This window comes from Roseburia sp. 1XD42-34, assembly GCF_009917385.1.
Lineage (GTDB): Bacteria > Bacillota > Bacilli > Bacillales > Amphibacillaceae > Virgibacillus.
This window is the reverse complement of the sequence record NZ_QWLJ01000022.1, coordinates 1-47547: the sequence shown is the minus strand read 5'-3', so window position 1 is coordinate 47547 and position 47547 is coordinate 1. Positions and strand designations below refer to the sequence as shown.

Here is a 47547-nt window from a genome sequence, read left to right as displayed (position 1 = left end):
GTTCGTGGTTAAGAGGAAGGCCGACTAAAAACGGGCTTGCCGCTCAGGCGTCGGCATACTCCTGTTGCAGGAGCATGGTTCCTAAAACTTTAGTTGCTTCGCTCCACTCGCTACGTTGCTAAACGGGCGCTCTGCGACTTTGTTCTCTAATCCATTTCTAATCTTCTTCTCCTTTCGTTCAAAGAAAGATCGTTTATTATAAACGGTATAGAGCAACTAAACATGGAAGGAGGAGCTAAAAGGATATGAGGATACACATTGTAATTATTTTAGTTGCAGGTTTGTTAATAGGTTGCAGTGATAAACAGTTTGCAATAGAGGAGCCGTCTAACACTACAAATAACACAGTAGATACTGTTTCGGTTAACAAGGATTTAAAAGAATATAGCATTTTAGAAGAAAAAGTGAATCTAGCCAACTATAAGCTAAATATCGTTAATGACAATCCATACAAGCGTGTTATTTTCATAGAGAATACAGATAACAAAAATGAATATAAATCCATTTTCATCAAAAAAACAAACCGACTCAAATTAATTCGACTAAGAGATGGTATTATTTATAATAAAGTGGTTTCATAACGATACAGATGACAATGTTACGCTTGGACTCCAAATAATCATGAAGTTAATGTCCTACAATTGCTTACTTGTTGTCTACAAGGGAAAGCAAACTTTGTAAAGTTTCTTCAGTCTCTCCATGTGCTGTTATTTGATGTTTTAATTGATTTCAGGAAAAATCTTAGCATGATCGCTACTGAACCAGCAGTAGATACATACTTTTGCTTTCCACGACCGAACAATTATTCAGTGCTTACTCGGGAGCAAAAAACGGCTCCCAATGAGATTTTGGCTGTTCCATTTCCACAGGACATGGAAAACTACGGCACTGAACATCGCATCAAGAAAATGTATTAGGAAACTGCTGGTATAAACTGCTTGTATATCTACTGCTTTCTGGCTATTCCGAGCCTTGCTGACAGGTCTAGACGTAACCATTTCCAAGGAGGAAAACACCATATAAGACCGATATTTTTACAAAAAATCCGAATAAATGAAATAGACTGAGTACCCTTTATCATTGGTTTTTGCAGGAAAAATGATGCACTTCCATGCTATACTGAAAACTAAAGTAAAAAATGGAGTTGGTTAGTATGGATCCACTAGATATCATGATGAGGCTTGATCAGATCGTTCCATACTTCGATCCGATTATAAGTGCAGAAAATCAATTCATTATTGGGTATGAAACGATCCCATATTTTCAGGACGATGAAAATGAATTACATAATCTCCTTTGGTTTTTTAAAGATAGCAGCATCCCAAGTGAATTTAGGCTAGAGCTTACGCATAATGTTTTGCAAAAAGTGTTAGATACTTATATGACGACAGATCAGTCGCAACTGTTATTTATTCATTACGATGCAAAACTGTTGTTCAAAGACAATGGCGACAGTATGATATCTATTTTAGAAACGTATGAAAACCAAGGTCTCTCATTGAATAAGCTAGTTCTACAGTTTTCAGAAGCATTTGTTAGCGAGCATATTGCTTCATTAAAACATTTATTTGCATATATTCAAACATTTGGTATCCAAATTGCCATTGATGATGTGGGAGAGAAAAACGGTAACTTGGATAAATTAGCTTTAATTAAGCCCAATATTATTAAAGTGGATGTTTCATTTTTACAAGAGGACGATCTGCCGCAATTATATCAGGATGTTCACCATCTACTCTCGATGCTTTCTCGCAAAATTGGGGCTGCTTTATTATTTAAAGGGATCGCTTCTTTTCATCAATTAAATTACGCGTGGAGAAATGGCGGGCGCTATTATCAAGGAGAATATCTGGAAAAAACACAGTCAGAATTCATATCGATGGACAGCTGTAAGGAAAAAGTAAAAAAAGACTTCCAGCATTTTATTACCTTCGAACGAAAAAAAATGAGGGCACAACTGGAATTAACAGAAAAAATAAATGAACAATTAAAGAACACATTAAAAACTGTTAAATCAGATGACCCTTACGATAAAACGATCCTTTCTGTTGCCAATAACTGTGACGATTATAGTTTTCGAGTCTATATTTGTAACGAAGCTGGTTTTCAGTTATCTTCCAATGCAGAGAAAGATACAGATGGTACATGGCGTTTACTTCCTGAAGGCAGACAAAAAAATTGGAGCTGGCGTCCATACTTTTTTGAAAATATCGCACGGATGAATATGGAAAAGAAAGGGATATTATCGGACTTATATACCGATATTGAAAGAGATGAACGAATTCGAACGTATTCTTACCCTATTTCTTCAGATCGTTTTATCTTTATTGATATTCCATATGATTTTCTCTTTGAACAAGAAGGTTTATTGTAAATAATGAATTATTGGTAAACAGTATGTTACAGAAAAAATATTTACCACTTTATTATAAGAAGAAGTTAAGAAAGTAGGAAAACTTCCACCAATAGGGTCCCTTGCCCCATTGGTGGTGGTTAGCCCCTAAGTAGGTTGACCTGCAGGCTCTGTTCAGAACGGAGAGGTTTACTTCAAGTCAGTTATCCAACCTATCCTTCTAAAAATATGCCCATAAAGTTGGAAGTTCTGTCTTACCGTCCGCTTATTCATAATCAAATGTGAAATTTGGCGAATTTCCATAAAATATTGCTTTCCACTAAAATTTTGCGTCTTACCAGTCTGTCTGCAAATCTTCGATAAATGATTTTAAAACAAGTGCTGCTTGCACGCAATCCGCTAAATTGGTCCACTCTTGTGGATGGTGGCTAATCCCATTTTCACTTCTTACAAACAGCATGGCAATTGGTACTTTCTCTCCAATAATCATCGCATCATGACCAGCACCACTCGGTAAATAAAACGGCTGTATACCTTGTTCCTTGATTGAATGAGCTAGCAAATCCTGCATTTCCTTTTTAATTGGTACAGGCTTTACTTTCGTTTTTTCCGTTATCTCAACTGTTAGCTGCTGATCGTTTGCTATTGTCTCAGCCAAATACTTCACCTTTTCAACAAGCTGATCTCTCGTTTGCTCATAAATATCTCTTATATCCACGTATAATGTTACCTTACCTGGAATAACGTTTACTCCATTCGGTTCTACCAATTGTTTACCGATTGTCGCTACTGCTGTATCATTGATGTTTCTAGGAAGTTGATTCACTTTCCAAATAAATTCGCTAGCTGCGACTAAAGCATCCTTTCGATCATTCATCGGGGTATTTCCTGCATGACCTGCTTCACCATAAAAAGTAATTTCAAGCCAGCAAGGACCAGCGATCCCTGTTACAATACCACAAGGTAGATTTTCTTTCTCCAATCGTTTACCTTGTTCAATATGTACTTCAATAAAAAGCGCTACTTCTTCCATATCACGTGTCGCATTTTTATAGCTATCCATGCTTAAATCTCGTTGCTGCAATACTTCAGAAAAGCTATATCCATCTCGATCGATTAATTGCTTTTTCACTTCTATATCTCTACCACCAATCATCCCTTCACTACCATTTAGCCCCCCATTAAAACGTGAGCCTTCTTCATCAACAAATACAACAATTTCAAGCGAGTGTATCGGTTGATACTTTTCATGCTTCCAAGCTTCGGCAACCTCTAACGCTATAATTACCCCTAACGTTCCATCAAAATGTCCACCATTGGGAACTGTATCCACATGTGAACCACTCATAATAGCAGGGAGGTAATCTTTTTTTCCAGCTAATCTGCCTATAAGATTACCAGCCCCATCCCATCGCACCTCCATCCCAGCTTCTTTCATCCAGTCGGAAACTAGTTCTTGAGCTCTTGCCTCGTCTTCAGAATAACCAGGGCGGTTAGAGCCGTTATCAGCGGTTAAACCGATTTGGGAAAGTGCATGTAAACGCTCAGCTATTCGTTTTCCACAAATCCCATTTTTATTAAGCTTTGTATCATATCGCTCTACTAAGTGCTTAAAAATACTATTTCCTTTATTACGATTGCTCATCATGTCTCTCTCCTTTAAATTTGTTGTAAGGTTAGCTGCCTAGTAGCTCATAAGGAACAAAGGCGCAGGACGCCCGTTTAGCAACGTAGCGACTGGAACGAATCAACTAAAGTTTTAGGAATCATGCTCCTGCAACAGGAGTATGCCGACGCCTGAGCGGCAAGCCCGTTTTTAGTCGGCCTTCCTCTTAACCACGAACCGATGATGACTTATCGTAGGGCAATGGAGTGAAGTCGCCTAGTTGCTGGGCGCTTGCGCCGGACGTGGCTAAATAACTTCGTAAGTTTATCCACAGCTGGAAAATTTTATAATTTCCTAGACAGCAAGAAAAAATGATTGGATTGCTTCTGAGCCAATGAAATAATCTACTAAAAATAAATCAAACCTGCACGGATCATCTTAATGTAACCATGTACTTGGTTCATTTTTAACGAATTATTTTAAAACTATAATAATTGAAACACATCTTTATCGTCAATATGATAGCGTTTTATATTCCAGGAATACTGTACAGGTTATTCTTCGCTGTTAAACGAAGTTGATGTATTTGCTCATAAATAGGCACCTTCTGCTTTTCGAATTGTGTGCGGATGACTGCCATTAGAGTTAGAAAAACTCTTGTAAAGGAAAAATTTATTCAAATCATCTAACCAAATACAGATAATCTTTCTGGACGATTGCGCCAAACGTGCCTTAATCGGTTATGTCATTATACACAAGCTAGCAATTTTACACTTTCTTATCTCTCAAAAGAAAAGACTGTCGGACTCCCGACAGTCTTATAAGCTCTATGAAAGTAATTAGTTGCCACCATCTTCTAGTTCTAACCATTGATTAATCAAATCTTGATTATCCTCAACCCATTTTTTTGCTCCATCAATCGGCTCCTCTGTTTCATTCACATAAGTCATTAACTCTCCGATCGATGCATCATCCATTTTCCAATTTTTGAGCCACTCGGCTACTTCTGGAAAGTCATCTTTAAAATCTTGTCTTGTCGCATGATGGATTTTTTCTACTTCTCCGTACACTTGCTTCGGGTCTTCAAGATATTTTAAGTCATATTGAGAAAATACCCGATGCGGATTCCAAAGTGGAGCAACGATCGGCTCTTCATTCTTTATTGCTTGAGCGATCTCCGTAATCATAGCCGGTTCAGAGCTTGGAATCAATTCGTAATCTAAACGATACGCTTTTATTAATTCTTCAGTTACTTCCATCGTTCCTGCACCAGCGTCAAAACCCGTTATCTCTCCGTTGAACATATCCTTATGTTTATTTAGATCTTCCACGCTATTAATTTCTTCTAAGTATTCAGGAACAACAAGTCCAACCTTTGCATTATCATACCAAGGTTCTTCAGAGAAGAATACGTTATTTTTATACTCTTGTAAATAGGCCTGATCCTGTACAGGAAGCCACACCTCTAAATTAATATCCAGTTCATTTTCTGCTAAGGCTTTCATAATGGTTCCCATATCCAACAAGTTTAAGTTCACTTTATAGCCCTGTTCTTCTAAAATAACCTTCCACATATTAGAAACAGCAATATTTTCTGCCCAACTAATTTGCGCCATTTCAATTGTACCTTTTTCCCCTGTTGATGAATCTGCTTCATTTTTTGAGTCTGTTTCTTCTCCACATGCAGCTAATAGAACGACTAACACCAAACTGAAACTGATTAACTTTCTCTTCATAAAAAACATAAATTGAGTTACTCTCTCCCATCCTATTTTGTATTGCGTTTGCAAAACCGTACAAGGTCAATGATAACCTTCATACCCCTATTACTGGATCAACACTTGCACCTTATCAATGCCGAACTTTTTTAGTAACAAGCTTAACTAGGGCAACCTGCTTCTTCATTCCTTACCATACATGAGTGATGTTAAGGAAAATTTTAAACCTACGTCGCAAGAGACGTGCCATAAGGGATATTTTGTTACTTTTTCGGTCATCTTATATTACGGATTTTTCGGCAAAAATTCGTAAATCTCTTCTGATCGTATACTAGCAACTAAACGTTCAAGCCACCGGTAATATACCTTTGATTGTTCAAGCTGTTCATAGATTTCTCGTGCTTCCTCAATCAATTCACTTGACACATTCTCATCTTCAAAAATTTGATCTAACGTAAATTCTGCATGTTTAATAGCTTCCATGTTCATTTTTGCTTCTCGGTCCCATAATTGACAAAAATAAGACATAAAGGAATGGAAAAAGTCCTTTTCCGCAGCATACGTATGTTTGCGAGAACCTTTTTGAAATTTTTTCTTTACCATTTCATTTTCTTGTAGCTTCCTAACGCTTGTACTCATACTTGGTTTACTCATGCCGAGTTCTTCGCGCATTTCGTCGAGATTCATTTGCTCTTTAAAGTACATGGTTGCATAAAGCTTTCCTGCGGCTGGTGTTACACCATACACATCCATCGTTTCTGCGATGGTTTCGATAACATAACCTTTTGCTTCTTCCAATTTTTCTCGTGCTATTTCATCATGAGATGCAGCCATCGTCTTCCCTCCTTTAAAATAAAGTGAACCTTCAATATTTAGGTTTTCATTCATCCCCATTAATGGTTAGTACTACAGTATAACCTAAAGAAATAGAGCATTTGGTGCTGTTATCTCCCGCTTAGACTTGTGTTGCAGTATAGATTATCCAACTCCTGAAGCGGGAGTCTTACAGCACCTTATATGCGGGATAAATTCGTTCAATGCGTTAAATATATATTTTACAAACTTAATGTTAACGCATCAATAAAATATGTCAAATGCAACCTTCAACAGTGGAAGGATTTTTTCGCTAGTTCACATTTAAATCTCATTCTTTATTTTGACAATTCTAATCATAGCATGTTATGTTAAAAATGTTAAGAACGTTAAATAAAAATTTAACAATTTTAATAAATCTGGAGGGAGAATAGTGAATTTCAAACAAAATTTTATCAATGGGAAATGGGTAACCTCTCATACAAGCAACAAACGTGATATTATAAACCCATTTAACCAGGAAATCATTGCTCAAGCGACAGAGAGCGATGAAACGGATACAAGAGCTGCCATAGTTGCTGCAAGAGAAGCATTTGATGAAGGAGAATGGTCAAGGACATCAGCAACAGAACGTAATAAAAAGTTACATACCATAGCAAATTTAATCGAACGAGATAATGAAGAACTAGCTCAGTTGGAAACGCTCGATACAGGTAAAACACTTGATGAGAGTCGTGGCGATATGGTGGATATAGCAGGTGTATTTCGTTATTATGCCGAATTAGCAGATAAACATGGCGGAGAAATCATTGACTCTCCTATACCGAATACAATGAGCAAAGTAGTTTATGAGCCTGTTGGAGTTTGCGGTCAAATTACTCCGTGGAATTATCCATTATTACAGGCTTCATGGAAGCTAGCACCAGCACTGGCTGCCGGAAATACATTAATTATGAAGCCAAGTGAAATAACACCATTAACAACGGTAAAAGTTTTTGAATTAATGGAGGAAGCAGAACTGCCAAAAGGCGTTGTGAACCTCGTGCTAGGAAAAGGGGATACCGTTGGCGTAGAACTATCGTCTAATCAGGAAGTTGATTTGATTTCTTTTACAGGTGGAATGAATACCGGAAAGAAAATTATGCAATCGGCTAGTTCAAATGTGAAAAAACTTGCTCTCGAATTAGGTGGAAAAAACCCCAATATTATCTTCGCCGATGCCGATTTAGATATAGCGGTTGATCAAGCATTAAACGCCGTTTATTTTCATGCTGGACAAATTTGTTCAGCCGGTACAAGAATCATTATTGAAGAAAAAATTCACGATTCCTTTGTTGAATCTTTAGTGGAACGGGTGAAAAACATTAGTTTAGGAAATGGCTTTGAATCTTCTACCCAAATGGGACCGCTTATTTCTAAAGAACACTTAAATAAAGTCATTCAATACGTGGAAATCGGAAAAAGTGAAGGAGCCGTAATAGCTGTCGGCGGAAAACAGCCTGATGTGCCTGAATTACAGGATGGATTCTTTTATTTACCCACTGTGCTTACGAATTGCACATCAGATATGAGTGTCGTGCAAAATGAAGGATTTGGGCCTGTGATAACTGTGGAAACTTTTACAACCGAAGAGGAAGCCATTCAACTAGCAAATGATTCTATCTATGGTCTATCTGGGGGTGTGTGGACGAAGGATATTGCCAAAGCAGAACGCTGTGTTGCAAAAATGCGAATGGGCACGGTTTGGATGAATGATTATAATGTATATTTTCCACATGCACCTTGGGGTGGATTTAAGCAATCTGGCATTGGCCGCGAACTTGGTAAAGCAGGACTAGAAGAGTATCAAGAAATAAAGCATGTATTTCAAAATTTACGACCAAAAGCGCTGAATTGGTTCTAAAGGAAACTTGGTTAACCAAGGAGACATAAGCCATCTCCTAAAGAAGTAAATTTGTTCACATCGTTTTGGCTTAAAAATCTACAAAAAGTACAAATAATAGGAGGGTTCATCATCCATGGGTTTAAATATGAAAATGGAACATATGTACAAATTGCATACATTTGAAATACCGACTACTATAAAGCATGGCATTAATGCCATACAATCTATCGGAAATGAAGTGAAACAGCTTGGTGTATCAAAAGTTTTATTAGTTACTGACCCTGGCATTTATAAAGCTGGGGTAACAAAATCAGTAGAAAAGTATTTACAAGAAGCTGGGGTTGAAATAGTTATTTTCAATAAAGTAGAGCCAAATCCACCCGTACGTTTAATAGCAGCAGGCTCCAAGTTATATAGGCAAGAAAATTGTAATGGACTCGTTGCTGTTGGTGGAGGTAGCTCCATGGATACTGCTAAAGCTATTGGCGTTGAAATTACGCATAATGCTAGTGTATTAGATTATGAAGCTGCGGAAGGAAAAAAACCGTTAGCATATCGCATTCCACCTTTAACAACAGTTCCGACAACAGCTGGAACTGGATCTGAGGTTACCCAATGGGCAGTTATAACCGATGAAGAGCGAGAATTCAAATTTAATACAGGTGGTCCGTTAATCGCAGCACATTTAACAATCATTGACCCTACATTGCATGTTTCTATGCCGCCACACGTAACAGCAATGACAGGAATAGACGCATTAGCTCATGCAATTGAATGCTATACCATGCATTTTGCCCAACCGGTAACAGACGCTGTCGCACTATTAGCAATGGAATATGTAGGGAAATATATTCGACGTGCGTATGCAGACGGAGGTGATCTAGAAGCTCGCTACGGAATGGCCCAAGCCGCTATGCTTGCTGGACTGTCTTATGGAAGTGAATCAGCTGGTGCAGCTCATGCCATGTCTCAGACATTAGGTGGAATTATTCCAGTTGCTCATGGTCAGTGTGTTGCCGCTATGCTTGGTCCAGTAATGGAGTATAATTGGAAAGGGCACCCTGATAAATTTGCCCGAATAGCCCAAGCGTTAGGTGTCGATACATTTCATATGACAACCGAAGAAGCAGCAAAAGCAGCTGTAAAGGAAGTATATCTGCTAGTGAAGGAACTGGATATCCCTACACTTGAAGAACAAGGTGTCTCTCCAGATATGATTGATCGCCTATCTAAAGAGGCAATAAACGATCCACAAACAGTTGGTAATCCGAGAGAGTTAACAGAAAAAGACTACCAATGGATTTATAAACGCTGTTTTGAGCTAACGCCAAAAACGCTGTAAAATATAAATAGCTGATTAAAAATAATCGTCTTTCAGATTCCCCTTTGCGCGAAGCATTGGGGAGTTTTTTATTGTATAGGACTAACAAAATAACCGAATAGCTACGTTCTTGCTCCATCGCCCAGCAACAATGTGACTTCACGAATCCGCCCTGGACAAGCCGAGTTTTTCTAATGAAAAAATGAATTTCTCCATCTCTTCATCCTAAAATAGCACTCCCCATTTTTTCGTTTACTTTTTGCGCTCCAACATCTAGATAACTATAAAAACCTACTAACGGCTATTGCAAACAAAATCACCTGATCTATAAGTCCCCTCTTCTCTCCAATTTGTTTAGAATTTGTCTAGAATCGTACTCTATCCTAGTAACATGCCTAGATTAATCATACATTTTAAAAAATGTTTATCGTGTATAAAAACAAGTTTGCTTCTATAGATAAAACCCCGACAAATTAAATCCAATACATAAAGGGAAAGTAGAAAATCGATCATTTTTATCACACTTTTTGGCAAGGCTATAAGGAACAGGAAAATCAGTTGATGGAGAACGGAGAGATGAGCAGTGATAAAAATTTTACTTGTAGATCGTGAAGGAATATCTAGTGAAGGGATACGTTTAATTATTGATAAAGAAGAGAATATGGAGTTTTTAGGCGTCTATTTTCAACAAGATGAAGTACAGCGTATGGTATTAAAAAAACAACCGGATATTGTAATTTTCCAAGTAAATCAATCGCATCCCTTTGTGATAGAATTAACTAAAACGATCAAAAGCATATCGAAGCAAATAAAAATTATTTATATTCTGACCTCTATTAATCAAGCCTTCATTACCCAAAGTGTAATGGTTGGTGTAGAGGGATTTTTCCTAAGTCAATCAAATTATTCCAATTTTATATCCATGATCGAAAACGTTTATCATAATCATTATGTGATGCCAAAGGAAATTGCTACGGCCATCGCTCACCAACTACAAAAAGGGGACGAAAAACAGCGTTTACACTCCAAGCTGTTGGAAAAAGACATCGACCTAACATGGAGGGAACTAGATATTGTCTATCTCTTATATCAACGGAAAAAAAACCAGGAAATTGCAAAAATACTGCACTTAAAGGAAAAAACAGTTCGAGACTATGTCAGCATCACATATAAAAAACTTGGAGTTAATAAGCGCTTGCTCGTTATCAACCTATTAGAAAATTTAATGGGAAAAGATAATTATCCATCCGCTAAATCCTTAGATAAAGATTGCCCATAAGCGGGATCATTTTCTGTACAAGGTAAGCTGTTAAAGCTTTACAAAAGATTTTTTCGCATATAAGGTGCTGTGCGACTCCCGCTTGAGGAGTCGGATCATTTGTACTGCAACATATGACCTAAAGGTCTCTTACGAAAAAGGGTATTTAGGTGCTTACTTAGGACGATGAATGAAAACCCCCACTGCTGAAAGATTCACGTTATATAATTAGCTCCCTTCCCTCCTTCCTTTTATCAAATTTTATAGACGGATTAGTTAAAATAGTTTGTTTTTACGGAACTTTTTTATTTTATTTGCTAGAGGTTTTATTTTATTGATAACGGCTATATATAATATAGAGGGGAGTTTAACAGGGCTAACCAAAGTAAAACTCACGTCTGTAGCAACTTTTCGATCATCGTTAAGTTTTTTTGTCGTTGTATCCATTTTTCCTTTCATTAAATAAAAGCAGCATTGGTAGAATTAAAAATGTTATTTAAGGGAGGAATAGAAATGAATCCAATTAAAAGATGGAATGGAGACGACCAACCTTTACGCAAATTTAAAAATGAGATTGATGGGATGTTTGAACGCTTCTTCAATGACCCATTTTTCACTAACGGAAGTTTTTGGAATAGAGAACAAGGTGGTTCATTGGCATGCAATATCCGTGAAAAGAAAGATAAGTATATTGTAGAAGCCGAAATTCCTGGTATGGATCCAGCTGATATTGAAATTGAAATTGATAACAACATGCTTACGATAAAAGGTGAGAAAAAGCAGCAAATAGAAACAGAAGACAATGATACAGAAATGCGTATTATTGAACACAACTACGGATCATTCCAGCGTTCTTTCGCATTACCTGATAATGTGAACACAGACAAAATCAGTGCTGACCATAAAAACGGCATTCTATACCTTCACATTCCAAAAACAAAAGATAGCAACAAGCGTCGTATCCAAATTAATAAACAATAGCGATTGAAAATTTCTGATACAACGACATGTTTATGAAAAAGCACAGGCGTATAGAACAAAAACCCGAGACGTAGAAAATGGTTAGCCCCACCATTTTTATTTTACATATTAAGATAAACCAAAGAGCATATTTATCTTTTAAGTGGAATCAATAAATAATCCACCTTTATTTACATAAAGGGATCTTCCATCAGTTGGGGATATGTTATTCTTTCTAACGGTTCGTATCACAGGGATATGGTTTAATACCTCTGAATCGATTCAGGCATTTGACTTGGGAGTTGAATCCATCGCTTATCCTCTTAAATTTCATCCCATAATACCGAAGTAAAGGTCTTACCTGCCTTATATGTGAGATAAAGTGAATAAGCTTGAAAATAATAAAATGTTTGTTTGAAAAATAAACAAGGTTAGAAATGCGATATGGTCCATTTTATTTATGGAGTCACTTAACAAACTGATAGTGGGAGATATGTTTATGAATATTTTAGTTACGGTTGATTCCAATTATTTACATCCATTAAAAGTGATGCTTTATTCTCTATTTGCCCATCATCAAAGAGATTCATTCTGCATTTACGTCATGCAATCTTCATTAAGAGATAGTGAAATAAATATGCTGACTAACTTTGTAGAAGAGCATGGACATCAGTTAGAAACCATCACCGTAGAAGGGCATCATTTTGCTAATGCTCCTGTTGTTAAACACTTTTCAAAGGAAATGTATTACCGGTTATTAGCATATAAGTTTTTGCCTACTTCACTGGATAGAGTTCTTTATCTCGATCCAGATATTTTGGTTATCAATTCCATACGAGATTTGTATAACATGGACATTTCTGGCTATTTGTATGCTGCTGCCTATCATGATCGTACGCCAATTACAAATATTAATAAACTCAGATTACGACCATATGATGTAGATGCCTATTATAATTCTGGTGTATTGTTACTAAATTTAACGGAACAACGAGAGTCCATATCGGAGCAAGCAATTTATGAGTTTGTCGAAGAAAATAAAAAGAAATTAATTCTCCCGGATCAGGATATTTTAAACGGTCTATATTCTAAATATATTAAAGATATCGATGAAGTGATTTATAATTTTGATGCACGATTTTATTATTATTATAAAATAAAGAGCAAACATAAAGTCGATATGGACTATGTGATAAATCATACATCGATCGTGCATTTTTGTGGCAAAAAAAAGCCTTGGTACAAAACGTATTATGGTAGTTTCCATTCTTTATATAAGCATTACGAACGTTTAGCAAATGATTTTAACTGAATCCATGTATAATAGAACAAAGGCGAAAGCGCCCGTTTAGCAACGTAGCAACTGGAACGAAGCGACTAAAGTTTTAGGAATCATGGTGAGGATACGAACCAATGATGACTTATCGTAGGGCGAGTCGTGAAGTTGCGTAGTTGCTGGGCTCATGCGCCGGACGTGGCTATTCCGTTATACGTTATTCCAATGCCAAAATTTTCATACTTTCTTATCTCTCAAAAAAAGACCCTATGTGTTGATTGTAAACAAAACATCTTTTAATCATTTTTCAATAAAGTAAAATTTTTGACCTTAGGCAATTTTACTTTTCCTTAAAGTTTTTTGTATCCACTTTTTAAAGTAGTTCCCATAAATATCTGATAGTCTCCCCACATTTTAAGGTATTGACAACGCTTTACGTATATGATAAATTTAAAGTAGGATACAGGAGTGTTACTGACTCGATCAGGCACCACCAAGTCAAATGTAACGTAAGTGAACTTTCTTCATTTTCTGTTATGTTTTGATATTGGTGTTTTTTTATGGCTTTTTTAGGGGTGAGACTAAATTGCTTAAAATCATAAAATCATTAAACAACAATATCATTTTAGCCAAGTCAGAAGAAAATGAAGAATTAATTATATTTGGCACTGGTATCGGTTTCAAAAAAAAATATGGTGATTTAGTGGATGAATCAAAAGCCACCCAAATTTTCAAGGCAGAAAAAAACATGCAAACAAGTACTTTTTTAGAACAAATTTCTCCAGAACTATTAGCAGTTACAGAGAAAATTATTCGTTTCGGTGAAGAAAAGCTTCACAAAAAATTAAATCAGTCCATTCTTTTCTCTTTAGCAGACCATTTGCAATTTGCTACAGATAAAAGAAACCATGACATAAATAAAGATAACCCACTACAATGGGAAATTCCTTACTTGTATTATGAAGAATATGAAGTAGGTAAAATGGCTGTCCAAATCATTAAAGAAGATTTAGGCTATAGCCTTCCGGAAATGGAAGCTGCCTTCATTGCGCTTCACTTTGTCAATGCGCAAATTGATAGCTCATCCATGGAAGAAACGATACAAATTACCAAGCTAATAAAAAATATTGTAAAAATTATTCAACGATTATTTGAAGTAAATATCGATAAAACGACCATTAACTATTCTCGATTTATTACCCATCTACGCTATTTCATAGCCCGACAAAAGATGAACCACCAGGAAAACATTCAAATGGATGAGGCTTTAAAGAAAACTATTGAAGAAAGATATATGAAAAGTTATGCGTGTGGGTTAATCATTAAAGAAATGGTAGAAAAAGAATTCAACTGGGAAGTTACTTATGACGAAATTGCATTTTTAGTTATTCATATAGAGCGTATTTTCCAAGAGAATAGATAAATAATTTGTTAGGTGTGTTACTTAACCAGGCATTAACCTAAGCAAAATTTACGACAGCCATTAACTGCTGTGTGAATTTCGCTTAGGTTTTTTTATTCATGCTTTGCTTTTAGCAACCATAATAAAACGGAAGAAGGGACGAATCATGAACAAGCAAAAGCTTGCAGAAAAAATCGTTAAAGAAATGGGCGGGAAAGAAAACATTTTGCAAAGTTGGCACTGTATTACTCGCTTGCGCTTTAATGTAATTAGTAATGACAAAGTAAATATAGACAAAATCAGAGCACTTGACGGTGTTTTAGGGGCACAATTTAAAAGCGGACAATTCCAAGTCATTATTGGTAATCAAGTAGCAGAAGTTTTTGCAGCAGTCAGCCGACTAACAGGTAGTGATGGAAGCAACCATCCTTCATCTTCTAAAAGACAAAAAGGGAATGTCATTGAACGCATATTTGACGTTATTTCTGGTATATTTACGCCAATTCTACCAGCTATTGTTGGTGCTGGATTATTAAAAGGATTGCTAGCTTTATTTATAGCCTTACAGTTACTTTCTAATCAGAGTTCAACATATGAAATTTTACATTTTATTTCTGATGCACCGTTTCACTTTTTACCGTTCTTAATCGCATTTTCGGCTGCGAAAAAATTCAATACCGATGCATCCCTCTCTGTTGCGTTGGCAGGTATTTTGATGTATCCAAAGATAATGGAATATGCTGCTGGAACAGAAGTAGATAGTTTAAGCTTCCTTGGCTTGCCAATACCAATGAACAGCTATGCTTCCTCAGTCATCCCCATTATATTAGGTGTTTGGCTTTTAAGTTATATTCATAAAGGTGCAGATAAAATCGTTCCACGGTCGTTACGTATTATCTTCGTTCCATTATTAACCTTGGTCGTAACTGCACCGTTAACGTTATTGTTTATCGCACCATTAGGAAGCTATGCCGGTATCTATTTAGATGCATTTTTCTCAGGTCTGTTTGATGTCGCTGGCCCATTTGCTGGATTACTGATGGGTGGTCTGATGCCGCTTATCGTTATTACAGGTATGCACTATGCATTTTTCCCTGGATCATTTGCTAGCTTCGATAAATATGGGTATGACATCATGCTCTTGCCAATGAACTTTGTCGCTAATCTAGCGCAAGCTGGTGCAACATTAGGCGTGTTAATTAAAACAAAAAATAAAAAAATGAAACAGCTATCTTTCTCCACTTTTATACCAGCAATGTTTGGGATTACTGAACCAGCTATATACGGAGTTACGATGAAATTAAAGAAACCATTTTATGCAAGTTTAGTTGGGGGGGCTGTTGGTGGTGCAATTTTTGGAACACTTGTCGTAAAAACAACAGCATTTACAGTACCAGGTATCATGTCTATTCCCACATACATCATGAGTGGTACCAATAATTTACTCTATGCGCTAATAGGTGTCACAGCAAGTTTTACTATTTCACTTATCATGACTTTATTACTTGGCTTTAAGGACGAAGAAAACCCCTTACAAGCTGCAACGCATGATACAACACCAGAAAAGGATATAACCATTGACATTCTATCACCAATTACTGGAAAAGTAATGCCCTTAGAATCTGTTCCAGATGCCACGTTTGCAGAGGGCCTTGTGGGAAAAGGGCTAGCTATTGAGCCAAAAGACGGTGTCGTAGTCGCACCATTTTCCGGAAAAGTAACAACGATAGCGCCCACGTGCCATGCAATTGGCATTACTTCTAATGATGGAGTTGAATTACTCATTCATATCGGGTTAGAAACGGTGAATTTAAACGGTGAGGGATTTACACTAAATGTGCAAGTCGATGATGATATCAAACTCGGAGACAAGCTATTAACCTTTGATATTGAAACTATTAAAAAACAAGACATTTCAATTATTACACCGATTATCGTAACAAATTCAGCTCATTTTCTAGACGTAATTGCTACATCTAAAAAACGTGTCACTGCATGTGATGATAAATTAGTCATGTTAATTAAGTGAACATCCCCATCGGGGGTTCATATAGATAGCTATTAATTAAAGGAGGACTATAAGATGAAACATTTATTACAAACAACATTCCCTAAAGGATTCTTATGGGGGGGAGCCACTGCAGCTAACCAAATTGAAGGTGCTTATGACAAGGATGGAAAAGGTCTATCTACTTCTGACATGGCAGCATATAAGGACCCATACGCTGGAGGTAAAGTAGATAACTTCACATTTAATGTGAACTCTATGGAATTAGAAGCGTATTTAAATCATCCTGATAAATATTTATTCCCTAAGCGCTGGGGAATTGACTTCTATCATCGCTATAAAGAAGATATTGCGCTATTTGCAGAGATGGGATTTAAAGTATTTCGCTTATCTATTTCGTGGGCACGTATTTTTCCAACTGGATTAGAAGATGAACCAAATGAAGCTGGTTTAGCTTTCTATGATAAGGTTTTTGATGAATGTGCAAAACACGGCATTGAACCGCTTGTAACCATGTCTCATTACGAAATGCCACTTACTTTAACACAAAAGTATAACGGCTGGATAAGTCGTGAATTAGTAGGTCTATTTGAAAAATATGCTCGTGTTCTTTTTGAACGCTATAAAGATAAAGTAAAGTATTGGATTACGTTTAATGAAATGAATATGAATTTAAATAGCCTTTATACAGGTGCTGGTGTTCTAGCTGATAAAGTAGAACATGTCGAGGAAGCAGCATATCAAGCCTCTCATCACCAATTTTTAGCTAGTGCACTTGCTGTAAAATCGGCAAGAGAAATCATGCCCAATGCTCAAATTGGCTGTATGATTAACCAAATTGAATCTTATGCACGAACAACCAAACCAGAGGATCAATTACAAGCGTTAAAAGCGGATCAAATTAATATGTTCTATCCTGATGTACAAGCTCGTGGTAAATACCCAAAATATATGACACGCTATTTTGCAGAGAACAATATCAACCTTGATACAAAACCAGAAGATGCAAAAATATTGCAGGAAGGAACTGTTGACTTTATTGCTTTCAGTTATTATATGAGCCATGTGACAGAAGCACGCCCTGATGCTGCCAAAATAGCTGGTTCATTTGACAGCCCGATCAAAAATGAGCATTTGGAGCTATCTGAATGGGATTGGCCAATTGACCCAATTGGGTTACGTATTTCATTAAACAAATTGTATGACCGTTATCAATTACCATTGTTTCTTGTAGAAAATGGATTAGGCGCACGAGATGAACTCACCGAAGATGGAAAAGTCCATGATCCATATCGTATTGACTATATTAAAAAACATATTATCGAAATGAAAGAGGCAATTAAAGATGGCGTTGAACTAATGGGATACACCACATGGGGATGTATTGATTTAATTAGCTGTGGTACGTCACAAATGTCAAAAAGATACGGATTTATTTACGTCGATCAAGACGACGAAGGAAATGGAAGCCTAAAACGATATAGAAAAGATTCCTTCTATTGGTATAAAGATGTAATTGCTTCTAACGGTGAAAATCTAGGTTAATAAGCAATAAATTGCATCTTCAATCAGTGGGGTTTGATTCATTCCCCACTGATGGTTAGTGGTCCAAGGGTATGACCTAAAGGTCTCCTGAAAGAATCGAGCATTTAGGGAAATTTATCCATCACTTAGACTTGTTACAGTACAAGATTATCCCGCTCCTAAAGTAAAAGTCTTACAGAAACTTATATACCGATAAAAGGGACCATCCTAGAAGGTTTCTCCTTCTTTGGTGGTCTAATAGCTAATATTTGGGGAGGGTTTAATAAATTTGAATAAGAAAGTTATTTTTATCGACGTGGATGGAACATTAACTACACCAGACGGAAAAGTCCCTTCATCTGCTAGACATGCTATTCGTGCTGCCAGAGAGAATGGCCATATCGTGTATCTTTGTACAGGGCGGTCTAGACCTGAAATAATTTCCAGTATATTAGAAATTGGTTTTGATGGAATTATTGGAGCTGGAGGCGGTTATATTGAAGTAAATAATGAGCTTGTTTATCATCAAACAATGCCAGAAGATGCAGTACGTCAAATCATTGCATATTTTCATCGCTATCAAATTGGTTACTATCTTGAATCCAATGACGGACTGTTCGGAAGTGAGAATTGTAAAGATGTTATACGAAAGCGTATTACAGAGGGCTTACCTGAAGGAAGTGAAGCATTTGAAAATGCAGATCTAGAATTTCACTGGTTTTATCAACTACTGGACAGTTACCAACATAAAGCCATTGACTATGGAAATGTGAATAAAATATCCTTCATTAGCAGCAAAGCACATCCGTTTCAGGAAATCAGCAATACCTTTGACAAAGAATTTACTATGTATCGAACAACGGTTGCACAATTTGGTTCAGAAAGTGGAGAAATCGCTGTTAAAGGAGTAGATAAATACAAAGCCGTTGAATTTGTATTAGATTATTTACAAATTTCCAAAGAGCAAAGCATGGCATATGGAGACGGGGACAATGATATTAAAATGTTTGAAGCTGTTCACTATGGAATTGCCATGGAAAATGCTACAGAGGATTTAAAAAAAGTGGCCAAAGAGATCACGTCAAAGGCTGAAAATGATGGGTTGATGCGTAGCTTTAAACGACATCAATTACTTTGAAGACATGCATGACTCAAGCACCATGCTTTCCCGTTGATGCAAGCAGAAAGGCAAAAAATGATGTTCACTTTTATAGCTGTGCTGCTTCGACACTACAGACAAAGGCAGCACAGCAATTAGGTTGAAATGTGAAACAGCCAGGAACAAGGCTTATTTACTCCAACATTTCTCGTTTATTTCCCCGCTTTAATAAATTCGTATACTCTACATAATCAAATATATCCTCTTCCATACAATCACTAAATTTCTGCAGCTCTTCTAATGTCAATTGCTCAATGCTTTTCCCTGCTTCTTCGCAATACAAGACGATTGCCCCGACAATTTCATGTGCGTCACGGAAAGGAACGCCTTTTTGTACAAGGTAATCTGCTACTTCAGTTGCGTTTAAAAAGCCTGCTTTGATCGCTTGCTTCATTTGTTCGCCATTCACATGAATAGTAGCGATCATCTTATCCATCATTTGCACAGAAAGCAATACTTCCTCTACTGCTTGAAACATCGGTAGCTTTACTTCTTGCATATCTTTATTATAAGCAAGTGGTAAACCTTTCATCGTTGTTAATGCAGCGACCAGTGCACCGTATACCTTTCCTGTCTTTCCTCTAATCAGTTCAGCAGCGTCAGGGTTCTTTTTTTGTGGCATAATACTGCTGCCTGTAGCATATGCATCATCAATTTTAATAAACGAAAATTCTTGACTGCTCCATAAAATAAGTTCTTCACTTAACCTACTTAAATGCATCATAATAATCGATAAATCAGATAATAGTTCGAGAATAAAATCCCGATCGCTTACACCATCCATAAAATTAACTGTCGGTTTGCGAAAGCCCAGTTTTTCTGCAGTGATTTGCCGGTCAATAGTATGAGTGGTTCCTGCTAATGCCCCAGAACCTAATGGGCTGTCATTTGAATTTTCCATCGTGTGCTCTAACCGTTTGATATCTCTTTTAAACATTTCTATATATGCACGTAAATGATAGCCAAAAGTCACTACTTGGGCGCGCTGCAAATGGGTGTAACCAGGCATGATGATTTGTCGATTTGCTGTTGCTGTTTTTTCCAAGCTATCATTCAATGATTGCAATGCGCGAATAGTTTCCAATGCCTGCCTCTTCGCATATAGCTTTAAATCTGTGGCAACCTGATCATTTCTGCTTCGTGATGTATGCAGCTTCTTTCCCGCTTCTCCGATCATCTCTGTTAATGTAGCTTCCACGAAGCTATGAATATCTTCATGCTCTCCTTCTACTGTAAGTTTTCCACTTTCAATATCTTGCTTTATATTATGGAGACCTTGGAGTATTTTCTCTCCCTCTTTTTTAGATAATATATTGCAATGAACGAGCATCTCTGCATGAGCAATACTCCCGGCAATATCTTCTTCCACGAGAGCCAGATCTTCTTCTAATGATGAATTAAACACCTTCATCAGTTTGTCTTCTTCTTTTGTAAACCTTCCGCCCCAAAGCTTCATGCTATATTTTCCACTCCCTACTGTTTATTTTTCCATTTTGATAAAGTGAGCCTTCCATCAGTGAGGGGTCTTTCATCCCATTGATTGTTAGTACCTCAAGGGATGGTCTTACGCTACTTGAACGAATCGTAAATATAGGATATAGGTGCCTTTCCCCCACTCGTAAAACGCTTAGTAACTACTCTGTCTCCCCGTTGAGGGGTCTAACGGCACCTTTTATTCGGGATAAAACTACAAATATCATCATCATCAGTGCAATACTTATGAATACAGTCCAATGACTCTCCGTAAACCCAGCGATAATAAATGACACTAGGGCAATCACCCCATTGGTTAACGCATATGGTAATTGCGTTTTTACATGATCCATATGATCACAGCCTGCCCCTGTTGATGCTAAAATGGTGGAATCCGAAATCGGCGAGCAATGATCACCAAATAACCCTCCTGATAATACAGCTCCTATACTAACAAGCATTGGAGCATTAAGACCATCTGCCATAGGAATAGCAAGCGGAAGCATAATTGCGAAAGTTCCCCATGAACTTCCGGTTGCAAATGACATACTTGCTGCTGCTAAGAAAATAATGGCTGGTACCATATTACCTGACACATTACCATCTAGTTGTTCAACGATATACGCTGCTGTCCCCATTTCACCTAATAAAGAGCCCAATGCCCACGCCAAAACCAAAATTAAAATAACTTGAACCATTCGTTGCATGCCCTTTAAATAAATATCCAAGATCGTACTTATTTTCTTCACTTTAAATGATACCATTAATATCATTAAAATAACGGCAGCAAATAAGTAAGCGGTGCTTAAAGCGACGCGGAAATCGCTACCTGGTACAGATTTGACTGGAAAACCATAAGCAATCAATAAACTAAATAAGGTTATAAACAATACAGCAAGAGGCAGCCAAATTAGCATCGGATGAGTCGCAGGCAAAGAATCTTCGGTTACATCCGCTTTGCGCAATGGCTTTGATCGTTGCCAGTAAATTTGTCCTGTCTGCTGCACTCGTTTTTCTGCTTTTGCCATCGCTCCAAAATCCATTTTGGTTAATGCTACAATTGGAACAATAATTACCGATAGAATCGCATAGAATTGAAATGGAATTGCTTGAACAAACGTTGTAAATTCAGACGATGTGATACTTAATCGATCAAATTCTTCTTTCATAATACCCATGATATATATTCCCCAACCTATGAACGGAATTAAAATAGCAACGGGTGAGGATGTAGAATCAAGAATCCAAGCCAATTTTTCTCGCGATACTTTTACTTTATCAAACAATTTTTCGAATACAGGACCAACAATTAAAGGTGTGCCCATATCGGAAAAAAAGATAATGATGCCTCCAAACCATGCTGATAATTGGGTTTTCGCTTTTGTGTTAATCCACTTAACCGTTCTTGTTGCTAAAGCTGCGCCCCCACCCGAACGCTCTACTAAAGCAACAAACCCGCCGATAAAACATAATAGAACGATCACGGCTGCATTGTAGCTATCAGTTAACTGTGGGAATAAATAGTCGCGGATAGTGCTCGTTGTTGCAGTAATTGGATTTCCATTTGTGAGCATTAACAGTCCCACAAATATACCCGTGAATAAAGATACAATAACATTCCGAAATATAACAGCTAATACAATTGCTACTATTGGTGGAATTAAAGAAATAACTCCCATATGCTCCATGACTTCTCCTCGTTTCTCCGATGTATTAATATGCATAATATATTATTAATATACTAATCTAGCTTCATATCCTATGTCAATATTTAATTTTCGACTAGAGAACGCTTTAAGTTTGTTAAGCTCTTCTTAGAAGGTGGAACACTGTCAATGGGAATATAACTTTAAAAGGGCTAACTTCCATTTTAGGGATAATTTAGAAAAGGCATGGAATTACCATCATTCCACGCCTTTGTTATAAAATAAGGTGCTTGTGGATAACGAAATAACCACGTCCGACGCATGAGCCCAGCAACGATGCGACTTTAGAAATGTGCCCTACGATAAGGCCTCATCGGTTCGTCACTAAGAGGAAGACCGACTAAAAACAGACTTGCCGTCCAGACGTCAGCATACCCCATTTTAGTGGTATAATTCCTTTATCTTTAGTTGCTTCGTTCCATTTGCTACGTTGCTAAACAGACTCCCCGCGCCTTTGTTCTTCATTTTAGTTCCATTATCCGTTTTCTATTCAATTCGCCAATCAATTGGGTGTCTGTCCAGTTGCTTTAATAGTTTATTCGTTTTAGAAAAAGGTTTACTGCCAAAAAATCCTCTATACGCTGATAAAGGACTTGGGTGGGGAGACTTGATAATGTAATGCTTATTCGTATCAATAAGGGCCTGCTTTTTTTGTGCAGCCCCTCCCCATAATATATACACAACTGGGTCATTTTTATAGTTTAGCAACTGAATGACACGATCGGTAAATTGTTCCCATCCCATTCCTCGATGTGAATGTGCTTGTCCTTTACGAACAGTAAGCACATTATTCAACAACAATACTCCTTGTTTTGCCCATGATTCCAATGAACCATGGGTGGGGATCGGATGCCCCAAGTCCTGTTGCATTTCGGTAAATATGTTTTTTAAAGATGGAGGAAGTGCGACTCCCTTTTTCACAGAAAAGCTTAGCCCATGAGCTTGATTCGGACCATGATACGGGTCTTGCCCTAAAATAACTACTTTCACATCTTCAAATGAAGTATAGTGTAACGCATTAAATATATCGTTCATATTTGGATAAATGGTGTAAGAAGTATACTCCTGTTTCAAAAACTCCCGCAATTGAAGATAATAGGGCTTGTGAAACTCTTCTTTTAATAATGGCTGCCAGTCGTTAAACAGAATTTGCTTTGTCATACGATCCTTCCTTGTTCCAATAATATGTGATATCTATTATTCTAACATGATTGAAACAAGATAGAAAAACTTTCATAAAGTGAATCTTCCATCAAGGGGTGTTTTCATTCCTCCCCCAATGATGACTCGTACCATATTGGTATGTATAACCTAAAGGACTCTTACGAGACAGGGCATTTAGGTGCTGTTATCTTTCATTTAGACTTGTTGCAGTACAGATTATCCAACTCCTGAAGCGGGAGCTTACAGCACCTTATATATGGGATAAATATGGAGTCTATCAATTATTTATTTGCGAGGGGTTCTTACGCTTTTTAACGATGCCAAGCCTTGTCTTAAACCCTATGGCCTTTTCTTAACAAGCTAGTACTGCGCAGCATCATAAAGCGTAAATTCTGCATTTCTTTATTTTCAAAATAATTAAAATACTCCGCATATTTTGATATACATATCCGTTAATCCATGTAGGCAAATGATGGGTATCATTGTACGTTAGGACTCTTCATTGTTAGTTTTCTTATCCAAAAATTTATTTAAACTTATTATAGCAAAGGTGAGTGCCCTCTTCTTATGGAATATAATGACAAATATCTCTGTATATATTTAACTTATACTGAATCGTTAAAGGTCCGTCACTAATTTAAAATCTTTCCCTTCCATAGTTTCATTATGGACATGGCAACTTCTTATATCTATCATATTCGTTACTTACAGCCTACTTCTGCTAACAGTTTATGCACAGATTTATACAAAATTTGTACAGCTGAGAGCAGCGTTGCTTCGTGGATATCGAACTTTTCGTTATGATGCCCGGCAGCTAACTCTGTCCCAAAAATACAATATGTCGCCAAGCCGCCGTTTTTCTGGACTGCCTCCATAAAGTACGTGGCATCCTCAGATCCCGCCCCAGCATCATTTTGCAATTCAGCGTGAATAATGTCTGGAGATGCATTAGCACATTCATAAAGCATACGTGCTAATTCCTCTGAGCATGTACAGTTAATCGCCTCACCTACTGTCTTTATTTCGTAATCAACTTGGTACATCTTAGCAGCTCCAGCAACAATGGACTCTACCTGTTCTTTCATATACTGATTAATAGCGGCATGCTCCCCACGCGTTTCGACTTTCATCATTGCATGATTAGCGATAATATTTCGACCGCTTCCTGCATGCAGTTCACCGACATTCACTCTAGAAACTCCTTGCGAGTGACGAGAAATTGCGTGGACGTTTAATACAGCAGCTGCAGCAGCTAATAAGGCGTTTTTCCCTTGTTCTGGGTTTCCACCAGCATGTGCAGCAGTCCCACGGAAAGCTACATCCAACTTTGAAGTAGCTAAAAATCCATTATTGGCTGCCAAAAAATGTCCGTGAGGCACTCCTGTTCCAATATGCGAAGCAATAAAATAATCTACATCTGTTACAACATTTGCTTCCACCATTGATTTGGCACCACGAGTTCCTTCTTCAGCTGGTTGGAAAATAAGCTTAATCGTTCCAGACAGCTTTTCTTTTTCTGCTGCAATAAGAGTAGCTAAGCCAAGCCCAATCGCAGTATGCGCATCATGACCACATGCATGCATTTTCCCATCGACTTGCGACCGGAACCCTTCTTTAACAGGAACATGATCATTCGCATCTGATTCAAAAATATCAAGTGCATCCATATCAAAACGATACGCAATCGTAGGCCCTGGAATATTGGTTTTCAAAGTCGCAACAATACCGGTGTATCCTTCTTTAAAGGGCTCTACGAATGCTTTATTTGCCCCGTTATCAAGTGCCCATGCATAATGTTCTGCTGTCACTTTTTCATCAGGTTTCCCCATGCAATGTTTTTCGGACATGACTTCTTTTCCCATTTCCAACGTAAATCCCAATTCGGATAAAACAGACGCAACCATCGATGCTGTCCGTATTTCTAAAAAACCCGTTTCAGGATATTGGTGAAGGTCTCTTCGCCAGTTGCTTAATTTCTCTTTCAACTCCACTGCCATAGTTATGTCCTCTCCTTTATCTGATTTTATCATATAATAAGCGGTTTGAAATGGAAATATATATTGGACTAGCTGCTCGACACCCCGGTTGGGACGCATGCTGCTTGTTTCTTATTCGTCCATTTCAGATATGTAGAAAGTGCATGTAGAGGCAGCATAGCTCCACATGCATCTGCATCTAGAGAAACGGTGTAACACCAGGGCCAAATGGGATACCTGCGTAAAAGAAAATTAAAATGAGAATAATCCATGTTAATAAAAACGCGGCCGAGTATGGAATCATTAATGAAATAAAGGTACCGATTCCGGCCTTTTTGTCATATTTTTGCATAAAAGCTAAAATGATCACCATGTAAGGCATTAGTGGCGTAACAATGTTTGTGGAAGAGTCAGCAACACGATAAGCTGCTTGAGTAAATGCTGGACTATATCCTAATTGCATAAACATCGGAATAAATACCGGAGCTTCCAACGCCCATTTCGCTGAACCAGAAGTAATTAAGAAATTTAACGCAGCAGTGAAAAGAATATACCCAATAATGAGCCAAATCCCAGTAAAGTTAACTTCTTTTAGAAAGTCGGCTCCATTTACAGCTACCCACGTACCAATATTGGACCAACTAAAATAGTTTACAAACTGAGCAATTGCGAAGATTAAAACAATGTATCCAGCCATATCTTTCATTGATTCAGCCATATAACCACTTACATCTTTACTGGATTTGATTTTTCCTATCGTAATCCCATAAGTAACACCAATAATAACAAAGAAAATTAGGATAATTGGGACGATTCCGTCTAAAAATGGAGATGGAACAATAGTGCCACCCTCACCTTTTAAAGGGCTATTCGGTATGAAAATGGCAGTTACGATCAAAGCAATGTAGGCTAACCCGGCTATAACGGCATTACGAAAACCTTTCCCTGCTTTAGGGTGATCTTCTTCCAACGCAGCCTCGACAGAACCACCTTTATACTTACCTAATCTCGGTTCAATAAACTTATCCGTAATAAGTCCACCTACAATGGTAATAACGAAAACAGATACAATATTAAAATACCAATTATCTACAGGCGTTACTGTTATAGAGTCATCAATGATGGCAGCTGCTTCTGTCGATATACCAGCTAACAACACGTCTGTTCCCGCAATAAATAAGTTCGCTGTAAATCCTGCACCTGTAGCCGCATAACCTGCAACTAAACCAACTAATGGATGACGTCCAACTTTATAAAATACCATAGCAGCTAGTGGTGGAATAAGCACCATAGCGGCATCGGATGCTAAATTACCCATAATACCAACAAATACAACCGTATACGTAATTAATGCTGGGGGTGATTTCATAATGGTTTTTCGAATCGCATAATCCAACAATCCTACTTTTTCAGATAACCCAATTCCTAACATCATCGCTAATACTAATCCCAAAGGAGCAAAACCTGTAAAATTTTCTAACATGGAACTTAAAATGTATTGAATCCCTTCGCCAGAAGCCAAATTTTTAATGGGAAGTTCTTCTCCAGAACCTGGGTGGACAACAGAGGCGTTAAACATACTAAAGACAGAAGAAGCGATAATAATGATGAGAGCTAATGCTATAAATAAGATAAATGGGTCCGGAAGTTTATTACCAACCCTTTCAATCCCGTTTAGAAACTTTTGAAATAAACTTTTATTCGTATTTTCTTTCATCGTATTCCCTCTTTCTTGGTGTAATTGTTTTATAAATTCTGTCTATGTTTTCAATACAGAAGGCTGCACTTCATTGGGGATAGGACATTTGTAAGGGTTTTTTGCTGCAAATTGATGAAATTCTTCTTTCGCCTCTTGCAATGCAGCTGAATCTGTTAGCAACTGAATTCCCGTCAGTGCCATGGCTTGGGCCGCTCGCAACATACCTTTATGTGCAAAGCTGCTGATGCCTTGAGCAGTCATTTGCCAAGAGTGTAATGGGGTGCCTAAAGCTGAAGTGGCAGCAGTTACTTGTGCAGTCGGCACTACCCAGCTAACATCAGCAACATCTGTAGAGCCTGGCAAAATTTTACCTGAAACCTCATAAGGTGAAATGGTCTCTGTGACATATTTATTAGCAAATTCATTTCCAGTGCCAACATAACCAAAGCCTTCAATAATTTCTAAATATCCTGCTTGCTCTGATTCTGTAAGGGAATGCCAAATTTCTTTCGCAAACGTTTTTTCTTCTTCGGTTGGCTTTTCCACACCGGATGTGAGCAAATGTTGATACAATAACTGTTCCATACTTCTGTTTGGAATGTAATTAGAACAAGCCTTGTCGAACCTTATCGTAAGTTCTGTTTCCGTCATTAATGCAGCGCCTTGGGCTATTTTACAAACACGTTGATAAATATCATCTACTTGACTCACCTTTGGAGCACGGATTAAATATAAAACTTCTGCATTGGCTTGTACAACATTTGGTGAAATCCCGCCTGTATTTGTTGTCGCATAATGTAATCTTGCTTCAGGTACAACATGTTCTCGTAAATAATTCACTCCTACATTCATCAATTCAACAGCATCAAGTGCACTTCTACCTAGATGAGGCGAATTAGCAGCGTGCGAAGTAGTTCCTTTAAAGGCGAAAGATATCTGATAGTTAGCAAGGCTCGAAGCACTCATAATCGCATTGACAGGGGATGGATGCCATGTTAACGCAGCATCAACATCAGCAAATACACCTTCCCTAACCATAAATGTTTTACCAGATCCTCCCTCTTCACCAGGGCAGCCAAAAAATTTCACTGTACCAGAACGATTATTTGCCTTAAGGAATTCTTTCACAGCACAAGCTGCCGCGAAAGCTCCCGTACCAAGCAAATTATGCCCACATCCATGACCAACATCTACTTCCAATGGCTGGTATGTCGTCTGATTCGGCTTTTGGCTTAAACCTGAGAGCGCGTCGAACTCACCTAAAAAGCCAATAACTGGTGCTCCTTCTCCATAAGTCGCTACAAATGCAGTGTCGATATTTCCGACTCCTCTCTCCACTTCAAATCCTTGTTTTTCACAAGCTGTAGCTAAAAATGCAGAAGATTCATACTCCTCAAACCTTGTTTCCGGATGTTCAAAAATATACTTGCTTATTTGTTCAAAAAACTGCTTGTGTTGATGTAAATAGTCTCTGGTGAACTTTTCCATTAAGACATCTCTCCTACTCTTACTAATTTTCTTTATATTACATAAAACATAATAGAAGTGTCAATATATTTTTAATGATACAAAAATAGGTAAAATATGGTTGTTTCTATATTATTCCATGGAATACAATAACATTTTTCAAGAGAATCATTATAAAAAGTTAGGGGAGAATATAAAGTAATCTTAAATATGGGTTCAACCCGGAGTAAAAAGACCTGAAAAAGTTCTTGGAGAGTGTGCTCCTTTTTATGAAAGCATATGGTTGGCAGCTGGACTCGTTATGCTCTTCTATTTTAAAAGTAGAGAACAAAAGCGCAAGGCGTACGGTTAGCAACGTAGCGACTGGAGCGAAGCAACTGAGATACACGAATCATGCCACTAAAAACAGAGGTGTACCGACACCTGAGCGCTAAGCCCGTTTTTAGTCGATCCTCCTCTTTGTAACGAACCAATGATGACTTATCGTAGGGCGATTCGTGAAGTTGTCTCGATGCTAAATGCTTACGTCGAACATGGCTATTCGGTTACTTCGTTATCCCAAAGTAACAAATTTTATGTTTGCTTCTCTTTCTACAAAATTTCTTTGAACGACATGCACGCCAACTAGAAATGACGATATGTCGATTTTAGGGAACTATTGGATCAGATATTTTTAAGAGAGAATACTTATACTGGAGGTTACAGAATGGAGTTTCCAATTATCCACACTAATTTTTGGGATGGAGTTATTGCCGTTCCGCTAATCGTAATCATAACACAGATATTTAAGCTGTTCCCTATCCCTCGCCAATACTTCCCTACAATTGCCAGTGTAATTGGGTTTAGTATCTCAATATTTATTAGTCACCGAAATGATTTATGGGCAGGAGTTTTTATGGGAGGTTTTTATAGTGCAGCTGCTGTTGGAACATACGCATCATTAAAAACGTCGTGGATTGCATTTAAACAACGCCAGCAAAAGAAAAGACTTGCTGAGGCATCTATTGAATATGATCAATAAACCTGGCAGGTATGAACGCATTAGCATCGTATTCCTACCTGCCAGGTTTTTTCTGTAATTTTAAATAGATAAACTGGTTTATTCCGTAACTAATTCAAGTTCCACAGGAATGAAGTCTTCTACTTCTTCTCCAGTGGCAATCTTTCCAGCAGCATCGATTGCCTTCTGACCAATCATTTCCGGTAACTGAGCTACAGTTGCATCCATCCTTCCATCTTTTACAGCAGCCACAGCATCCTCTGTTGCATCAAATCCGACAACAATTACATCTTCCAGCATGTTTTGTGATTCCAAAGCTTCGATTGCTCCTAATGCCATTTCATCATTATGAGCAAATATGGCGTCGATATCTTTTCTGCCTTGGATAATATTCTCCATAACGGACAACCCTTTTGTTCGGTCGAAATCAGCTGTCTGCTTTGCCACCACTTCTATATCTGGTAATTTATCCATAATATTATGGAATCCTTCCCCTCTTTCTCTAGCAGCTGAGGATCCGGAAATTCCTTCTAGCTCCACTAGTTTTCCTTTTTCACCAAGCTGTTCGGCAATAAATTCGCCTGCGATCTCTCCGCCAGCTACATTATCTGATGCAATATGTGTAACTACTTCTCCACCTTCTGAGCTTCTATCAACAGTAATTACTGGAATTTCTGCTTGATTAGCAGATTCAACTGCGGAAACTACTGCTTCAGAATCCACTGGATTGACTAGCAAGATATCAATATCCTGCTGAATAAGATCTTCAATATCACTTAATTGTGTGGAGGGATCATTTTGTGCATCCGCTGTCACTACTTCATATCCCGCCTCTTTCGCAGCGCTTTCCGCACCATCACGCAAAGTAACAAAAAACGGGTTGTTTAAAGTAGAAATAGATAAGCCGATCTTTATTTTATCGTCATCGGCTTTTCCTGCTTTCCCATTGTCTTTCTCACTTCCTGGAGCATCTGTAGAACAAGCACCTAACAATAAGATGGTAGCTAATACAAAAATAAGAGCTTTTGACCACTTCACCATATTCATCCTCCTATTTATTTTTTATTTGGAACGATGCTCTTTAGCATCGTAATTCCCTTTATCCATATACAAGCTGACCAAGTTCCATCTCTCTAGTTAGATCACCAATCATAATAATATTTCATTCCTCGGTTGGGAGTATGAGCACTATTATGGATTGAAGATTCATGTTATTATTTAGATTTTCTATCTAAAAGCACTGCTAACAAAATAACTAACCCCTTAACTATCTGTTGATAAAAAGAGGATACGTTTAATAAGTTCAATCCATTATCGATAACGCCAATTATTAAAGCTCCTATCAATGTTCCAAAAATTCTTCCCTTTCCACCTGATAAACTTGTTCCTCCAATGACAACCGCTGCTATCGCATCTAATTCATACATTGTTCCTGCAGTTGGTTGGGCGGAATCTAGCCGACTTGTAATAATAATTCCTGCTAACACAGCTAACATACCGGTTAAAGAATAAACTCCAATCTTCACTCTTTCAGCTTTTATTCCAGATAACTTAGCAGCCTCTTCATTTCCTCCAATGGCATATACTTTTCTGCCAAACACCGTACTACGTAAGACAAAAAATAAACTGAAAAATACGATCAACATGATGATTGCAGGAAATGGAATTCCAAAAACATACCCCTTCCCTATCATTTCAAACGCAAATGAATCTGATAGTCCGGTAATTGGTTTCCCATCTGTATAAACAAGGGTAGCCCCCCGAAAAATAGTCATTGTTGCTAGTGTTGCAATAAACGGAGCAACCTTTCCTTTAGCTATAATTAAGCCATTAAGTGCTCCTAGCATTAAACCAATTAACAGGCCAATACATATGGCTAGAAACGGGTCCATTCCCCCAGCTAAAAGCCCTGCGGTTAACGCACTACCTAAAGCAAGAGTAGAACCTACTGAAAGATCTATCCCAGCAGTTAAAATAACAAATGTCATTCCAAAGGCAATTAATGCGTTTACGGATACCTGTCTTAATAGATTTAAAATATTATTCAAAGTGAAAAAGCTGTCACTCATCATTCCTAACACAATAGCAATAAGCAGCAAACCAAGTAGCGGCCCTAATTTAGCAATGTTAAAATCTTTCAGCTTATTCATCACTTCTACCTCCTGTGGCCGCAGTCATAATGGTTTCCTGATTTGCTTGCTCCCGATCGATAAATGCGGTAATTTTCCCCTCATGCATTACCATAATCCGATCACTTACACCAAGTACTTCAGGTAGTTCAGAAGAAATCACAATGATCGCTACCCCTTCTTTTGAAAGTTCATTCATAATCGTATAAATCTCTTTTTTTGCGCCAATATCTACACCTCTAGTAGGCTCGTCCAAGATAAGAACCTGTGGATTAATAGCTAGCCATTTGGCAATAACTATTTTCTGCTGATTGCCTCCACTTAACGATTTTACTATCTGTTCTTCATTCGTCGCCCGTACCCTTAATTTTTTCATTAACTGCTTCGCTTGCTTCCTTTCGTTACGTTTATTAATTGCTCCATATTTTGATAACGTTTTCAAGTTTGTTAAAGCAATATTTTCTTTAATAGAAGCATCGATCACTAACCCTTTAGACTTTCGATCCTCTGTGATGAATCCAATCCCTTCCTTTACCGCATCACTTGGATGTTTTATAACTAGTTGTTTTCCATTCAGTTCAACCGTTCCTTTATCTAACTTGCGGAAACCAAAAATGGCTTCCATCAATTCGGATCTTCCTGCTCCCATCAAACCGGCTACCCCCAGGATCTCACCTTTTTTTACGGAAAAACTAATATCGCAAAAGTACTTTGCTAATGATAGGTTTTCGACTTTAAAGATAGTCTCTTTGACATGGTGATTTCTAGTCGGATATCGTTCCCCTATCTCTCTTCCGACCATCATTTTCACAATTTCTGCGAATGACGTTTCATGGGTAACTTTTGTTCCAATATATTGACCATCACGCAGAACAGTTATCCGCTCACAAATCTCAAATATCTCCTCCATACGATGCGAAATGTATATGATGCTAACACCGTCAGCCTTTAATTTTTTAATTACTCGGAAGAAGTTTTCAATTTCATGATCCGTTAAAGCCGCTGTAGGCTCATCCATAATGATTAACTCAGTGTTTGTTGTCAAAGCTTTAGCTATTTCCACCATCTGCTGCTTTCCAATGGAGAGATCACCTGCATTATTATCTGGTTGTATGTCGTAAACACCTAATTTACTTAAAGCTTCAATGGCTCTTTTTTTCATCTCACGTTTATTTAAGATGCCACATTTTCCATAGGTCATTTCTTTACCTAAAAACATATTCTCTGCTACAGTTAAATGTGGGATAATATTTAATTCCTGATGGATAACACTGATTCCATGCTCTTCAGCTTGCTTAGGATTCATAAATGTTATTTTTTTCCCCTTTAAGAATATGTCTCCTTGATCCTTTGAATAAATCCCCGTTAAAATCTTTATTAAAGTTGATTTCCCTGCCCCATTTTCGCCCATTAAGGCATGAATTTCACCACGGTTTATGGAGAAATTCACATTTTGTAATACCTTATTTCCGGAAAATGTTTTGCTTATGTTTTTCATGGATACAAAAGGTTCACTAGACATCACTTACTCTCCTTTCGTTAAAAAATAACTCCAGCATGTAAGATAATATTTGCAAACGGAGTTGCCTCACCAGTCCTAATTACAGCCTTCGCATTTTTAATAGCTTTCTTTAATGATTCATGCGAAATATAATCTGTCGGCATATTCCGATATTTAGAAGTTATTTCATGGTGCAACTTCGTGTTATTTAACTTTATCTCATCCGCCAACGTTACTTTTTCCACCTCCATATGTTGCATGACCGTTTGTAAAATATCCATTAAAGCCGGATTTCCAAGTGAGATCGAAAGGTCAATGCACTCCGTTTCTTTTGGTATTGGCAAACCGCAATCAGCTATAATAATGGTATCTGTATGACCAAGTTGAGAAAGGACTACTGCGATGTCCCTGTTTAATATACCTGTCTTTTTCAACATTACCCGTTCCTTTCTATGATGAACTTGTTGACCTCGTCTAATGTTGGCATTCCTTCTTGGGCCCCTGTTTTCATAATCGATAATGCAGCTGCTGCATTTGCAAACGGAATTGCATCAGATAAAGGTTCTCCTTGTGCTAATTTAGTTACTAAAGCACCATTAAATGTATCTCCAGCACCTGTTGTATCCTTTACGTCTACTTTAAAACTCTTTACTCTAGTTGCTGTGTTATTGTTGTAATAAACCACTCCTTCCTTACCTAATGTGATAACCAGTTTCTCTTTTATAGCAGCAAAATAGGCTTCTTCCTTCATTGCCGCTGCCTCAATCTTGTTTGGTGTAACATAAGTTACATTTCTTACTAATTCCTCAGGTAACTGTTGATAAGGAGCAGGATTAACCACTACTGGAATATTAAATTGCTGCGCTTTTTTAACAGTATACAGTACAGTTTGTAACGGTATTTCGAGCTGTAATAAAATTATGTCACTGCTACGAATTATTTCTTCATGCTTATCAATCATTTCTGGAACAACCGCATAATTAGCCCCGGGGGCAACAATAATTCGATTATCCTCTTCAGACAAAATAATATTTGCTACTCCTGTAGACTTTTGATCACTCATGAGGATCCCTTGTGTATGAATTCCCTCTGTTCGCAAATGATCGACCAATGATGCTCCAAATTCATCCTTACCAACAGCGCCAATCATGTGCACATTTGCTCCAAGCCGCGCTGCTGCAACAGCTTGATTGGCTCCTTTTCCACCCGGATAGAAAGCAAATGATTGCCCTAAAACCGTTTCGCCCTGTTGCGGCATCTTTGTTGTTTCAATCATTAAATCCATATTAATACTTCCAACCACACAAATCTGTGGATTATGTCTCATGATATTACTCCTTTCGCTTTGTAGAATCACGTTCGATTAAGGTGACTTCCAATTCTTCTTGGATTACTTTTTGTTCTGGATGATCGATAAGTTGTAGCAAAATTTGTGCTGCCCTGCTCCCAATCTCATAAATAGGTTGTTGTATCGTTGTTAATGATGGAGTAGTTGTTAAACCAATAGTAATTCCATCAAAACCGATAACAGATAATTGTTCGGGTATTTTTATATTCAAAGATTCCGCAGCTTTTAACACACCTACTGCCATTAAATCATTAGCGACAAATATTCCATCAATGTCGTTATGATTCGTTAACAGCTGTTTTGCAATTTCATATGAATTTTCAAAGCGATAATCCCCAGTAACGACATAATTAGAATGAAACCACGCTTCATGTTCGATAACATCAAGGTAGCCTTTCAATCTCTCTTCTGTATTGCTTGCTGTTTGTGGTCCACTAATATGAGCAATTTTTTTGCAGCCAATGGATTGTAAATAAGCAGTTGCTTCTCTTGCACCTTTTCGGTTATTTACGGTAACAGAGGAAATTTTAGAGCTAAACTTCCTATCCAATGAAATAACAGGACTTGTTATATGATGCAAATCTTCCTCTGTTATGGTACTCGATACAATAATAAATCCATCTACTGATTTTTGCGTTAATGCATTCAAATATGTAACTTCTTTTTCATGACTGTCATCTGTGTTACAAAGTATGAATGTGTAATTATGCTGATTCGTTACATCTTCTACTGCACGAGCAAGCTCCGGAAAAAAAGGGTTTTTAATATCAGGAACAAAAAGTGCAATCATTTTTGAGTTCCCTTTAAATAGACTTCTAGCAACATCATTAGGTCGATATTGAAGTTTCTCAATCGCTTCGTTAACGCGGTTTTTTGTTTCACTATTGACGTACCTATTGTTATTTAGCACTCTGGATACGGTTGCTGTTGACACATTGGCAAGTTTTGCAACATCCCGAATGGTTGCCATAACTTCTCCACCCCTTCCATGTAAAAAGGTTATGTAACCGGTTACATATAATAGTTAAAAAATAAACCAATATGTAACCCGTTACATGTATATAATAAAACGCTTTTATTCTTTTGTCAATGGATTACAAAGGTCCTTCACCGAGTTTTATTATTCCAAAGCTAATGCATAACACTAGTTTGCATTTTATTAGCAAATTTGTACCATGTCTATAAAGTATATGTGGACTCTGTTAAATTAATTTTCATTCAGCTTGGAGGGGGCTTTTATCCTTTTGAAATTGTAAGCTTTCTGCTTTGGCACACGACTTTCTCCATTCAGTGCACGACTTTTTTGCTCCCGGCAAATAACCTAGTCTATTTCTGAAATATTACTTTATGAAATAGCAAATAACCGAGGTTAAGTTACCTCGGTTATTTGCTGTATATCGTTACTCTTCAATATACGTCTGCTTAATTTGATAAATACCTTGTGAATTAACATTAAAGTCTTTTACAGAATCGCTAACACCTAGTAAGTACTCTTGGTGATGTGTATAAATCATCGGTGCTAGATCAACAAGCATTTCTTGTGCTTTAGAATATAGTTCTTTTCGTACTTCAGGATCTGTTTCACGACGAGCGTCGTCTAAAACCTTATCTAATTCTTCATCTTCTAGGAAGGAACGGTTTCCAGGCTCCCCAACTGCAGATGAGTGGAATAGTGGATACATACCATAATCTGCATCTCCAGTACTTGTAACCCAGCCTAGAACAAACATATCATGTTCGCCATTAGACGTTCTATCTAAAAATGCCCCCCACTCCAATTCTTCAATTTCAACATCAACACCGATTTCTTTTAATTGATTTTGAATCGTAACAGCCGTATCGACACGCTGTTCGTTATCATTCGTCCAAATGGTTGTTTTAAAGCCATCCTCATAGCCAGCTTCCGCTAATAGCTCTTTTGCTTTTTCGACATCATACTCTAAACCACCAACAGACTCATCGTAACCAAATACTGGCGGCGCTAATGGACCTTTTGCTGGAATACCTACATTATTATAAACACCGCTAACGATCTCTTCTTTATCGATTGCCATGGAAATTGCTTGACGAACTTTTTTATCATCAAACGGCTCTTTTTTCATGTTGAAACCAACATAACTTAACGAGGTGCTTGGTTCCTGAAGTACACTCATTCCTTCAGCTTTATCTACACGTGAGATGTTATTTGGCCCTATTTGATCAGCTACATGAGCTACACCTGTCTCCAGTTCAGCTACTCTGGAGCTTTGTTCACTGACCACTTTATACGTGGCAGTATCCAATTTTGCCTTTTCGCCCCAATAATCATCGTTACGTGATATAACGACCTCTTCCCCTGCTTTCCATTCATCTAATTTAAATGGACCAGTACCGATAGGATTTTTGTTGATATATGCATCAACATCACCACCATCTTCCATTTGTGCATAATCTTCCTCAATTATTTTTGGACTCATAATAGCTGTACCACTATGCGCTAAATTTGCTAACAGTGGCGCATATGGATATTCCAGCTTAATTACTAATGTAAGATCATCTTTTACTTCTACACTTTTCACTGCTTCAAATAAGAAAGCTCTCGGTGAGGCAATCTTTTCATCAACCAGACGATCAAAGTTCATTTTCACAACCTCTGCCGTCAGCTCTTCACCGTCGTGAAATTTCACACCATCTTGTAATTGAAATTCCCATGTTGTTTCATCTACTTCTTTCCATTCCTTAGCCAGTCCAGGTTGTGGTTCCTGATTTTCATCTAATACCGTCAATGTTTCATAAATATTATCAGCAACTTGGCCAGACGGAATGTCATTTGTTCCTTGTGGAGATAGCGATACAACATCTGATGGAAGGGCAATAACTAAATCGCCACCGCTTCCTGAACCTTCTTTTTCTGAGCCTTCTCCTTCTGATTTACTTTCAGGCTCTCCATCGCCCGCACATGCTGCTAATACAAATGCAAGCATAGCTAACAAGGAAACAAGCCATAATAATTTTTTGTTTTTCATATCTGTAATGATACCCCCTGCCTATGATTTTAAAAGTAAAAATAATGTTAACAATTTTTAATATAAACGATTTTTTACAAAATAGCAAGAATATTTAAACTCAAACACACTAATTATATAATACTATGAATTAAAAATATTTTTCCAATCCATATTGAAAAATACCTAATTTAACTGTATTATAAATAGTATGACAATTTTCCCTATATACCGTGTGAATTTCCAATCGAATTTCAATTTTTGTGCAATAATGTTACATATTTTGACAGTAAGGGGGTAACAAAATGAGTGCTGAACCAGCAAATAATATTGTGACAGAAGCACCCAAAGTAGACGGTCCATTTAAAAAAGCATTCAAGGATTTCTACAGTAAATTACGTAAAAATAAAAGTGCCTTAGTTGGAGGTTACTTAATCATTATTTTAATTATCATCGCACTTATAGGACCTTTGTTAACTTCTCAGGATCCAGATGCAGTTGATTATGGCGTAAAGCTACAATCTCCTTCAGCTGAACACTGGTTTGGAACCGACCATCATGGAAGAGATATATTCACAAGGGTTATTCATGGATTAGGTATCACAATGAGTATTGGTATTACCGCCACCATGTTAGGTGGAATTGTTGGTGTTTTTCTCGGGCTTATTTCGGGTTATTATGGCGGAAAATTAGACACTATCATCATGCGAATTATGGACATATTACTAGCTTTCCCAGGTATTTTATTAGCTCTTGCTTTAATTAGTATTTTAGGAGCTAATTTACAAAATGTTATTATAGCGGTTGCCATTTTTGCAATTCCTACATTTGCTCGTATTGTCAGGGGTTCCACATTGGCTACCAAAAACTTAGAGTACATTGATGCCATGAAAGCATTAGGTGCATCAGATACAAGAATCATATGGAAGCATATTTTGCCGAATATTTTGTCTCCGATTATTGTACAAGGGAGTTTATTTATTGCGACAGCAGTACTGTCCGCAAGTGGACTTTCATTTTTAGGAATGGGTGCACAACCACCATCACCAGAATTAGGCGCATTATTAAGTGATGGACGGGACTTCATGTGGGACGCAGGACATATTGCATTATTCCCGGGGCTCGTTATTATGTTAATTGTATTAGCCTTTAACATCTTTGGGGACGGGCTGCGCGATGCGTTAGATCCAAAAATGAACAAATAGGAAGTAGGTGCAACGATGTTTCAATTCATTGTACGGCGATTATTACAAATTATTCCTGTATTAATAGGTGTTACGATTTTAGTATTTTCTCTTATGCACCTATCTCCAGGAAACCCAGCACATATTATTGCTGGAGAAAGTGCGCCTCCAAGTACTGTAAAACAAATTGAAGAGCGCTTAGGGTTAGATGACCCTATCCCAGTGCAATATTTCAATTTCATAAAAGACGCAGCTACACTGGATTTTGGTAATTCTTGGCGAACGAGCTTACCAGTAAGTGAGGAACTTTGGCCAAAATTTTGGGTGACCTTTGAATTAGCTGTTTACAGTACGATTTTCAGTATCTTTTTAGGACTAATTGCAGGAATTATTTCCGCAGTTAGAAAATATTCAATTGCAGATGTTTCTATTATGTTAATTGCATTATTTGGATTATCCATGCCAAACTTCTGGTTTGGACTTATGCTAATGCAATGGTTCTCTATTAAATTAGGTTGGCTTCCGCCTACTGGCTGGGGTACACCAGAACAAATAATTATGCCTGTGATTACATTAGGAACCATGGGAGCAGCCGTTATTGCCAGAATGACACGTTCCAGTATGCTTGATGTTATTTCACAAGATTACATTCGGACAGCACGCGCGAAAGGTTTAAGTGAACGAATCGTTATTTACCGTCATGCTTTGAAAAATGCATTAATTCCTGTAGTCACTGTTATCGGATTACAGTTCGGTAGCCTGCTTGCTGGTGCTGTTTTAACTGAATCTGTATTTGCTATTAATGGGATGGGAAAGCTAATCGTTGATCGTATATTAGCGAGAGATTTTCCAGTGGTGCAAGCATCTGTATTAGTTATATCTGTTATATTCGTTTTTGTAAATTTAATTGTCGATATTTCATATAAATTTTTGAATAAACGAATCGATCTAGATTAGTAGTTGGGTAGAAAAGAGGTGAGTAGTGTGAACGAAGAGATTATCTTAGATATAAAAGACTTACAAACAACGTTCTTTTTAGATGATTTTGAAGTAAAAGCAGTTGATGGCGTCTCCTTTAAATTACCTAAGGGAAAGACCATTGGTATTGTTGGAGAGTCAGGTTCAGGTAAAAGCATAACAGCACTAACAATCTTAAGATTGTTAGACCACCCTGGTAAGGTAACAGGGGGCGAAATCAATTTTAAAGGAAAAGATTTAACGAAGTTGACAGATAGAGAGATTCGGCAAATTCGTGGTAATGAAATTTCTATGATATTTCAAGAGCCGATGACTTCCTTAAATCCTGTTTATACCATTGGTCAGCAAATTCGTGAAACACTAAAAGTACATCAAGGACTAGGAAAAGAAAGCGGAACGAAAAAAGCGATTGAACTCTTAAAGCTAGTTGGAATTCCTTCTCCTGAAAAACGTGTAAAACAGTATCCACACCAATTATCTGGTGGGATGAGACAGCGGGTAATGATTGCCATGGCACTGGCCTGCAACCCAGATTTACTGATTGCAGATGAGCCCACGACGGCTCTAGATGTAACCATTCAAGCACAAATTTTAGAGCTGATAAAAGATCTACAAAAGGAACTTGGTATGTCGGTCATTATGATTACACATGACTTAGGTGTTGTAGCAGAAACATGTGATTATGTCGCCGTGATGTATGGTGGTAAAGTGGTAGAATACCAAGATGTGAAATCTTTATTTAAAGATCCAAAACATCCTTATACAATAGGCTTATTGAAATCCATACCTCGCCATGATACAGATGTTGATGAACTAGAACCTATTAGAGGCAACGTTCCTAGCCCAAAGGATATGCCAAAAGGGTGCCGATTTGCGCCAAGATGTCCGTTTGCAACAGAACTCTGTATAGAGGAATTACCTTCCCTTGATCGTATAGAAGGCGACAGTGAAGTGCGTTGTTGGATTTATACTGATCGTTGGGATGGAGATCCGGAGGTGAAAGCACATGGCCCAAAAAGAGCTGCTCAAAGTAACTAATTTAAAGCAACACTTTCCAATAAAAGGTGGATTTCTAGGAAGAACTATAAACCACGTTAAAGCAGTGGATGGCGTTACATTTGAAATTCATGAAGGTGAAACATTGAGTGTCGTTGGTGAATCAGGATGTGGTAAATCAACGACTGGTCGTGCTATTCTTCGTTTAGATGAACCGACAGAGGGCCAAATTGAATTTGATGGCGGTGATCTGTTAGCACTAAGCAAAAATGAAATGCGAAAAAAACGAAAAGACTTACAAGTTATTTTTCAAGACCCCTATGCTTCATTAAATCCTCGCCAAACTATTGGACAAATTTTAACTGAAGCGATGGCAATTCAAAATGTAGTGCCAAAAAGCGAACGGCGTAAACGAGCAATTGAACTGTTAGAAACAGTTGGGTTAAACGCAGAACAAATCGATCGCTATCCACATGAATTCTCTGGTGGGCAAAGACAGCGTGTCGGCATTGCTCGTGCTTTATCTGTTAATCCAAAACTAATTATTTGCGATGAAGCTGTTTCGGCATTAGATGTTTCCGTACAAGCACAAGTTTTAAATTTATTAAAAAATTTACAGCGCAAATTTAACTTGACCTTTTTATTTATTGCGCATGACCTCGGAGTAGTCCGGCATATCTCCGATCGAATTATTGTTATGTATCTAGGAAAAATCGTCGAGATTGCAGATAAAAAATCATTATTTGATAATCCACAGCATCCATATACGCAAGCTTTGTTATCAGCGATCCCTGCACCTGATCCCGAACATAAAAAAGAGCGGATTATCCTAAAGGGCGATGTGCCGTCTCCAATCGACCCGCCAACAGGGTGCCGCTTCCATACGAGATGTCCGTTTGCAACAGAGTTATGCAAAACGGATGTACCTGAGTTACGCAGTTTGGATCATATGAAAGAAGGACATCGGGCTGCATGCCATCATATTGAAAAAATTATTTCAGGCGAAATGCAGCCTCACTAAAATACCAAACAGGTCTAACCTATGAATGAAAGGCATAGACCTGTTTTTTTATTAGGCTCCAAGGGCGAAACAAAAAATGCTTCATGCTATAACTACAGTCCTAGCTTTAGAATATATTTAAAGACATTATTTAGTCCCCGTTTGGAATTACCAACAAACCAATCAAGATCGCTCAAATAAGTATCGTAAACAGCGGATTGCATTTGATTTGCTTTATTTCATGTATCCATTATGTCTATCTTGTAAAAGGAATGATGTCAAAGAATGCCTTATTACAAAAAGACGAAGCCACTTCCTACTAAGTGCAACTCCATCCAGTAGGAATTTGCCTCCACCTCCTACTGAATGCTTCATACCTTTAGAAAAACTTGGCTTGTCGCCAAGTCTTATGGCTAAGCTTTTGTTTTTCTTATACTATAAACCAAAAAGAACGATAGCAAAAGGACTGCTTCAGCTTGGACTATCCAAAAAGGAAGTAGTCGCTTACTTGTTACCAAAGAAAGGCATCAATGGAAATTTTTCAATTTCTTCATTATATACGTGTTTATTTGGCAAATAAATCATGGTGCATATCTTATTACAAATAAATTTCGTTAATTTATTATTAATATTGTCGCTAATTACTTTAATTATCTAACTCCCCTAGGTATACTAGATATGGTAAGCGTTTTCACCATGATTACATCAAAGGGGGATAATGGAATGATCACATTTATTGTATCTATTATTTTATTAATCGTAGCTTATTTCACGTATGGAAAGTTTATTGATAAGCTATTTGAACCGAATGATAAGAGAAGGACACCCGCCTATGCTAACAAGGACGGCGTTGACTATGTACCGATGAATAAGCAAAAGAATGCGATGATCCAATTGCTCAACATTGCTGGTACAGGTCCCATTTTTGGTCCAATTATGGGTGCTTTATTCGGTCCAGTGGCTTTTCTATGGATCGTGCTAGGATCTATCTTTGCTGGGGCTGTGCATGATTATTTAACAGGGATGATTTCTATACGTAATAAAGGGGCACATATTCCGGAGTTAGCAGGAAGATTTTTAGGGAAAGCATCTAGACATATTGTAAATGCCTTTTCTCTATTATTATTAATCTTAGTCGGTACCGTTTTCGTTACTACACCAGCATCACTCATTGATATATTGCTAGATCAAAGGATCGCTTTTTCGATTATTTTAGGAACAATATTCCTTTATTTCTTTCTATCTACTGTCTTACCAATTGATAAAATTATTGGGCGAATTTATCCTATCCTAGGTGCTATCTTGTTAATTGGCACGGTGGCAATTGGAATTTCACTGCTGTTTTCAGATTATAAGATACCAGAGCTGAACGTAACAAATATGCATCCTGACAATCTGCCAGTCATTCCAATATTATTCTTTACGATTACTTGTGGTGCCTTGTCAGGCTTCCATGCAACACAATCACCGATTATTTCAAGAACAACAAAAAAGGAGTCCCAAGGGCGGTATATTTTTTATGGCATGATGATCGCTGAAGCCATTATTGCAATGATCTGGGCAGCTGCTGCTATGAGTCTTTTTGATGGACAAACATTAAGCGCAATCATTGCTGAAGGTACTGCTTCTGCTGCGGTAAATGAAATTGCGATTACATTACTTGGTGCGATTGCAGGAACCATTGCTGTACTAGGTGCGATCGTACTACCAATTACTTCTGGGGATACTGCATTCCGCGCTGCACGCTCTATTATTGCGGATTATTTAAACATTGGCCAGAAAAAGATATTTAACCGTTTGGCGATTGCTATTCCTTTATTTACCATTTCTTATATTTTAACTAAAATTGACTTTAATATTTTATGGCGCTACTTCTCATGGGCTAACCAAGCAACGGCAGTAATTGCATTGTGGATAGCAACGATGTATTTGTTTGTTAAAGGTAAAAATTACTTCGTATCAATGGTACCAGCCCTATTTATGAGTTATATGGTGTTCGTATATATTCTAAATGCACAAATCGGCTTCGGACTGGAATTGAATGTTTCATTTATTGTTGGAGCTATATTAACCCTTATTCTAACATTCCTGTTCTTTAAGAAAGCCCAAACGAACAAAACAAATAAGTTAAAAGTAGACATCTAAATATAAGCCTGCCGCTACATATTAAACACGATGTATCGGCAGGCTAATTGATTGCTTCTATATTGAAGTTATTTTCATAATTATTTTTCCATTACGCATCATTTTGTACTCTCGTAACGAATTTATGTCTGCTTATTTTCTTCATACAACGCAATCCAATCCATTATTGTCATCTTAGAGGCAAGCTCTCCTGAGCTGATAGGGGATTTTATTAGGATTCGTGTTTCTATTGCTGGAGCCTTCTTCTTCCAACCGCAACTCGCCATTTGCAGAAATAGTGCTTAACAAACAAGCGATCTAAGAGACTCTGGATTGATGTTTACGAGAATTTTTTATACAGGCTATACCATGCAAAATTAAAGCTCCCATCCAAACAACAGTGACATAATTCAATCCTTCCCTTTCATGTATTCGAAACGTCTCAAATAGCCAGTGTAATTCAGAAACAGCCCATTTCCCGTAATCATTTAAATGGAAAATCATCCAAATTTTAGATCCGTCGAATAAAATAAATAGTACTTGCGAAACAATAAATATAAACAAATGAACGAACCAACTATATCGCTTGAGAAAAATTATTATTTTTTTCCCAACCTTCTTTTCTTCCATTTTGTTATAGTATCTCCTTTTTATTGTAAATGATTATAGATATAATCCATGACACGAAATATAAACAAATTGCTAACAAACCTAAGTTAAGCAACATCGTACCATGCCAGATTGGAGATCCAACTAGTGAACCAGTCTTGCTTCTAAATAGATCACTAAGGAGGTATACTCCTATAACTACAGAGCCGATATAAAAGACAAAACATAGAAAAATTCTATTACTCTGAGAAAGCCAATATAAAACCGGAAAAAACCATGCACTGCAAATGATTACCAGAATAGATCCGCCGACTATTTCTTGCCAGGTTAACTGCACCGAACCTCCTTGAATGATTAGTTTCAAAGCTATAAATGCGCCGCTAATTATAACAGTATTAATAATTAAAATGACATAACGGGCACTGACAAATTCTTTGCGAGTAAACGGCAAAGCGTTCCACAATTTATGGCCGTTCGCATGTTCATCAAAATAAAAAACATATACGGTTACAATAGCACTCATCAATGCAATAATGAATTCTGTATCATTTCTATCTACAAACACAAAAATAGCAAGCATTGCAAAATAAATGAACCAGCCAAATTTATGGATGATGAGGTCTTTTTTAATAAGGTGAACCATCTTACTTTCCTCCTCGAGAATAGTACATAATTTCTTCTAAGTTTGCTTTTTCAATAATCGCTTCACCATCAAACAGGCTTGCAACTGTTTTATAATTAGAGGTTAAAGCTTCGAATCCGTTATCTGATCGTTTAATAGATAGAAAATATTGCTCCGTATCACTATCCAACAATTCCAATCCGCCCCGAACGATTGCAAAATTCTCTTCTAATTCATGGGCGCCTTTAGAAAAGATGATCTCACCTCTGTGAATATACGTAATGTAGTCAGCAAGCGAGGATAAATCACTCATAATATGCGTAGCCATAAATATTGTCTTTCCCTCATCTAACATCACTTCATGTAAATGCTCAACAAATTCCCGGCGGAAGACAGGATCCAGATTAGTTGTGGGTTCATCCATAATAAGAAGCTCCGCATGATGCGACAATGCCATTGCCAGGGAAGCTTTCATTTTCATCCCATCTGAAAACGACTTGAGACGTTGCTTAAGTGGAAGATCAAATTGATCGCAATAGTGATGAAATAAAGCGTCATTCCATCGTCGATAACAAGGAGCAATAAGATTTTTCATTTCCTGTAAAGTCAACTCTTCATAAAAAGGGCTATCATTAAATACAAAGCCGATTTTTTCTTTAATGGTTTTTTCACTTGTTTGGTAATCCAATCCAAATACACGTACTTTTCCAGAATCAGGTTGGATTAAATTCAGAATCATCTTCATAATCGTTGACTTTCCAGCCCCATTTCCACCAATAAAGCCTGTAACAAAACCTTTTTTCACCTGCAGTGATACATCAGTAAGTTTAAACTCGCCAAATGATTTATGTACATGCTGTAATTCAATCACATGCTCCATCTTTATCTCTCCTCATACAAAATGGTCATCCACTCTTTAATATCGTGAAGCGATAAGCCTAGTTCTTTACTATTGACAATGACTTCTACTAATTTTTCTTCGATCGTTGCTAATTTCTTTTCCTTAATAATATCTGGATTTTGCTCGGCAATAAACGAACCCTTCCCCATAATCGAATAAATAAACCCTTCTTTTTCTAGTTCTTCATAGGCCCGTTTTGTAGTAATAACGCTAATATGCAAATCCTTTGCCAGCTGCCGCATCGATGGAAGCGCGTAGCCTTCTTGTAATTCCCCTGCCATTACTTTTTCTTTAATTTGATTTTTAATTTGTTGATAAATAGCCTCTTTCGAACTATTGGAAATTAAAATTTGCATCTCTTCCTCACTCCTCTTCGTATCTCAAGAGAACATATACATTATATACAATATATACATTATACACAACATTTTTTCAGTTAAATTCTTTTATGAGGATTCGCTGTTTTTTTGAGTGTTTCTATGAAATATGGTGAACTTCGGCGAATTCATAAGAACTCCAATCTCTGTGAGCTTTAGTGATTTTTCTATACCAATAGAAAAACCACCGTACTATTGACACATAGATACGGTGGTGAGCATGAAAAGCAAATGAGAGATGCTCTGTCTCCATCAAATTGGTCAGAAGCTTCATACATGTAGGGGAATAAACGATTTTATATAAGTTAACCTATTTCTATCCCTCGAATGCCATTGTTAGCAATATGATTAATAATTTGAGCAATCTGTTGCGGAGTTTTGTCCATGTTATTGGCTAGCCAGTGTTTAATGACATGAATACTGCCGCTAATTATAAAGGTACTAATATATGCGGAATCGACAGCTGTTATTTTATTTTCATCCATCCAATTATTGATAAGGAATTTTCTTGCGACATCCATTACTCTCTGTTCAAAGGATGTATTCTCACTTTCGTTTAAGAGAGTTTGACAGACATCATACTTTGAAACTATATATTCCAATAGTTTTTCTGTTGTTTGTAGCGCCCTTTCTGTCTCTGCAAAATTTTGTTGGCTTAAATATATATTCATATCTGCTATAATTTCAGCTTCTATTTTCATCAGTAAATCATATGGATCTGTATAATGTGCATAAAAAGTGGACCGGTTAACATCCGCATGATTACAAATTTCTTTTACCGTAATGGAGGAAAGTGGTTTTGATTTTAACAACATAATGAAACTATCCTTCAGTACCATTCGAGTATATTTTTTTCGACGGTCGATTTTTTCGTTCATCCATTCTTCACACTTTCTTTAAAATTTTGTTCAACACTTTTTTTACAAACGTTGGATTTCATACGTAAATTCACTAGCGTTGCATAAACTTTTTATTTCAAAGTCAAGCGAAAATATATTGTTCCAAAATTGGGAATAATAGGAGTTT

38 protein-coding genes are annotated in these 47547 nt (G+C 37.4%); 17 read left to right on the top strand and 21 right to left on the bottom strand.

Going from position 1 to position 47547, the window contains the following annotated elements; all coding sequences use genetic code 11:
• Positions 1–245: 245 nt before the first annotated feature.
• Together D1839_RS12655 and D1839_RS12650 are read left to right on the top strand one after the other, a co-directional pair.
• On the top strand, positions 246–581 hold the full coding sequence (locus tag D1839_RS12655; RefSeq protein WP_120380326.1) for a hypothetical protein: 336 nt from the start codon (positions 246–248) through the stop codon (positions 579–581).
• Between the two features lie 572 nt (positions 582–1153).
• Positions 1154–2374: an EAL domain-containing protein gene (locus D1839_RS12650; protein WP_120380325.1), complete on the top strand. Its 1221-nt coding sequence runs from the start codon at positions 1154–1156 to the stop codon at positions 2372–2374.
• A gap of 313 nt (positions 2375–2687) precedes the next feature.
• Here the strand turns inward: D1839_RS12650 and D1839_RS12645 are convergent, their stop codons facing one another.
• From D1839_RS12645 to cudC, 3 genes are all read right to left on the bottom strand, one after another.
• Complete coding sequence (locus D1839_RS12645) at positions 2688–3998, bottom strand: M20 family metallo-hydrolase (RefSeq protein ID WP_120380324.1); 1311 nt, start codon at positions 3996–3998, stop codon at positions 2688–2690.
• Between the two features lie 800 nt (positions 3999–4798).
• On the bottom strand, positions 4799–5704 hold the full coding sequence (locus D1839_RS12640) for a glycine betaine ABC transporter substrate-binding protein (protein ID WP_120380323.1): 906 nt from the start codon (positions 5702–5704) through the stop codon (positions 4799–4801).
• 258 nt (positions 5705–5962) lie between these two features.
• On the bottom strand, positions 5963–6511 hold the full coding sequence (gene cudC, locus D1839_RS12635) for a choline uptake/conversion transcriptional regulator CudC (protein WP_120380322.1): 549 nt from the start codon (positions 6509–6511) through the stop codon (positions 5963–5965).
• A gap of 412 nt (positions 6512–6923) precedes the next feature.
• Here cudC and betB point away from each other — a divergent pair, with 412 nt between their 5' ends.
• The 9 genes from betB to D1839_RS12590 all read left to right on the top strand — a co-directional run bounded on the left by betB (position 6924) and on the right by D1839_RS12590 (position 19262).
• Positions 6924–8393, top strand: a complete 1470-nt coding sequence (betB, locus tag D1839_RS12630) for a betaine-aldehyde dehydrogenase (protein WP_120380321.1) — start codon at positions 6924–6926, stop codon at positions 8391–8393.
• Between the two features lie 115 nt (positions 8394–8508).
• Positions 8509–9717, top strand: a complete 1209-nt coding sequence (locus D1839_RS12625; RefSeq protein WP_120380320.1) for an iron-containing alcohol dehydrogenase — start codon at positions 8509–8511, stop codon at positions 9715–9717.
• A 562-nt stretch (positions 9718–10279) separates the two neighbouring features.
• The gene (locus D1839_RS21105) at positions 10280–10975 is read left to right on the top strand and encodes a response regulator transcription factor (protein ID WP_120380319.1); all 696 of its coding nucleotides are present in this window, start codon (positions 10280–10282) and stop codon (positions 10973–10975) included.
• Between the two features lie 492 nt (positions 10976–11467).
• Positions 11468–11935, top strand: a complete 468-nt coding sequence (locus D1839_RS12615) for an Hsp20/alpha crystallin family protein (protein ID WP_158589657.1) — start codon at positions 11468–11470, stop codon at positions 11933–11935.
• Positions 11936–12413: 478 nt separating this feature from the next.
• Positions 12414–13226: a glycosyltransferase family 8 protein gene (locus tag D1839_RS12610; RefSeq protein ID WP_120380317.1), complete on the top strand. Its 813-nt coding sequence runs from the start codon at positions 12414–12416 to the stop codon at positions 13224–13226.
• A gap of 550 nt (positions 13227–13776) precedes the next feature.
• The gene (locus D1839_RS12605) at positions 13777–14613 is read left to right on the top strand and encodes a PRD domain-containing protein (protein ID WP_120380316.1); all 837 of its coding nucleotides are present in this window, start codon (positions 13777–13779) and stop codon (positions 14611–14613) included.
• A 145-nt stretch (positions 14614–14758) separates the two neighbouring features.
• Positions 14759–16621, top strand: coding sequence for a beta-glucoside-specific PTS transporter subunit IIABC (locus tag D1839_RS12600; RefSeq protein ID WP_120380315.1), 1863 nt, complete (start codon positions 14759–14761; stop codon positions 16619–16621).
• A gap of 54 nt (positions 16622–16675) precedes the next feature.
• Positions 16676–18145 (top strand): glycoside hydrolase family 1 protein, encoded by a 1470-nt coding sequence (locus tag D1839_RS12595; protein ID WP_120380314.1) that lies wholly within the window; start codon positions 16676–16678, stop codon positions 18143–18145.
• Between the two features lie 268 nt (positions 18146–18413).
• On the top strand, positions 18414–19262 hold the full coding sequence (locus D1839_RS12590) for an HAD family hydrolase (protein WP_120380313.1): 849 nt from the start codon (positions 18414–18416) through the stop codon (positions 19260–19262).
• 154 nt (positions 19263–19416) lie between these two features.
• Here D1839_RS12590 and argH read toward each other — a convergent pair whose 3' ends face one another.
• From argH to D1839_RS12560, 6 genes are all read right to left on the bottom strand, one after another.
• A complete protein-coding gene (gene argH / locus D1839_RS12585) occupies positions 19417–20739 on the bottom strand; it encodes an argininosuccinate lyase (protein ID WP_120380312.1) in 1323 nt (440 codons plus the stop codon).
• 178 nt (positions 20740–20917) lie between these two features.
• A complete protein-coding gene (locus D1839_RS12580; protein WP_120380311.1) occupies positions 20918–22444 on the bottom strand; it encodes a Na+/H+ antiporter NhaC family protein in 1527 nt (508 codons plus the stop codon).
• Between the two features lie 504 nt (positions 22445–22948).
• Positions 22949–23623, bottom strand: coding sequence for a uracil-DNA glycosylase (locus tag D1839_RS12575; protein ID WP_120380310.1), 675 nt, complete (start codon positions 23621–23623; stop codon positions 22949–22951).
• 704 nt (positions 23624–24327) lie between these two features.
• A complete protein-coding gene (locus D1839_RS12570; protein ID WP_120380309.1) occupies positions 24328–25623 on the bottom strand; it encodes an amidohydrolase in 1296 nt (431 codons plus the stop codon).
• 178 nt (positions 25624–25801) lie between these two features.
• On the bottom strand, positions 25802–27319 hold the full coding sequence (locus tag D1839_RS12565; RefSeq protein ID WP_120380308.1) for an AbgT family transporter: 1518 nt from the start codon (positions 27317–27319) through the stop codon (positions 25802–25804).
• A gap of 42 nt (positions 27320–27361) precedes the next feature.
• Positions 27362–28789 carry a M20 family metallopeptidase gene (locus D1839_RS12560; protein WP_120380307.1) on the bottom strand — a complete coding sequence of 476 codons (1428 nt, stop codon included), beginning with the start codon at positions 28787–28789 and terminating at the stop codon, positions 27362–27364.
• A 685-nt stretch (positions 28790–29474) separates the two neighbouring features.
• Here D1839_RS12560 and D1839_RS12555 point away from each other — a divergent pair.
• Complete coding sequence (locus D1839_RS12555; protein WP_120380306.1) at positions 29475–29789, top strand: hypothetical protein; 315 nt, start codon at positions 29475–29477, stop codon at positions 29787–29789.
• Between the two features lie 78 nt (positions 29790–29867).
• Here D1839_RS12555 and rbsB read toward each other — a convergent pair whose 3' ends face one another.
• The 7 genes from rbsB to D1839_RS12520 form a co-directional block, all read right to left on the bottom strand.
• Positions 29868–30809, bottom strand: coding sequence for a ribose ABC transporter substrate-binding protein RbsB (gene rbsB, locus D1839_RS12550; protein ID WP_120380305.1), 942 nt, complete (start codon positions 30807–30809; stop codon positions 29868–29870).
• A 173-nt stretch (positions 30810–30982) separates the two neighbouring features.
• Positions 30983–31918 carry an ABC transporter permease subunit gene (locus tag D1839_RS12545; RefSeq protein WP_183030235.1) on the bottom strand — a complete coding sequence of 312 codons (936 nt, stop codon included), beginning with the start codon at positions 31916–31918 and terminating at the stop codon, positions 30983–30985.
• Positions 31911–33419, bottom strand: coding sequence for a sugar ABC transporter ATP-binding protein (locus tag D1839_RS12540; RefSeq protein WP_120380303.1), 1509 nt, complete (start codon positions 33417–33419; stop codon positions 31911–31913). Before D1839_RS12540 ends, D1839_RS12545 begins: the two co-directional genes overlap by 8 nt.
• Positions 33420–33436: 17 nt before the next feature.
• Positions 33437–33835 carry a D-ribose pyranase gene (gene rbsD, locus D1839_RS12535; RefSeq protein WP_286164799.1) on the bottom strand — a complete coding sequence of 133 codons (399 nt, stop codon included), beginning with the start codon at positions 33833–33835 and terminating at the stop codon, positions 33437–33439.
• Positions 33835–34725 carry a ribokinase gene (rbsK, locus tag D1839_RS12530; RefSeq protein WP_120380302.1) on the bottom strand — a complete coding sequence of 297 codons (891 nt, stop codon included), beginning with the start codon at positions 34723–34725 and terminating at the stop codon, positions 33835–33837. Before rbsK ends, rbsD begins: the two co-directional genes overlap by 1 nt.
• 4 nt (positions 34726–34729) lie before the next feature.
• Entirely contained in the window at positions 34730–35716 is a 987-nt protein-coding gene (locus D1839_RS12525; RefSeq protein WP_120380301.1) for a LacI family DNA-binding transcriptional regulator, read from the bottom strand.
• Between the two features lie 430 nt (positions 35717–36146).
• Positions 36147–37751 carry a glutathione ABC transporter substrate-binding protein gene (locus tag D1839_RS12520; RefSeq protein ID WP_120380300.1) on the bottom strand — a complete coding sequence of 535 codons (1605 nt, stop codon included), beginning with the start codon at positions 37749–37751 and terminating at the stop codon, positions 36147–36149.
• Positions 37752–38035: 284 nt separating this feature from the next.
• On the opposite strand from D1839_RS12520, the gene D1839_RS12515 reads away from it, so the two are divergent.
• The 5 genes from D1839_RS12515 (at position 38036) to D1839_RS12495 (ending at position 44033) form a co-directional block, all read left to right on the top strand.
• On the top strand, positions 38036–38935 hold the full coding sequence (locus tag D1839_RS12515; RefSeq protein WP_120380299.1) for an ABC transporter permease: 900 nt from the start codon (positions 38036–38038) through the stop codon (positions 38933–38935).
• Between the two features lie 15 nt (positions 38936–38950).
• The gene (locus D1839_RS12510) at positions 38951–39871 is read left to right on the top strand and encodes an ABC transporter permease (protein WP_120380298.1); all 921 of its coding nucleotides are present in this window, start codon (positions 38951–38953) and stop codon (positions 39869–39871) included.
• 27 nt (positions 39872–39898) lie between these two features.
• A complete protein-coding gene (locus tag D1839_RS12505; RefSeq protein ID WP_120380297.1) occupies positions 39899–40930 on the top strand; it encodes an ABC transporter ATP-binding protein in 1032 nt (343 codons plus the stop codon).
• Entirely contained in the window at positions 40899–41909 is a 1011-nt protein-coding gene (locus tag D1839_RS12500) for an ABC transporter ATP-binding protein (RefSeq protein WP_120380296.1), read from the top strand. Before D1839_RS12505 ends, D1839_RS12500 begins: the two co-directional genes overlap by 32 nt.
• 702 nt (positions 41910–42611) lie before the next feature.
• Complete coding sequence (locus tag D1839_RS12495; RefSeq protein WP_120380295.1) at positions 42612–44033, top strand: carbon starvation CstA family protein; 1422 nt, start codon at positions 42612–42614, stop codon at positions 44031–44033.
• Between the two features lie 297 nt (positions 44034–44330).
• On the opposite strand, the gene D1839_RS12490 is transcribed toward D1839_RS12495, so the two are convergent.
• From D1839_RS12490 to D1839_RS12470, 5 genes are all read right to left on the bottom strand, one after another.
• Complete coding sequence (locus D1839_RS12490) at positions 44331–44642, bottom strand: hypothetical protein (RefSeq protein ID WP_120380294.1); 312 nt, start codon at positions 44640–44642, stop codon at positions 44331–44333.
• A 4-nt stretch (positions 44643–44646) separates the two neighbouring features.
• Positions 44647–45264: an ABC-2 transporter permease gene (locus D1839_RS12485; protein ID WP_120380293.1), complete on the bottom strand. Its 618-nt coding sequence runs from the start codon at positions 45262–45264 to the stop codon at positions 44647–44649.
• A 1-nt stretch (position 45265) separates the two neighbouring features.
• Positions 45266–46123: an ABC transporter ATP-binding protein gene (locus tag D1839_RS12480; protein ID WP_120380292.1), complete on the bottom strand. Its 858-nt coding sequence runs from the start codon at positions 46121–46123 to the stop codon at positions 45266–45268.
• 2 nt (positions 46124–46125) lie between these two features.
• A complete protein-coding gene (locus D1839_RS12475; protein WP_120380291.1) occupies positions 46126–46500 on the bottom strand; it encodes a GntR family transcriptional regulator in 375 nt (124 codons plus the stop codon).
• 326 nt (positions 46501–46826) lie between these two features.
• Positions 46827–47336, bottom strand: coding sequence for a TetR/AcrR family transcriptional regulator (locus D1839_RS12470; RefSeq protein WP_199690114.1), 510 nt, complete (start codon positions 47334–47336; stop codon positions 46827–46829).
• Positions 47337–47547: the final 211 nt, after the last annotated feature.

Excerpts from the sequence above, each read along its gene's own strand:
- D1839_RS12560 (WP_120380307.1), bottom strand. The coding sequence starts at position 28,789 with ATGGAAAAGTTCACCAGAGACTATTTACATCAACACAAGCAGTTTTTT.
- rbsD (WP_286164799.1), bottom strand. The coding sequence starts at position 33,835 with ATGTTGAAAAAGACAGGTATATTAAACAGGGACATCGCAGTAGTCCTT.
- D1839_RS12655 (WP_120380326.1), top strand. The coding sequence starts at position 246 with ATGAGGATACACATTGTAATTATTTTAGTTGCAGGTTTGTTAATAGGT.
- cudC (WP_120380322.1), bottom strand. The coding sequence starts at position 6,511 with ATGGCTGCATCTCATGATGAAATAGCACGAGAAAAATTGGAAGAAGCA.
- D1839_RS12570 (WP_120380309.1), bottom strand. The coding sequence starts at position 25,623 with ATGGCAGTGGAGTTGAAAGAGAAATTAAGCAACTGGCGAAGAGACCTT.
- D1839_RS12480 (WP_120380292.1), bottom strand. The coding sequence starts at position 46,123 with ATGGAGCATGTGATTGAATTACAGCATGTACATAAATCATTTGGCGAG.
- D1839_RS12640 (WP_120380323.1), bottom strand. The coding sequence starts at position 5,704 with ATGTTTTTTATGAAGAGAAAGTTAATCAGTTTCAGTTTGGTGTTAGTC.
- D1839_RS12500 (WP_120380296.1), top strand. The coding sequence starts at position 40,899 with ATGGCCCAAAAAGAGCTGCTCAAAGTAACTAATTTAAAGCAACACTTT.
- D1839_RS12470 (WP_199690114.1), bottom strand. The coding sequence starts at position 47,336 with ATGTTGTTAAAATCAAAACCACTTTCCTCCATTACGGTAAAAGAAATT.
- D1839_RS12565 (WP_120380308.1), bottom strand. The coding sequence starts at position 27,319 with ATGAAAGAAAATACGAATAAAAGTTTATTTCAAAAGTTTCTAAACGGG.
- D1839_RS12495 (WP_120380295.1), top strand. The coding sequence starts at position 42,612 with ATGATCACATTTATTGTATCTATTATTTTATTAATCGTAGCTTATTTC.
- rbsB (WP_120380305.1), bottom strand. The coding sequence starts at position 30,809 with ATGGTGAAGTGGTCAAAAGCTCTTATTTTTGTATTAGCTACCATCTTA.
- D1839_RS12595 (WP_120380314.1), top strand. The coding sequence starts at position 16,676 with ATGAAACATTTATTACAAACAACATTCCCTAAAGGATTCTTATGGGGG.
- D1839_RS12610 (WP_120380317.1), top strand. The coding sequence starts at position 12,414 with ATGAATATTTTAGTTACGGTTGATTCCAATTATTTACATCCATTAAAA.
- D1839_RS12515 (WP_120380299.1), top strand. The coding sequence starts at position 38,036 with ATGAGTGCTGAACCAGCAAATAATATTGTGACAGAAGCACCCAAAGTA.
- D1839_RS12520 (WP_120380300.1), bottom strand. The coding sequence starts at position 37,751 with ATGAAAAACAAAAAATTATTATGGCTTGTTTCCTTGTTAGCTATGCTT.
- D1839_RS12615 (WP_158589657.1), top strand. The coding sequence starts at position 11,468 with ATGAATCCAATTAAAAGATGGAATGGAGACGACCAACCTTTACGCAAA.
- D1839_RS12525 (WP_120380301.1), bottom strand. The coding sequence starts at position 35,716 with ATGGCAACCATTCGGGATGTTGCAAAACTTGCCAATGTGTCAACAGCA.
- D1839_RS12575 (WP_120380310.1), bottom strand. The coding sequence starts at position 23,623 with ATGACAAAGCAAATTCTGTTTAACGACTGGCAGCCATTATTAAAAGAA.
- D1839_RS12485 (WP_120380293.1), bottom strand. The coding sequence starts at position 45,264 with ATGGTTCACCTTATTAAAAAAGACCTCATCATCCATAAATTTGGCTGG.
- rbsK (WP_120380302.1), bottom strand. The coding sequence starts at position 34,725 with ATGAGACATAATCCACAGATTTGTGTGGTTGGAAGTATTAATATGGAT.
- D1839_RS12490 (WP_120380294.1), bottom strand. The coding sequence starts at position 44,642 with ATGGAAGAAAAGAAGGTTGGGAAAAAAATAATAATTTTTCTCAAGCGA.
- D1839_RS12555 (WP_120380306.1), top strand. The coding sequence starts at position 29,475 with ATGGAGTTTCCAATTATCCACACTAATTTTTGGGATGGAGTTATTGCC.
- D1839_RS12650 (WP_120380325.1), top strand. The coding sequence starts at position 1,154 with ATGGATCCACTAGATATCATGATGAGGCTTGATCAGATCGTTCCATAC.
- argH (WP_120380312.1), bottom strand. The coding sequence starts at position 20,739 with ATGAAGCTTTGGGGCGGAAGGTTTACAAAAGAAGAAGACAAACTGATG.
- D1839_RS12600 (WP_120380315.1), top strand. The coding sequence starts at position 14,759 with ATGAACAAGCAAAAGCTTGCAGAAAAAATCGTTAAAGAAATGGGCGGG.
- D1839_RS12540 (WP_120380303.1), bottom strand. The coding sequence starts at position 33,419 with ATGTCTAGTGAACCTTTTGTATCCATGAAAAACATAAGCAAAACATTT.
- D1839_RS12475 (WP_120380291.1), bottom strand. The coding sequence starts at position 46,500 with ATGCAAATTTTAATTTCCAATAGTTCGAAAGAGGCTATTTATCAACAA.
- D1839_RS12580 (WP_120380311.1), bottom strand. The coding sequence starts at position 22,444 with ATGGAGCATATGGGAGTTATTTCTTTAATTCCACCAATAGTAGCAATT.
- D1839_RS12645 (WP_120380324.1), bottom strand. The coding sequence starts at position 3,998 with ATGAGCAATCGTAATAAAGGAAATAGTATTTTTAAGCACTTAGTAGAG.
- D1839_RS12625 (WP_120380320.1), top strand. The coding sequence starts at position 8,509 with ATGGGTTTAAATATGAAAATGGAACATATGTACAAATTGCATACATTT.
- D1839_RS12510 (WP_120380298.1), top strand. The coding sequence starts at position 38,951 with ATGTTTCAATTCATTGTACGGCGATTATTACAAATTATTCCTGTATTA.
- D1839_RS12545 (WP_183030235.1), bottom strand. The coding sequence starts at position 31,918 with ATGAATAAGCTGAAAGATTTTAACATTGCTAAATTAGGGCCGCTACTT.